This window comes from Thermosynechococcus sp. QS41, from assembly GCF_031583515.1.
GTDB lineage: Bacteria > Cyanobacteriota > Cyanobacteriia > Thermosynechococcales > Thermosynechococcaceae > Thermosynechococcus.
The window spans coordinates 517,914-575,584 of record NZ_CP134181.1; the positions used below are offsets into that span (position 1 = coordinate 517,914).

The 57,671-nt window shown below is 54.6% G+C and carries 48 protein-coding genes (2 of these 48 cut by a window edge); 23 read left to right on the forward strand and 25 right to left on the reverse strand.

Annotation, left to right across the window (positions count from 1 at the left end; all coding sequences use genetic code 11):
• From dnaB to RHJ80_RS02395, 4 genes are all read right to left on the reverse strand, one after another.
• On the reverse strand, positions 1 to 1,349 hold the 5' portion of the coding sequence (gene dnaB / locus RHJ80_RS02380) for a replicative DNA helicase (protein WP_310744039.1). The gene continues 1 nt to the left of window position 1, outside the view; only the first 1,349 of its 1,350 coding nucleotides appear in the window; it begins with the start codon at positions 1,347 to 1,349; the stop codon is cut by the window's left edge — 2 of its three bases fall inside, at positions 1 to 2.
• A 14-nt stretch (positions 1,350 to 1,363) separates the two neighbouring features.
• Positions 1,364 to 1,822, reverse strand: a complete 459-nt coding sequence (gene rplI / locus RHJ80_RS02385; RefSeq protein ID WP_302678747.1) for a 50S ribosomal protein L9 — start codon at positions 1,820 to 1,822, stop codon at positions 1,364 to 1,366.
• A gap of 176 nt (positions 1,823 to 1,998) precedes the next feature.
• Complete coding sequence (gene psaJ / locus RHJ80_RS02390; protein WP_011058244.1) at positions 1,999 to 2,124, reverse strand: photosystem I reaction center subunit IX; 126 nt, start codon at positions 2,122 to 2,124, stop codon at positions 1,999 to 2,001.
• Positions 2,125 to 2,161: 37 nt separating this feature from the next.
• Positions 2,162 to 2,656 (reverse strand): Photosystem I reaction center subunit III, encoded by a 495-nt coding sequence (locus RHJ80_RS02395; protein WP_206200909.1) that lies wholly within the window; start codon positions 2,654 to 2,656, stop codon positions 2,162 to 2,164.
• Between the two features lie 316 nt (positions 2,657 to 2,972).
• On the opposite strand from RHJ80_RS02395, the gene RHJ80_RS02400 reads away from it, so the two are divergent.
• The 6 genes from RHJ80_RS02400 (at position 2,973) to RHJ80_RS02425 (ending at position 8,700) form a co-directional block, all read left to right on the forward strand.
• Positions 2,973 to 4,172: an adenylate/guanylate cyclase domain-containing protein gene (locus tag RHJ80_RS02400; protein ID WP_206200910.1), complete on the forward strand. Its 1,200-nt coding sequence runs from the start codon at positions 2,973 to 2,975 to the stop codon at positions 4,170 to 4,172.
• A gap of 232 nt (positions 4,173 to 4,404) precedes the next feature.
• The gene (gene psbU / locus RHJ80_RS02405) at positions 4,405 to 4,809 is read left to right on the forward strand and encodes a photosystem II complex extrinsic protein PsbU (RefSeq protein ID WP_310801392.1); all 405 of its coding nucleotides are present in this window, start codon (positions 4,405 to 4,407) and stop codon (positions 4,807 to 4,809) included.
• A 31-nt stretch (positions 4,810 to 4,840) separates the two neighbouring features.
• Positions 4,841 to 6,481, forward strand: a complete 1,641-nt coding sequence (nadB, locus tag RHJ80_RS02410; protein WP_310801393.1) for an L-aspartate oxidase — start codon at positions 4,841 to 4,843, stop codon at positions 6,479 to 6,481.
• A 41-nt stretch (positions 6,482 to 6,522) separates the two neighbouring features.
• Positions 6,523 to 7,731, forward strand: a complete 1,209-nt coding sequence (locus tag RHJ80_RS02415) for an MlaD family protein (RefSeq protein WP_310801394.1) — start codon at positions 6,523 to 6,525, stop codon at positions 7,729 to 7,731.
• A gap of 103 nt (positions 7,732 to 7,834) precedes the next feature.
• A complete protein-coding gene (locus RHJ80_RS02420) occupies positions 7,835 to 8,068 on the forward strand; it encodes a hypothetical protein (protein ID WP_310801395.1) in 234 nt (77 codons plus the stop codon).
• A 98-nt stretch (positions 8,069 to 8,166) separates the two neighbouring features.
• On the forward strand, positions 8,167 to 8,700 hold the full coding sequence (locus RHJ80_RS02425) for a tetratricopeptide repeat protein (protein WP_206200915.1): 534 nt from the start codon (positions 8,167 to 8,169) through the stop codon (positions 8,698 to 8,700).
• Between the two features lie 109 nt (positions 8,701 to 8,809).
• Here RHJ80_RS02425 and RHJ80_RS02430 read toward each other — a convergent pair whose 3' ends face one another.
• The 6 genes from RHJ80_RS02430 to pyk all read right to left on the reverse strand — a co-directional run bounded on the left by RHJ80_RS02430 (position 8,810) and on the right by pyk (position 14,435).
• The gene (locus RHJ80_RS02430) at positions 8,810 to 8,926 is read right to left on the reverse strand and encodes a photosystem I reaction center subunit VIII (RefSeq protein ID WP_149820283.1); all 117 of its coding nucleotides are present in this window, start codon (positions 8,924 to 8,926) and stop codon (positions 8,810 to 8,812) included.
• Between the two features lie 50 nt (positions 8,927 to 8,976).
• Positions 8,977 to 9,444: a photosystem I reaction center protein subunit XI gene (locus RHJ80_RS02435; protein WP_206200916.1), complete on the reverse strand. Its 468-nt coding sequence runs from the start codon at positions 9,442 to 9,444 to the stop codon at positions 8,977 to 8,979.
• A gap of 162 nt (positions 9,445 to 9,606) precedes the next feature.
• A complete protein-coding gene (gene moeB, locus RHJ80_RS02440) occupies positions 9,607 to 10,779 on the reverse strand; it encodes a molybdopterin-synthase adenylyltransferase MoeB (protein WP_206200917.1) in 1,173 nt (390 codons plus the stop codon).
• A gap of 70 nt (positions 10,780 to 10,849) precedes the next feature.
• A complete protein-coding gene (locus RHJ80_RS02445; protein WP_310744758.1) occupies positions 10,850 to 12,202 on the reverse strand; it encodes a DUF3370 domain-containing protein in 1,353 nt (450 codons plus the stop codon).
• A 9-nt stretch (positions 12,203 to 12,211) separates the two neighbouring features.
• Positions 12,212 to 12,919, reverse strand: coding sequence for an SIMPL domain-containing protein (locus RHJ80_RS02450; protein ID WP_206200919.1), 708 nt, complete (start codon positions 12,917 to 12,919; stop codon positions 12,212 to 12,214).
• A gap of 82 nt (positions 12,920 to 13,001) precedes the next feature.
• The gene (pyk, locus tag RHJ80_RS02455; RefSeq protein WP_310437966.1) at positions 13,002 to 14,435 is read right to left on the reverse strand and encodes a pyruvate kinase; all 1,434 of its coding nucleotides are present in this window, start codon (positions 14,433 to 14,435) and stop codon (positions 13,002 to 13,004) included.
• A 127-nt stretch (positions 14,436 to 14,562) separates the two neighbouring features.
• Between pyk and RHJ80_RS02460 the strand changes: the two genes are divergently transcribed.
• Genes RHJ80_RS02460 through RHJ80_RS02470 form a run of 3 tightly spaced genes read left to right on the forward strand, consistent with a single transcriptional unit; the run spans position 14,563 to position 18,935 of the window.
• On the forward strand, positions 14,563 to 16,287 hold the full coding sequence (locus RHJ80_RS02460; RefSeq protein ID WP_310801396.1) for an ABC transporter permease subunit: 1,725 nt from the start codon (positions 14,563 to 14,565) through the stop codon (positions 16,285 to 16,287).
• A gap of 9 nt (positions 16,288 to 16,296) precedes the next feature.
• A complete protein-coding gene (locus RHJ80_RS02465) occupies positions 16,297 to 17,433 on the forward strand; it encodes an anhydro-N-acetylmuramic acid kinase (protein WP_206200922.1) in 1,137 nt (378 codons plus the stop codon).
• Positions 17,430 to 18,935: an NAD(P)H-hydrate dehydratase gene (locus RHJ80_RS02470; protein WP_310801397.1), complete on the forward strand. Its 1,506-nt coding sequence runs from the start codon at positions 17,430 to 17,432 to the stop codon at positions 18,933 to 18,935. The genes RHJ80_RS02465 and RHJ80_RS02470 overlap by 4 nt, the downstream gene beginning before the upstream one ends.
• Here RHJ80_RS02470 and gatB read toward each other — a convergent pair.
• Positions 18,918 to 20,420 carry an Asp-tRNA(Asn)/Glu-tRNA(Gln) amidotransferase subunit GatB gene (gene gatB / locus RHJ80_RS02475; RefSeq protein WP_310801687.1) on the reverse strand — a complete coding sequence of 501 codons (1,503 nt, stop codon included), beginning with the start codon at positions 20,418 to 20,420 and terminating at the stop codon, positions 18,918 to 18,920. The genes RHJ80_RS02470 and gatB overlap by 18 nt on opposite strands.
• Before the next feature lie 273 nt (positions 20,421 to 20,693).
• Positions 20,694 to 21,842, reverse strand: a complete 1,149-nt coding sequence (locus RHJ80_RS02480; protein ID WP_310801398.1) for a citrate synthase — start codon at positions 21,840 to 21,842, stop codon at positions 20,694 to 20,696.
• A 198-nt stretch (positions 21,843 to 22,040) separates the two neighbouring features.
• Here RHJ80_RS02480 and bchB point away from each other — a divergent pair, with 198 nt between their 5' ends.
• From bchB to RHJ80_RS02530, 10 genes are all read left to right on the forward strand, one after another.
• Positions 22,041 to 23,567 (forward strand): ferredoxin:protochlorophyllide reductase (ATP-dependent) subunit B, encoded by a 1,527-nt coding sequence (bchB, locus tag RHJ80_RS02485; protein WP_310801688.1) that lies wholly within the window; start codon positions 22,041 to 22,043, stop codon positions 23,565 to 23,567.
• A 72-nt stretch (positions 23,568 to 23,639) separates the two neighbouring features.
• Positions 23,640 to 24,023, forward strand: a complete 384-nt coding sequence (locus RHJ80_RS02490) for a hypothetical protein (RefSeq protein WP_206200925.1) — start codon at positions 23,640 to 23,642, stop codon at positions 24,021 to 24,023.
• A 51-nt stretch (positions 24,024 to 24,074) separates the two neighbouring features.
• On the forward strand, positions 24,075 to 25,364 hold the full coding sequence (gene ahcY / locus RHJ80_RS02495; protein WP_302677248.1) for an adenosylhomocysteinase: 1,290 nt from the start codon (positions 24,075 to 24,077) through the stop codon (positions 25,362 to 25,364).
• A gap of 354 nt (positions 25,365 to 25,718) precedes the next feature.
• Positions 25,719 to 27,281: a ferredoxin--nitrite reductase gene (locus tag RHJ80_RS02500; RefSeq protein WP_310801399.1), complete on the forward strand. Its 1,563-nt coding sequence runs from the start codon at positions 25,719 to 25,721 to the stop codon at positions 27,279 to 27,281.
• 22 nt (positions 27,282 to 27,303) lie between these two features.
• Complete coding sequence (locus RHJ80_RS02505; protein ID WP_302678761.1) at positions 27,304 to 28,623, forward strand: CmpA/NrtA family ABC transporter substrate-binding protein; 1,320 nt, start codon at positions 27,304 to 27,306, stop codon at positions 28,621 to 28,623.
• Between the two features lie 12 nt (positions 28,624 to 28,635).
• Positions 28,636 to 29,481, forward strand: coding sequence for a nitrate ABC transporter permease (gene ntrB, locus RHJ80_RS02510; RefSeq protein WP_310744761.1), 846 nt, complete (start codon positions 28,636 to 28,638; stop codon positions 29,479 to 29,481).
• Between the two features lie 65 nt (positions 29,482 to 29,546).
• Positions 29,547 to 31,541: a nitrate ABC transporter ATP-binding protein gene (locus RHJ80_RS02515; protein ID WP_310801400.1), complete on the forward strand. Its 1,995-nt coding sequence runs from the start codon at positions 29,547 to 29,549 to the stop codon at positions 31,539 to 31,541.
• 19 nt (positions 31,542 to 31,560) lie between these two features.
• A complete protein-coding gene (locus RHJ80_RS02520) occupies positions 31,561 to 32,376 on the forward strand; it encodes a nitrate ABC transporter ATP-binding protein (protein WP_310801401.1) in 816 nt (271 codons plus the stop codon).
• Positions 32,377 to 32,383: 7 nt separating this feature from the next.
• A complete protein-coding gene (locus tag RHJ80_RS02525; RefSeq protein ID WP_310801402.1) occupies positions 32,384 to 34,807 on the forward strand; it encodes a nitrate reductase in 2,424 nt (807 codons plus the stop codon).
• Positions 34,808 to 34,843: 36 nt separating this feature from the next.
• Positions 34,844 to 35,299 carry a nitrate reductase associated protein gene (locus tag RHJ80_RS02530; RefSeq protein WP_206200933.1) on the forward strand — a complete coding sequence of 152 codons (456 nt, stop codon included), beginning with the start codon at positions 34,844 to 34,846 and terminating at the stop codon, positions 35,297 to 35,299.
• A 4-nt stretch (positions 35,300 to 35,303) separates the two neighbouring features.
• On the opposite strand, the gene RHJ80_RS02535 is transcribed toward RHJ80_RS02530, so the two are convergent.
• The 12 genes from RHJ80_RS02535 to RHJ80_RS02590 all read right to left on the reverse strand — a co-directional run bounded on the left by RHJ80_RS02535 (position 35,304) and on the right by RHJ80_RS02590 (position 51,694).
• Positions 35,304 to 36,443, reverse strand: a complete 1,140-nt coding sequence (locus tag RHJ80_RS02535) for a putative sulfate/molybdate transporter (protein ID WP_206200934.1) — start codon at positions 36,441 to 36,443, stop codon at positions 35,304 to 35,306.
• On the reverse strand, positions 36,444 to 37,496 hold the full coding sequence (locus RHJ80_RS02540) for an anthranilate phosphoribosyltransferase family protein (protein ID WP_310744050.1): 1,053 nt from the start codon (positions 37,494 to 37,496) through the stop codon (positions 36,444 to 36,446).
• Positions 37,477 to 38,385, reverse strand: a complete 909-nt coding sequence (locus RHJ80_RS02545; protein WP_310801403.1) for a LysR family transcriptional regulator — start codon at positions 38,383 to 38,385, stop codon at positions 37,477 to 37,479. Before RHJ80_RS02545 ends, RHJ80_RS02540 begins: the two co-directional genes overlap by 20 nt.
• Positions 38,386 to 38,751: 366 nt before the next feature.
• A complete protein-coding gene (locus RHJ80_RS02550; RefSeq protein ID WP_225901625.1) occupies positions 38,752 to 39,255 on the reverse strand; it encodes a molybdenum cofactor biosynthesis protein MoaE in 504 nt (167 codons plus the stop codon).
• Positions 39,256 to 39,262: 7 nt separating this feature from the next.
• On the reverse strand, positions 39,263 to 39,517 hold the full coding sequence (gene moaD, locus RHJ80_RS02555) for a molybdopterin converting factor subunit 1 (RefSeq protein ID WP_206200937.1): 255 nt from the start codon (positions 39,515 to 39,517) through the stop codon (positions 39,263 to 39,265).
• Positions 39,501 to 40,559 (reverse strand): cyclic pyranopterin monophosphate synthase MoaC, encoded by a 1,059-nt coding sequence (gene moaC, locus RHJ80_RS02560; protein WP_206200938.1) that lies wholly within the window; start codon positions 40,557 to 40,559, stop codon positions 39,501 to 39,503. Before moaC ends, moaD begins: the two co-directional genes overlap by 17 nt.
• 4 nt (positions 40,560 to 40,563) lie before the next feature.
• Positions 40,564 to 41,529, reverse strand: coding sequence for a GTP 3',8-cyclase MoaA (moaA, locus tag RHJ80_RS02565; RefSeq protein ID WP_190278050.1), 966 nt, complete (start codon positions 41,527 to 41,529; stop codon positions 40,564 to 40,566).
• A 5-nt stretch (positions 41,530 to 41,534) separates the two neighbouring features.
• Positions 41,535 to 42,710: a molybdopterin molybdotransferase MoeA gene (locus RHJ80_RS02570; protein ID WP_206200940.1), complete on the reverse strand. Its 1,176-nt coding sequence runs from the start codon at positions 42,708 to 42,710 to the stop codon at positions 41,535 to 41,537.
• Between the two features lie 13 nt (positions 42,711 to 42,723).
• Positions 42,724 to 43,401, reverse strand: coding sequence for an urease accessory protein UreF (locus tag RHJ80_RS02575; RefSeq protein ID WP_206200941.1), 678 nt, complete (start codon positions 43,399 to 43,401; stop codon positions 42,724 to 42,726).
• Positions 43,391 to 43,825, reverse strand: a complete 435-nt coding sequence (gene ureE / locus RHJ80_RS02580; RefSeq protein ID WP_310801404.1) for an urease accessory protein UreE — start codon at positions 43,823 to 43,825, stop codon at positions 43,391 to 43,393. Before ureE ends, RHJ80_RS02575 begins: the two co-directional genes overlap by 11 nt.
• Positions 43,825 to 47,007 (reverse strand): ATP-binding protein, encoded by a 3,183-nt coding sequence (locus RHJ80_RS02585; RefSeq protein WP_310801405.1) that lies wholly within the window; start codon positions 47,005 to 47,007, stop codon positions 43,825 to 43,827. The genes ureE and RHJ80_RS02585 overlap by 1 nt, the downstream gene beginning before the upstream one ends.
• Positions 47,008 to 47,068: 61 nt before the next feature.
• Positions 47,069 to 51,694, reverse strand: coding sequence for a glutamate synthase-related protein (locus RHJ80_RS02590; protein WP_310801406.1), 4,626 nt, complete (start codon positions 51,692 to 51,694; stop codon positions 47,069 to 47,071).
• A 380-nt stretch (positions 51,695 to 52,074) separates the two neighbouring features.
• On the opposite strand from RHJ80_RS02590, the gene gyrA reads away from it, so the two are divergent.
• From gyrA to RHJ80_RS02610, 4 genes are all read left to right on the forward strand, one after another.
• The gene (gene gyrA / locus RHJ80_RS02595; protein ID WP_310801407.1) at positions 52,075 to 54,636 is read left to right on the forward strand and encodes a DNA gyrase subunit A; all 2,562 of its coding nucleotides are present in this window, start codon (positions 52,075 to 52,077) and stop codon (positions 54,634 to 54,636) included.
• A complete protein-coding gene (gene hpnA, locus RHJ80_RS02600) occupies positions 54,633 to 55,622 on the forward strand; it encodes a hopanoid-associated sugar epimerase (protein WP_310801408.1) in 990 nt (329 codons plus the stop codon). The genes gyrA and hpnA overlap by 4 nt, the downstream gene beginning before the upstream one ends.
• A gap of 50 nt (positions 55,623 to 55,672) precedes the next feature.
• The gene (locus tag RHJ80_RS02605; protein ID WP_310801409.1) at positions 55,673 to 56,755 is read left to right on the forward strand and encodes a class I SAM-dependent methyltransferase; all 1,083 of its coding nucleotides are present in this window, start codon (positions 55,673 to 55,675) and stop codon (positions 56,753 to 56,755) included.
• Positions 56,756 to 56,875: 120 nt separating this feature from the next.
• Positions 56,876 to 57,325 (forward strand): hemerythrin family protein, encoded by a 450-nt coding sequence (locus tag RHJ80_RS02610; protein ID WP_206200947.1) that lies wholly within the window; start codon positions 56,876 to 56,878, stop codon positions 57,323 to 57,325.
• A gap of 9 nt (positions 57,326 to 57,334) precedes the next feature.
• Here RHJ80_RS02610 and RHJ80_RS02615 read toward each other — a convergent pair whose 3' ends face one another.
• Positions 57,335 to 57,671 carry the 3' portion of a diflavin flavoprotein gene (locus tag RHJ80_RS02615; protein ID WP_310743335.1) on the reverse strand. 1,400 nt of this gene lie beyond the right edge of the window, so 337 of the gene's 1,737 nt are visible here — the last part of the coding sequence; the start codon falls outside the window, past its right edge; the stop codon is at positions 57,335 to 57,337.

Sequence of the window (57,671 nt, forward strand, 5' to 3'; positions counted from 1 at the left end):
TAATCGCGGGCAAGGTTTTCAAAGCGAGTGTATTGGGGGTCAAAGAGGAGCTTGACGGTGCCCACTGGGCCATTGCGGTGCTTGGCAATCAGGAGTTCACAAATGCCGCGATCGGGGGTGTCAGGGTTGTAATATTCATCGCGGTACAGCAGAATCACTAAGTCGGCATCCTGTTCAATAGAGCCGGATTCGCGCAAATCAGACATCAGGGGGCGTTTATTTTGCCGTGATTCAACACTGCGGCTGAGTTGGGAGAGGGCAATGACAGGGACATTGAGTTCCCGCGCCAGTCCCTTGAGGGAGCGGGTAATTTTGGAGAGTTCCTGCACCCGACCTTCGGTAGTTTCTTCGCCACCCATTAGTTGCAGATAGTCAATCAAAATGAGGCCGAGGCCATTGGGATGCTCGGCATGGAGACGACGGGCAGTGGAGCGAATCTCCCCAAGGGTGGGATTGGGAGTGTCGTCAATGTAGATGGGCAGTTGCGAGAGAATACCGATCGCCCGACTTAGGGGTTCCCACTGGTGTTGGCTAATGCGCCCCGCCCGTAAATAGTTGCTGTCAATGCGGGCTTCGCTGGCAAGGAGACGTTGCACCAGTTGCTCCTTGGACATCTCAAGGCTGTAGATCGCCACCCCCAGATTATGAATTTCGGCAATGCGACGGGCAATCTGTAGGGCGATCGCCGTCTTGCCCATTGAAGGACGACCGGCAATGATAATCAAGTCCGATCGCTGGAAGCCTTGGGTCATGTTGTCCAGATCATAGAAATTGCAGGATAGACCCGGCTGAATATGACCGATCGCCCGCTGCTCCAATTCCGTAAACGTGCGGGTAAGAATTTCATCGGTGCGGGTCAATCCCTGCTGAATCCGATCCTGCGTCACACTAAAGATCTGCTGCTCGGCCTGATCCAAGATCACATTCAATGGGAGGCTGCTATCGTAACCCAGCTTCACCACATGGGTACCGGCTTCAATAAGCTTACGGCGCAGGTATTTTTCCTTGACCAAGAGGGCGTAGCGATCAATGTTAATTGCACTAACCGTACGCTCGACCAGTTCTGCCAGTTTGGGGTGCCCGCCAACTTTGTCCAGTAGCCCTTGATCCTGTAGCCAAGCAGTCACACACAGCAGATCTGTGGGACTACCGCGACTGTGGAGCGAAACCGCTGCCCGATAGATCTCGCGGTGGGCACTGAGGTAAAAGGCCTCAACCGGCAAAATATCCACCACCCGGTTGATCGCTTCCGGGTCTAAGAGAATACCCCCCAAGATCCACTCTTCCGCTTCGAGGTTCTGGGGGGGAATCAGTTGGCTATCGGGCTGAAAACTTGGCTCCTGAACCATCAAGGAGGCTAGCCCTAATCGGCAACGACTTGGATATTGAGTTTGACACTCACTTCGGGGTGAAGCTTGATTTCAGACGTGTAGGTGCCCAATTTGCGAATCTCCGGCAGAGTTATTTCGCGACGATCGATGGTTTCACCCGTAATCGCTTGAATCGCATCGGCCACATCTTTGGGTGTAACGCTGCCAAAGAGCATATCTTTTTCGCCCACGGGCATTGAGATGGTAATGGTGGCCAGTTTTTCGAGGGTGGCTTTTTGTTTTTCAGCAACGCCTTTGAGTTCGGCAAGCCGCTGCCGTTCTTTTTCTTGGAGCCGCTCTACGCGCCGCAGGGCACTGGGGGTTGCTGGCTCGGCAATCCCTCTTGGAAATAGGTAATTACGGGCATAGCCGGGGGCGACTTCGACAACTTGACCCATTCGCCCGAGTTTATTGACGGTTTCATTCAAGACAACTTGCACCCGCTTTGCCATGGGGATCCTCTTTCATTGAACTGGATGGGTTAACAGCAAGCGTCAGCGCTGGTGGCTACGGCTGCTATTTTAGGACAAATAACTATTCTATAGCCTCTCGGCAGCAATTGCGACAAAAAAAGGGCAGAACGCTGTTCCACCCTTGTACCGAGTTTGTTCCAAAGTTAAGGGTTCACTTAGAGGGGATGGAAGAGCAAGTCGGGATAGAAACGATTAAACTCAATCAAAATCCCAGCGGTAATCGTCATCCAAATGGCGGCCAGCACGGGCGCGGTGGAAAGATAGGTCAAAAAGTGTTTCATGGTACGTCGTCCTTATGACAGTCAACAAACAGTGAAGCTAGCGAGGGGAAACGGTGATTTCGTTGTCTTTGGCGGTGAGTTCACCCGATGCCAGCTCCTTGAGGGCAGCCAATGGCCAAGCAAACCCCGTGAGCATGCATTTGATGGCAAGGGGCACATCAATAATGATTTCTTTTTCATTGGCCTCACCGCTGTTGCGCACAGCAATCAAGTAGGCGCGACCCACCCAGCCAATCCAGCCGGCAATGTACAGGAAGAGCACACTGGGAATGAGAAAATCACCGGCACGGCTGAGGCGACCATCCACAACGAGGTGGGGCAAACCATCTTGGCCGCATAGGGCTTGACTATAGCGCTCAAACCGTTTTTGACCGGAGGCGGGATCAGCGGTGGTATTCACAGCAGCGGCAGCACGTTTTTGAAAGGCAGGAGAATCTTTGCAGGGGACGAGTCCTGCCACATCAGCGGCGGCTAGAGGGGTAAAACCTAGCCACAGGGTCAAGACAAGGAGTAGGGCTAACAATCGACGCATGGAGTGTTGTCCTCAAATGCAGACAGGTCAAAGTGCATTCACGGAGAGAGCAATCCCTCCCAAAGCTGCCATCATTTTAGCGGATGGGCTTCAACCCAACCCTAGGGGAAAGGTTAATAATTTTTACGAGGGCAAATGCTGACTAATGCTTCCTCTGGCGATCGTTCTATGGTTGATTGGTGCTACCGCACAAACTGCATCTATTGAGCCAGACAAAGCTCCTTTGCTAGACTGGATCTATTGCTGGATTTGACTTTGAAACATCTACACATCGGTGGCGCTGGGGGGAGAGCTGACCCACGGTGATTTCGCAACCATGAAAAGTGTTTCTCCTATTTTACCCCCCATGGATGCTGACCTGACCTTTAACTTGCCCGACCAAAAGATCCTCGAGACCTTACCTGCCCAACAGTTAGTGGCGATTATTTTGCGTCAGCAGCAAATTATTAATCAACTCCGCCATACCCTCTCGCAGATTCCCGGCGCCCCTGAGGTCGTTCACCTTGAGACCCCACCCCCCTCAGAACCCCATCTGGCACTGGTGAGTGAGGACACGGTTTGTTATTTTCCCTTGACAGGGGGGAACTGCTGGACCATTGGCCGCAGTGAAGACAATTCCATTGTGCTCAGCGATCGCTGGATGTCACGGAACCATGCCATGATTCAGCGCATGGGACAGGGGGAGTTTTATCTCATTGATCTCGGCAGTCGCAATGGCACGTTCGTCAATGGTCGCCGCGTCAGTATTCCCGTGGCCCTGCACAATGGCGATCGCATTACCTTTGGCCAAACGGAACTGGACTTTTTTAACGAACCCTTTGCCTCCCTATTTGCCGAAAATGCCACTCTGTCTTTGCCTCAATCCGAAGGCTCCTCCACAGCACTGCTCCATGTCCGCCGCCTGTTGACGGTTCTGGTGGTGGATATTCGTGACTTTACCAAGCTAACGCGGCAACTCGAAGAGGAGCTACTGTCGGAGCTAATTGGCACGTGGTTTCATCGGGCGGGCGAGATTATTCGTCAGTACGGCAGTTGGGTTGATAAGTACATTGGCGATGCGGTCATGGCGGTTTGGATCCACGAAAGCGAGGAGATTGGCTATCAAGAAATTTGCCACACCCTCTCTGCCTTAGAGGATTTACGGCTGATGACGGGAGAACTGCACCAGCACTATCCCTTGCCGTGGCCACTGCGCATTGGTTCTGGTTTGAATACGGGCTATGCCATGGTGGGTAATACGGGGAGTGGCGATCGCCCCGACTATACTGCTCTGGGAGATACCGTTAACGCTGCCTTTCGCCTTGAGAGTGCCACCAAAACCATTGCCGCTGATCTGGCTATGGGGGCAACCACCTACCACTACCTTGTGCAGTCTTGTCCAACCGTTGTCCCCTTTCGACCCCAAGTGCTGAACCTCAAGGGCTATGATGCTCCTGTACCCGCCTACGTGGGCAGCTTTGATGACCTCCATCGGTTCCTTGCCCAAGCCATCAAAGGGAGGGACACCCTGCACTAAACACCTGAAAAAAGGGATTAAGGGACGGCCTCCCTCTGATATTATTGAATCACCTGTAGGGGGCAGTCTAGACATCAGTCTATTGTGGGCGTGATGCCTCAGTTTCCTCTGTCACCCTACTTCGGCTACCGCCGCCTGCGCTTGCTGTGCGATGTGGTCAGTTCTTTGCTTTGACTCTTAATGAACCGCTGTTTTTTGTAATGACCTGTGAGATTTGGGAGGTAAAGGAATTATGCAACGTTTGGGCCGCTGGCTAGCACTGGCTTACTTCGTGGGCGTTAGCCTGTTGGGCTGGATCAACTGGAGTGCCCCAACCTTGGCGGCAACTGCATCCACCGAGGAAGAACTGGTCAATGTGGTAGATGAGAAACTTGGCACTGCCTATGGCCAAAAAATTGACCTTAACAATACCAACATTGCCGCCTTTATTCAATACCGGGGGTTATACCCAACCCTAGCGAAGTTAATCGTTAAAAATGCCCCCTACCAATCCGTTGAAGATGTCCTGAATATTCCCGGCTTGACGGAGCGGCAAAAGGAAATTCTGCGGGAAAACTTGGATCACTTTACGGTGACCGAGGTGGAAACGGCTCTCGTTGAGGGTGGCGATCGCTATAATAATGGGCTATACAAATAACTACCCTCATTAGATCAATTTTGGGTTAGCGTTGACTCCCGCAACTTCTGGATTTGATGTCTTAATCATTGGCAGTGGTGCTGCGGGTCTCAGTGCTGCCCTTGCCCTTCCCCCTAGCTATCGCATTGGCCTGATTACCAAAACTGACCTTCGCCAATCTGCCAGTGGCTGGGCACAAGGTGGTATGGCTGCGGCCATTGACCCGGCGGATTCTCCCCTACTCCATGCCCAAGATACCCTTGCTGCGGGGGCTGGCCTCTGTGATCCAGTGAGTGTCCAGTTTTTGGTTGAGCAGGCACCGGCACAGGTGGAGCGGCTCTTGGCGATGGGGGTAGCTTTTGATCGCGTGGGCGATCGCCCGGCTCTGACCCTCGAAGCGGCTCATTCTCGTCCTCGGGTACTTCATGCCGCTGACACCACAGGTCAAGCCCTGATTACAACACTGCTCGAACAGGTCACTGCTGCACCCCATATCACGCTTCTGCCCAATAGCTTTGTCTTTGATCTGTGGCTAGAGTCGGGGCGATGCTGTGGGGTGTGTCTGTTGCGTCAGGGACAACTTCAGTGGCTGCGCTCGGGGGCAGTTGTTCTCGCCACGGGGGGCGGCGGTCAAGTTTTTGCCCAAACCACGAATCCCCCCTTAAGCACTGGCGATGGTGTGGCAATGGCATGGCGGGCAGGAGCACATATTCGGGATGTCGAGTTTTTCCAATTTCATCCCACCGCTCTTGCCGTTGAGGGAGCACCGCGATTTCTGATCAGTGAAGCAGTGCGCGGTGAAGGGGCACATCTCATAGACCACACAGGGCATCGCTTTGTGGCGGACTACCATCCTGCTGGCGAGCTGGCACCACGGGATATTGTCAGTCGCGCCATTTACCGTCACCTTCAGCAGAGCCATGCCCCCCATGTCTGGCTGGACTTACGACCGATTTCTCGCGATCGCCTGCACTACCGTTTTCCGAAAATCATTGCTGTCTGTCGGCAGTGGGGCATTGATGTTGAACAGCAACCCATTCCCGTGTCTCCAGCAGCCCATTACTGGATGGGAGGAGTCGTCACCGATTTACAGGCCAAGACCAGCCTTGCCGGCCTCTATGCCGTTGGTGAAGTTGCCAGTACTGGTGTCCACGGTGCCAATCGCCTTGCGAGTAACTCCCTTTTGGAATGCTTTGTCTTTTCAGCTCAACTGGCACATCTGCACCCTCAGCCCCTTCCCTTGGCGGTGTCCCCTGTTAGCCAGCAAGCCCTTGAAATTGAGCCAGTGAGTTTTCGGCAGTGGCGCCAAGATCTGCGGGAACTCCTGTGGCAAAGTGCTGGCATTTGTCGCGATGCTCCCACACTGATGGCCGCTCTTTCCCAAGTGAAAGAATGGCGCCAAGAATTGCTGGCTCATCCGATTGCGATCGCCCTTCGTGAACTCAACCCCAATCACTGCTATACCCTCAGCAATACAGCCGCCCAGACAACTCTTTGGGAATGGGGCGAGCTACGCAATCTCTTGGACATTGCCTACTTAATTCTCAAAAGTGCCCTCTTTCGGGAGGAAAGCCGCGGAGGCCACTACCGTCAAGACTACCCCCAACCCGATCCCAATTGGCAAATGCACACCCTAATTTGGGGAGAGCACTGGCAAAAAGCGGCAATTCAAGGCGTCCAGAGTAAACTATAGTTGCTATAGATTCCAAAAATTTTTTGCGGTGATCTATCCCTATGATGCAGTCACGGCGTGTGCAGGAAAGTTTGGTGGGTCTGGTGATCCTTGCGGGCTTAGCCACATTAGGGGTCGGCCTACTCTGGTTGCGGGGCAACCTTGCCGGTACCAATAGCTACACCCTTGAGGTGGAATTGGATACAGCACCCGGCTTAGCGGTGGGGACACAGGTGCGCTATCGCGGTGTCCAAGTGGGTCGCGTCACGGCCATTGGGTTTGACGCCAATGGTGTCCAAGTGAGTGTGCGCGTCAATAATGTGTTGATTCCCCGTAGTGCTGTACCGGAGATTCGCCAGTCGGGCTTTATTGGTCAGGCCTTCTTGGACTTTACCCCCAAGGAGCGGGTACCAGAGATTCCCGAGGGCGTCACTGCCTTTGCCCCCAAGTGCCAACCAGACTTGATTTACTGCAATGGCGATCGCGTGACGGGCGTCCGAACAGCCAGCCTCGAAGACCTGATACGGGCAGCTACCCGCTTTACCCTAGCGCTGGAAGAATCAGGGATTATCAATAACGCCAATACCCTCATTCTGGGCGCAACCCGCACCGTCAATCGTGCCGATCAATCCCTGACGAAGGTGACCACTGCCCTCGATAGTTTCAACGCCCTCAGTAATGAAGCCCGTGCTGAACTACGGAATTTTGGCACGGCCTCGCAAGCGGTGACCCGTGCGGCCAATCAAATTAGTGAAATCGTTGAGGTCAACCGCAACACGATTAACTCCGCCTTGCGCAACATTGATGGCGCGGCTCGAGAGCTGAGAACCACGCTTCATGCCCTTCGTCCCCTGACCAAGCAGCTGGAGCAGGGGGAATTATTGGCCAATTTGGATGCCCTCATTAAAAATGGTGCTGAAGCAGCGGCTAATCTGAATAAAGTTTCCGGAGCCCTGAGCAGTCCTATCATTATGCTGTCGATCGCCCAAACCCTAGATGCAGCACGGGCAACATTTATCAATGCCCAAAAACTCACGAATGACTTGCTCAAACTCACGGGCGATGAATCCTTCCAGTCTGATTTGCGACGCCTCATTAAAATCCTTAGCCGCCTCCTGGCTTCGAGTGAGGAGCTTGAGCAGCAATTCTTGGCACTCCATGCCACTTCCCTAGGAGAAACTCAGCCACCCCCCCCCAACCCTGCCCCGAGTCCAAGTGTGGCTGCGACGCCCCCCAAAGAGGAAGAAGCTGCCGTGACCAGTGATCCTTAGGTTGGCAATTGGTTGAGCGGGCGGTTTCTGTGCTACCCATACAGGTAAAGCGCACTTCGATACGACGACGGGAAACATCTGGATTGCGGTTTGCTGGTGCGAGTTGACCATTGAGCCAGTAGAGCTGCCCCGCAGAGTAGGCGCGAAATTTCAGGCCAGCCAGTTTGGGTTGTTTTGCTTGCACTTTGCGCAGTTCGTTGGCGATCGCCAGCACCACATCCCGACCGCCCCAACGCCCAACCCACGCCAACCCGTCCTTTTGCTGGGGGGTGAGGGGACGATTGCCGGGAACCACAGGTGGATTCATGGTCAGTGGATGAAATTGCGAGATTTCTAGGGTTAAAGGGGTCGCCTCTGTTTATCATAGACCTAAGGAATAAATGCGTAGAGCCTCAATTTTAGAATGATCGGTTGTTACTGGGGATACGACTTACCATGGAGAATGCCTTACCTGCGGTTTATTTAAGTGTGTTGATTATTCTACTCGGCGTCTCAGCTTGGTTTGTGGTCAAACAAATCCTCAAAACCCGCCGCATTGAATCTACTTTGGCACGCCTGCAACGAAAACTCAAGCAGGAACCAGGGACCACTCAAGAATACTTTGAACTCGGCAGCATCTACCTGACAAAGAAACTGGCCAGTCAAGCGATTCCCCTGTTTCAAAAAGCCCTGAAGGCGGCTGAAAGTGAAGGTGAAACCTATGTGGCTCCCATCTACAATGCCCTTGGCTATGCCTATTTCATGCAGGAGCAGTATGATCTCGCAATTCGCCAGTACAAGGAGGCTCTGAAAAATCAGCCTGAGTACATCACGGCTGCCAACAACCTAGGCCATGCCTATGAGAAAAAGAATCTAGCCCAGCCAGCCCTTGAGGCCTATCAGCACACCCTGAAATACGACCCCAACAATGCGATCGCCCAACGGCGGGTGAATTCCCTGAAAAAACGGCTGAGTGGCGCGGCGGCTTGAGGATCCCTCGTCAAGCAAAAACTGGTTAACAATAAAAAACTGGCTAGGACATTCCCCAACCAGTTCGCAATTCACTCTGTGTATTTAGCTGGATAAGCTACCCCTCGGTTTAGGCGTCTCCTTCGATGTAGAGGAACAGCAACCCCATCACTACCGTGGGCATCAGCCAGCACACCACGGGAATAAAAATCCAAGGCAAAAAGGATGCAGCGTAAGATCCCATCATAATCAGCGGTTCTCCTTCTGGGTGATCAAAAGTAAAGTGTGACCAAGACCCTAGTTAAAGAGGCCGGTCATGATGCCATCCACAACAGCAAAGTTTTCGAGGAGGAAGAAGGCAACAAAGGCACCACCCATAGCCCCCACAAAGAAGCCAGCCGTAAACTGACTCCAACCCTCACCGGTTTTCAGGGGATCGCTGCTGCTGCCACCCTTTTGAAAACTCACAAGGCCATAGGCAGCTAGGCAAGCTGTGGCAATCAAAATCAGGGCGATACCAGAAATTAAACCGCCCAAGTTGGCCACATCGGAATCCCGCAAGGGACCGAGCTTGACCCAAGGACCAATGAGAAAGTAACCATGGGCCATCCCTACTTCTAGCCCCCGCAGAATGGGCGAGAGGCCTTGACGATAGGCGGGGAGATTGCCAATAAAGGTCTTGACTAGGCCAGAGTCAGAAATGGGTGTAGATAGGTGACCGATAAAGGGATCACCATTGTATGGCTTAACCAGTTCTTCTGCCATGATTTTTATTTCCCTAGCATTCCGTCATGTCCGCGCACAGGCACGAACCTAAGTGGTTATTCTAGGCAAGGGCGGGCGATCGCGCGAGAGAGAGCGTTCATCTCTTTAAGAAAGTTCATGTATCGCAACATCCCCTTACGCAGCCCCGCCCTCAAGTTGGGGTTAGTAGGTGGGTACGCTGGGATCGACTTCCTGACTCCAAGCGTTGATGCCCCCTTTGATATTGATCCCCTCAATGCCAGCCTGTTTCAGTATGCCCAAGGCTTTGGCAGAGCGACCCCCCATCTTGCAGTGCACCAAGAGGCGATGGCCATTCACCAGATTGCGGATTTTCTCCACACCGGGGCCATTTTCAATCTCCGAGAGGGGAACGAGTACAGCGCCGGGAATCCGAGCAATTTCGTACTCGTTGGGGTTGCGCACATCCACAAGAACGTAATCTTGGGCACCGCTGTCCATGAGGGCTTTGAGTTCCTGGACGGTCATTTCGGGAATTTCTGCCATTTGGGCGGCCTCCTGTGCTTTGGCTTGGCGAATACCACAAAATTCTTCGTAGTCAATGAGCTTGTCAATGACTGGCCGTTCGGGGTTTGGGCGCAGCTTGAGTTCACGGAATTTCATCTCTAGGGCGTTGAAGAGCAAGAGGCGACCACTGAGGGTTGTGCCTTTGCCAAGAATAATTTTAATCGTCTCCGTGGCTTGGATGACGCCAATAATACCCGGCAGAATCCCAAGAACGCCCCCTTCCGCACAGGAGGGCACTAGGCCCGGTGGCGGCGGTTCCGGATAGAGATCACGATAGTTGGGGCCGCCTTCATAGTTAAAGACCGTGGCTTGGCCCTCAAAGCGAAAGATGGAGCCATAGACATTGGGCTTATTCAGGAGCACACAAGCATCGTTCACCAAGTAGCGGGTGGGGAAGTTATCGGTGCCATCCACCACAATGTCGTAGTCCGCCATAATCTCAAGGGCATTGGCGGCGCTCAAGCGAGTTTCGTAGAGATCCACTTGGCAGTAGGGATTGATCTCAAGGATGCGGTGCTTCGCCGATTGAATTTTCGGCTTGCCCACCCAAGAGGTGCCGTGGATCACCTGCCGTTGCAAATTGGAGCTATCCACCACATCAAAATCTACAATGCCAAGGCGGCCAATACCGGCAGCGGCGAGATAGAGCAGCAAAGGCGATCCCAATCCACCCGTGCCAATGCAAAGCACGCTGGCAGCTTTGAGGCGTTTTTGACCCTCAACACCCACCTCTGGCAAAATCAGATGGCGGGAATAGCGTTCATAGTCGTCTTTCGTGAGTTCAATCGTAGAAAGGTCTGGATTTAGCATGGTAGCCCTTCATAAAAAATGCGGCTGATCTAACCCGATCAGCAAGGGTGAGGGGATTTTCTTATTTTACTTAGGGGCGCGACAGAGGATCTGCCAAGGTTTCAATTGTCAACACTTGCGGGGGGGTGGCATCCGGCGGATAGAGCAGGGTGAACTGTACCCAGCGGATTTCTTGGGGTTGTAGCGTGAGCCGCACCAGATCGTCCCCCTGCTGGCCTTGGCGTTGGACAAGGTGAATGATCCGACTTTGGGGGGTGCCTTGATCATCGCGGAAGCGCAATCGGACACTGCCTCGGAAAAAGATGCGGTTGGGTGGTTCAGCAAAGAACCGTAAGCCCCTGGCGGGGGCGTCGAATTTGATGGGGGTTTGGAGGGCAAGGCGCAGGGTCTGGGGGCGATCGCTGGTGTTTTGTAGCGGTAGCACCAGATCATATTCAATGCCATAGTTGCCATGGGCAGCATAGGCCGTATCGGGATAGCGCACCACGAGGGGAGCCGTTTGCACTTGTCCTGTGCCCAAGCGCCCTGCCACTAACGAACTAATGGGATAGGAGAAGGCGGTCCCCGCGGCGGGAATCGGAATTGGTTGTTGTTGGGGATTGTGCCAGCGGGAGCCAAGGGCGACACCCGCCACTCGGCCATAGATAATGCTGCCCCCTTGATCGGGGGGGGTGGGGGCGCGATCGCGGGGGGTGACCAATTCCCCTGCCGTCAGTGTCTGCTGCCATTGCTCTAGGGTCGGCGGTTCATTGCCAAAGCGGGCTAAACTGGCGAGGTAGAGGTTGCCACTACTGCGGGCACGAATCAGCAGCGAACGGCCATTGAGGGGGGGGTCGAGTCCCTTGACCGGAATCGGTAAATTGGCGATCAGGGCATAACTGCGCGGGGGAATCATGATTTGTGCGGGCCATCCCGATTGCCGCTGTTGTCGCAAAATATCCAGCATGACGCGATCGCCCGGACCAGCAAAAACTTGGCCGAGATCATTGGCCTGCTGATTGGGCAGAGGACGAAAGGGCGCATCCGGCTGACTCAAGTAACTGGCGGCATGGATCAAATTCACCGTTACCGGTTCAGAACTGGGGTTGTAGGCGAGAATCCCTAGGTAGAGGGTCGTGAGATCCTGTGGGTCGAGGGGCTTCGCAATATGGTGGGCAAAAATATCAAAGCGATCGCGAAAAGCAAAGTTCAAGTGGGCACTAGGAGTTGCTTTGCCCTCTGGCGGAAATGTGGACAGGAGAATCCCTGATCGCTGCACCACCTCTGGGCTATTGCTATTCAACACAGGCACCCGATCAAGGGCACCCGGCAAAGGGAGCACTTTTTGCGGTTTTTCAATTGTTGCCGGCGCCTGAGCTAGCACTGGGGAAATGACAACCAAGGCCGCACCGCTCGCCAACCACCAACGGAAATCAACAGACATTACCGAGACCTAGTAGCTCATTTGCAGCGTTACACTCGCCTCTACCTGTAATTCCCCGGACACCACAGGGGTGCTATCGGCCATGTTTGCTGCGCGAACGGCAAGGGGTCTTGGCGGGGGTGCCGCCTGATTAATTTGAATGCTCACCACTTGGCGCGGTTGGAGATTGAGGGCACTGAGTACCGCTTGGGCTTGACTTTGGGCATCTTGGGTCGCTCGCTGCAGGGCAGTGCGTTGGGCAGCGGCAATCGTCGCCTCTGGTGCGGTGAAGCTAATATTGTCAATCGTGGTTGCGCCAGCTTGGACAGCGGCATCAAGAAGGGACCCCACGCGATCGCTAGCAACGCGAAAACTCACCGTATTGCGCCCGATATAGCCCACCAGTATCCGCTGATTGTTGGTGTACTGATAATTGGGACTGAGGCTCAGCCCCGTGGTTTGCAGTTGACTGACTTCCCGTGCCCGCAGAACCGCCAAAACGGCATTGGCTCGCCGCGCCACCTCTTGCTGTACCTCTTGAGCCGTGCGACCTTGCACCTCGACCCCTAGGCTGACTTGGGCAAGAGTTGCTGAAATGGCTTCTGTCCCTCGACCTGTAACCGTCAGGGTACGTTGGGCTTCTTGGCTCACGGCGGGTCGCTCAGCAACCACCACAGATCCCCCAACAAGAAGCGCGGCAAGACTGAGGGTATAAAAAGGCGTTAACGGATGTTTCACAGCGGTATTCACCACAGCTCAGCAAAAAACTCATGAACCTTGTTTCTCTCCAGACCGCCTCCCACTCGGATTCTGTTCCCCTTTAGGCGCTAATGGTATGAATTTTAATAAAATTCGTTCCTTGGGGAGTTTGGGCAGGAATGCCGCCCAGAATCAAAATTTTATCGCCCTCAGTGACCATCTGGCGCTCCTTGAGTTGGTTTTCAGCCACGGCAATCATCCCTTCAAACGTCATAGGCAGCGTTTCCAAAAGAATCGGCTTCACACCCCAGAGCAAATTCATCCAGTGATAAACGCGGGGGCGATCGGTAAAGGCGACAATCATGGGTTTCACCCGTTCCCCAGAGGCAATGGTTGCGGTATAGCCCGTTTCCGTAAAGCAGGCGATCGCCCGCAGATCGAGGATTTGAGTAATGGTGGTTAAGGCTTCACCTAGGGCATGGGTCTCATCATTGCGGTAGGCGGGCATATTGTCAAACTCAAGATGCGGCTCCACATCCGCTGCAATCCGCGCCAACATCTTCACCGCCTGCCCAGGAAAAGCCCCCACAGCAGATTCGCCCGACAACATCACCGCATCTGTACCATCAAGAATGGCGTTGGCGACATCACTGGCCTCTGCCCGCGTCGGACGGGGATTGTGAATCATGCTCTCTAGCATTTGGGTTGCCGTAATCACAGGAATACTGCGGTAGTTGCACTCGCGAATAATTTGCTTTTGCAGCAGCGGCACCTTCTCTACCCGCATCTCCACACCGAGATCGCCCCGCGCAACCATGATTGCATCGGCCACCCCCAAAATCGCTGAGAGATTTTCCACTGCTTGGGGTTTCTCAATTTTTGCCAGCACGGGCATATCACTGGCACCGTGGGCCGCCAAGTACTCCCGCAACTCCCAGAGATCCTCAGCTCGGCGCACAAAACTCAGGGAGATAATATCAACCCCCTGCTCAAGGCCAAATTGAATATCCTGCTTGTCTTTGTCTGTGAGGGAAGGCAGCCGCAGATTGAGATCCGGCAAGTTTACCCCCTTACGACTTTTGAGCGTGCCCCCCTGCACCACCCGGCAGGTGACCCGATCTCCCGCAATGGCCTCGACCACCAATTCCAAGAGGCCATCATCCAAGAGCACCTGCATCCCCGGCTGCGCCTCTTCGGCAAGATAGGGATAATCAATGCCAATGCCTTGTGTCTCTTCCTCAGTGAGCGGCACGAGGTGGACTTGCTCCCCTTCCACTAATTCGATGCTCCCTTCAGGAAGCTGGCCAACGCGAATCTTCGGCCCTTGCAAGTCTTGCAGCAGGGTTAAGGGGGTTGCTGCTTCATTGGCCACTTGTCGTAGCAGAGTAATGGTTTCGGCATGATCTTTATAGTCACCATGGGAGAAATTTAACCGTGCCACATTCATGCCGGCGGTTAGCATCTGCTGAATCACTTCCCGCGATCGACTGGCAGGGCCAATGGTGGCCACAATTTTGGTGCGACGAAACAGCATAGGAGAGGGGGATAACTTCATGCTCTCCTAAATCTTAGGCATAGGTCAGGGAATCCGGTGGTGTTCTGGCTTGCATTGGACATTAACTTTTGTGGCTACAGGGATGTGGCTATAATTTGCCTCGTGGAGACTACCGCTGGAGGCCGCGATGGCACGCCCCCTTACCCCCGATAATCAAACGCTGAATCGTGCTTGGACTTGGCAAGATGGCCTGATTATTTTGGCCTTGATTGCCCTGATCTTTTGGATTGTCAACACGGCGGCGCAGTTTACAGGACAGTATGACCCCACGATCACCATTGAGCTGAGTCCAGCGGTCTTGCCCAGTTACACCGCTCAAACGCTGCTGCGGATGCTGATTGCCTACGTCATCTCCTTGGTGTTTAGCATCCTCTATTCCTATATTGCCTACTACAATCGCACTGCTGAAAAAATCCTGCTGCCGCTGCTGGATATTCTGCAATCGATTCCCGTGCTGTCGTTTTTGCCGGGGGTGGTGCTGGCACTGATTGCCCTCTTTCCGGGGAGCCGTATTGGCGTGGAATTGGCGGCCATTATCCTCATCTACACGGGAATGGCTTGGAATATGACGTTTAGCTTTTATCAGTCTTTGATTAGCGTGCCTCGAGAGCTGCGGGAGGTGGCAAAAATTTATCGGCTGGGGTGGTGGCAGCAGGTGTGGACGCTGGATTTGCCGGCGGGTGCCATTGGCCTGATCTGGAATAGTGTGATGTCAGTGGCGGGGGGCTGGTTTTTCCTGATGGCGATCGAGTCCTTTACCATTGGCGAGAAAACCTTTACGTTGCCGGGGTTAGGTTCCTATCTGGCGGAAGCAGCCAACCAACAGGACTATGCAGCATTGGCCTACGGTCTGGCGGTATTAATTGGCATCATTATTGTAATTGATATTCTGGTGTGGCGCCCTCTCATTGCTTGGGGCGAAAAATTCAAGATGGAAATGGTCGAGGCGGAGAATGTGCCTAAATCCTTCGTTCTTGATTTCCTGCGGCGATCGCCCACGTTGCGAGCCTTCCACCAAAATATCTTTGCCCCCGCCTGGGAACGACTGGATGAGCAGTTGCGCCCCAAACACCCACGTCAATCTGTTGCCCCCCAGAATGACCAAGGCAACTGGCCGATAACCCCCATCATTTTGCTGATTTTTGCCGCCTTCGTAGGTTGGGGAGCGATCGCCTTTTTGCGGCAAATGTTTGGTGTCAGTTGGCAAGATTGGCAGCAAATTGGTCTAGGGGCGGTTCTGACCACGGTGCGGGTAGCGGTGGCACTGGTTCTCTCCCTACTGTGGACAGTTCCAGTGGGGGTGGCGATCGGTCGCAATCCCCGTGCTGCTCAAGTGTTGCAACCCATTGTCCAAATTGCGGCATCGGTACCGGCTACGGCGCTGTTTCCAGTGCTGCTGTTGGCGCTGGCCAATGTGGGTGGGGGTTTGGAGATTGGCTCTGTGGCGCTGATGATGCTGGGCACGATGTGGTACATCCTCTTTAATGTCATTGCCGGTGCCCAAGCGATTCCCACGGAATTATTTGAAGCAGCGGTGATCTATCAACTCTCTTGGTGGCAGCGGTGGCGCACCCTGATCCTGCCCGGCATTTTTCCCTATTTGATTACGGGCATCATTACGGCGGTGGGCGGCGCTTGGAACTCCAGCATCGTCAGTGAATATGTGGAATTTCAGAATCAAACGGAGCAAACCCTTGGCTTGGGGGCCACGATTTCTGAGGCTAGCGTTCGGGGGGATTTTCCCCTACTGATGGCCGCCACGGCAGTCATGTCACTATTGGTGGTTTTGACCAACCGCTTGGTTTGGCGCCCCCTCTACCGCTTGGCGGAAACCAAGTATCAACTGCTGTAGGCGGTGAAGATGCGCGTTATTGGCCTCATGAGCGGTACCTCGGTGGATGGCATTGATGCGGTCTTAGTGGAGCTACAGGGGGGCGATCGCGACCTTGAGGTACAGGTGCTGAATTTTTGTACGGTGCCCTATCCCACAGCCCTACGGCAGCAGATTCTCGACATTTGTGGCGCAAAACCCTTGACCCTTGCAGCGTTGGCGGAGTTGGATGAGGCGATCGCCGAGGCCTTTGCTTTGGCAGCACAAACGGTTCAACAGGGATATCCCCGCGCAGATCTCATTGGCTCCCATGGCCAAACGGTCTTTCATCGCCCCCCCACGGGCGATCGCCTCGGCTACAGCCTACAACTGGGACGGGGAGATTGGATTGCTTGGCGCACGGGGATTACCACCATTGCTAACTTTCGTGCTCAAGATATTGCCCTAGGCGGCCAAGGAGCGCCCCTTGTGCCTCGGATCGATTGGTGTCTTCTCAGTCATCCCACGGAAGTCCGCTGTGTGCAAAACATCGGTGGCATCGGCAATGTTACCTACTTGCCGCCTCAACGAGAGGATCCTGAGGGCAAAGGGGTCATGGGTTGGGATACAGGTCCCGGCAATGTGCTGCTTGATCTGGCCGTAACGGAGTTATCGGGGGGTGAATTCACCTACGATGCCGATGGGGCATGGGCGCGGCAGGGCAAAATTATCGATCCCCTAGTAGAGCACTGGCTGCAAGACCCCTTCTTTCAGCAGCTGCCGCCAAAGTCCACAGGGCGAGAATACTTTGGTCTGCCCTTTTGGCAGCGATGCCGCACTGAGGCTGCTGGTCTGGCGCCTGCGGATCTGCTGGCCACACTGACGGAATTTACGGCTCGCAGTATGGTTGAGAGCTATCGCCAATTTTTGCCCCAAAAACCGCAGCGGCTCTTCCTCTGTGGCGGCGGTGCCCACAATCGTTTTCTCAGGGAGCGCCTTCAGGTGCATTTAGGAGACATTCCCGTGGAAACCACTGCGACGGCGGGCGTACCGGTGGATGCCAAAGAGGCGATCGCCTTCGCTATTCTCGCCTACTGGCATGAGTTGGGCTTGCCGGGGAATTTGCCCCAAGTCACAGGTGCGCGCCAAGCGGTTCCCTTGGGTCAGTGTTGGGTGGGACAGTCATGAAAACAACCTTTCCAGCCATTGTCACCACGGCTGAAATGCAGGCAATCGAAGGGGCGATGTTCAATGCCGGCTTTCCAGTGCCTGCCCTGATGGAAAAGGTGGGACAACGCCTCAGCGACTTTCTCCAGCGTCAGTTTCCACCGTATTCCCGTGTTGGGGTTTTGGCCGGTCCGGGGCACAATGGCGGCGATGCTCTGGTGGTGGCGCGGGAACTATGGCACCGCGGCTATGGGGTGAAGGTCTGGCAGCCCTTTGAACGTTTGAAACCCCTGACGGCGGATCATGCCCGCTATGCCCGCTTTCTCGGTCTGCCCTTTGTCGAGACAGTGGACAGCTTGCAAGAGGTTGACCTGATCGTGGATGGTCTTTTTGGCTTTGGCCTAGAGCGGGAACTGACGGGTGAACTTGCCGCTGCCATTGACCAAATCAACACGTGGCGGCAACCACGGGTGAGTATTGATGTGCCTTCAGGACTCCACAGTGATACCGGGGCAGTTTTGGGTACGGCAATTCAGGCCGATCGCACCCTCTGTTTAGGACTCTGGAAGCGGGGGCTACTGGTAGAGGAAGCACAGCCTTGGGTGGGGCAGGGGGTGTTAATTCCCTTTGATATTCCCTCAACGCTGATTGAAGCGGTGTTGGCGACTGCGCCTCGGCGATATTGCTTAGATGCTTCCTGTTGGCAAGAATTGCCCCTGTCGCGATCGCCCATTACCCACAAGTATCAGCAGGGACAACTGTTACTCATTGGCGGCTCTGCCCAGTTTGGCGGCAGTATTCTCCTCAGTGCCCTTGCTGCACGCTGTACGGGTGTGGGAATGTTAGTGGTGGCGGTGCCCCAGTCCCTGAAGTCCCTTGTGCTCTCACGAGTCCCCGATGCCATTGTTGTTGGCTGTCCAGAAACAGCGAGGGGGGCGATCGCTGGCTTGCCGGAACCACTAGACTTGAGCAAGTTCTCAGCCATTGCCTGTGGGCCGGGGCTGACCCCTGAGGCGGTGCCCGTTGTGGAAACCGTTCTCGGTGCCGGGCAACCCCTTGTCTTGGATGCCGATGCCCTGAATATCCTAGCGACGCTCTCGCCATGGCCGCTGCCAAGTCCGACCATTTTGACCCCCCACTATGGCGAATTTCGGCGGCTCTTTCCAGACCTTGTCACCGGCGATCGCCTTGATCAAGTGACCGCCGCCGCGAGCCGCAGTAATGCCATTGTTCTTCTCAAGGGCGCACGCACAGCCATTGCCTCTCCGAAGGGTGAGCTTTGGATCAACCCCCACAGTACCCCTGCCCTTGCCCGAGGTGGTAGTGGCGATGTTCTCACTGGCCTCATTGGTGGCCTTTTGGCACAGCAGGAAGCCCTCAGCGCCACCTATGGTGGGGTTTGGTGGCACGCCCAAGCCGGCCTTCAGGCAGAACGAGAGGCCACTGCCCTAGGGGTCTATCCTGAACAACTGATTGCCCACCTGTTACCGACGCTGCACGCTGCTCTAACTGCTGGCGTTTAGCTTTTTGGCCAAGAGTTGATTGGTCAGCTTGGGATCAGCGCGCCCTGCTGTTTTCTTCATGATTTGGCCAACAAAGAAACCCTGAAGTTTCGTTTTGCCCGCGCGGTATTGTTCCAGTTCATTGGGGTGCGCTGCTAGCACTTCATCAATCATTGCCTCTAGGGTAGCCACATCAGAAATTTGACTGAGGCCTTTTTTCTCGACCAGGGCTTTCGGGGAGCCACCTTGAGCCAGTAATTCCGGCAGCAGATCCTTGGCCATTTTGCTACTGATAGTGCCCGCCTCAATGAGTTGGATCAACTCCGCCAATTCAGCAGGTTTCAGAGGTAGTGCCTCGATCGCCAGTTTTTGTTCCTTGAGATAGGCAGTAATATCCCCCATGATCCAGTTGGTCGCTAATTTCGGGGGTGCCTCGGCGGCAACAGTGGCTTCAAAGTATTCGGCAACGGCTCGCTCATCGGTAAGGACACGGGCATCTTGGGGGGGCAGGCCCCACTCGGTCTCGTAGCGGTGCCGCTTTTGCGCTGGCAGCTCAGGCAGATCCGCACGCCAAGTGGCCAGTTGCTCCGCACTGACTTCAATGGGGCCGAGATCGGGTTCAGGAAAGTAGCGGTAGTCACTGGAGCCTTCCTTGACCCGCATGGTGCGTGTTTGCTGCGTGGCCTCATCCCAGAGGCGGGTTTCTTGAACGATGGCTTCGCCGGCTTTCACAGCAGCGACTTGCCGCTCAATTTCATAGTCAATGGCGCGTTGGATGGCACTAAAGGAGTTCATGTTCTTAATCTCGACCTTGGTGCCAAAGGTGTTGCTGCCCACGGGGCGCACGGAGATATTCACGTCGCAGCGCAGCGACCCCTCCTGCATATTGCCATCGCAAACCCCCAAGTAACGGAGAATACGCCGCAGTTCTTGGGCATACTCGGCAGCTTCTTGACCCGTGCGCAGATCTGGCTCAGAGACAATTTCCACAAGGGGCACCCCTGCCCGATTCAAGTCCACTAGGGAGTAGGTGGAGCCAGACAGGCGATCGCTCCCCGCGTGAACCAGTTTGCCGGCATCTTCCTCCATGTGCAGGCGAGTAATGCCAATTTTTTTACGGTGGGCGGTGCCGTTGTCATCCACCAGTTCAATCTCAAGGTAGCCATGCTGGGCAATGGGCAGGTCGTACTGCGAGATTTGATAGTTTTTCGGCAAGTCGGGATAAAAATACTGCTTGCGATCAAATTTGCTGTAGGGGGCAATCTGACAATTGAGGGCTAAGCCCGCCTTCACGGCATACTCGAGCACCTTTTCATTCAAGACGGGGAGTGTCCCCGGCAAACCCAAACACACTGGGTCAATGTTGGTATTCGGGGGTGCCCCAAACTGGGTCGAGCTAGACGAGAAAATTTTGGTTTGTGTACTCAGTTGGCAGTGAATCTCTAGGCCAATCACCGCCTCGTAGGTGAGACTGGCGGGATCCACAGGGGTGGGTTCAGGCGCAATGGTTGCTGCCTGCTGCGTCGAGGTTGGTGGGGTGGATTTCGCCGTTTTTGATGTTTTTGAGGTTTTCGATGCTTGCCGTTTGCTTGATTTTGCCTTTGCCATCAGAAACTCCACAAGGGTACCGCCACTATAAAGCAGCTTACAGCCCTTTTCCCAAGGATGGAACACGCTCAAGGCTGTGAAAGCAAGTACAGGAGAGTATTTGATTGCCCTAGATCTATATGCATTTTCAGAAAAGGACTGTCTTCAGGGGGGGGAATTGAGGATCAAGAGCTAGGGGCGATGATTGCGCTCCTCCATGGGCACATAGGGCTGATTGTGGGCACCCGTATAGACTTGGGTGGGGCGATAGATGCGATTGGCCTCCAGTTGTTCTTTCCAGTGGGCTAGCCAACCGGCCACGCGGGCGATCGCAAACACCGGCGTAAACAGATCACTGGGAATGCCCAACCGCCGATAGACAAGCCCCGAGTAAAAGTCCACATTGGGATAAATCCCCTTGTAACTGAGGTATTCACCCACCACTTCTTCCAGTTTCAGGGCAATGTCGTAGTAGCGATCGCCGCCAAATTTATCAAACAACTGCTCTGCCAGCTTCTGCAAAATCGTGGCACGGGGATCCTTGACCTTATACACGCGGTGGCCAAAGCCGGCAATTTTGATCTTATTCTGAACGCACTTTTCCACATAGGGACGCACATTCTCGACACTGCCGATTTCCTCGAGCATATTGATCACCTCTTCATTGGCGCCCCCGTGGAGCGGCCCTGCCAGTGTACCCACCGCTGAAGCAACCACGGCGTAAGGATCTGTCAATGTCGAGGCCGTCACCCGCGCCGAGAAGGTAGAGGCATTCATCGTGTGCTCGGCATGGAGAATCAAGCAAATATCAAATACCCGTGCCGCAAAGGGATCGGGACGCCGCTCATTGAGCATGTAGAGAAAGTTGGCCGCATAGTCCAGCTCATCACAGGGCATGACCGGATCATTCCCCTTGCGAATCAGTTGAAACGCCGCCACCATTGTTGGAATTTTGGCCAAGAGGCGGATGACTGCTGCCCGAATGTACTCCGGATCGTCGAGGGCCCGCCGCGAATAGAACAATCCCAAGGCTCCCGCCGAGGCCTGTAGGGCATCCATGGGGTGGCCACTTTCTGGGAAACATTTCATCATGTCGCGAATGCGATATTTCACACGGCGATGGTAGGTAATATCGTGCTCAAAGGCCGCCAACTCCTCCTTGCTCGGCCAGTAACCCCAAATCAACAAAAAGGCGGTTTCCAAAAATGTGCTTTTTTCCGCCAGTTCCTGAATTGGGACACCGCGATACTCCAGAATACCGGCTTGGCCATCCACATAGCTAATGGCCGACTGGGCAATGGGAATCCCTTCAAGACCAGGGCTAAATTCGCAAGCAACCATGCGTGGGTGTCCTTAAAAGGGGCAAACTGAATCGCAATTGCAACATCTATCAATTTTAGGGGAGAGGGGAAAGATGTTGAGATGTTAAGCTGCATTCCCGCTTCCTTGAAGTTTTCCAACGTTTTGTCGGGCAACAAAAGGAACCTCGCTACGATCGCGATCGGACATCAAAATGCCTTTGCCCAAGGAGTTGACGCGATGAAACTTGCCTACTGGATGTATGCAGGGCCGGCCCACATTGGTACTCTGCGCATTGCCAGTTCCTTCAAAAATGTTCATGGCATTATGCACGCGCCCCTTGGAGATGACTACTTCAACGTCATGCGATCGATGCTCGAGCGAGAGCGCGACTTTACGCCTGTCACCGCCAGTATTGTCGATCGCCATGTCTTGGCACGCGGCTCCCAAGAAAAAGTGGTGGACAATATCACCCGCAAAGACACTGAAGAGCACCCTGATTTAATTGTGCTCACCCCCACCTGCACCTCTAGCATTCTTCAGGAAGACTTACAAAACTTTGTCCAACGCGCCAGCCTCAGCACCACTGCCGATGTCCTCTTGGCGGATGTCAATCACTATCGCGTCAATGAATTGCAAGCCGCCGATCGCACCCTTGAGCAAATCGTGCAGTTTTATATTGACAAAGCCCGCCGCCAAGGCACCTTAGTGACCAACAAAACCCCCACCCCTAGCGTCAACATTATTGGCATCACCACCCTCGGCTTCCACAATCAGCATGACTGCCGCGAGCTGAAACAACTCATGGCCAACCTTGGGATTGAGGTGAATCTGGTGATTCCTGCGGCGGCCAGCGTCCACGACCTTGCCCGACTGCCCCAAGCATGGTTTAACCTTGTCCCCTATCGGGAAATTGGCGGCCTCACCGCCCAGTACCTAGAAACGGAATTTGGCCAGCCAAGCGTGAGGATGACGCCGATGGGTGTGGTGGAAACCGCCCGCTGTATCCGTGCCATTCAAGCGGTGCTCAATGCTCAAGGTGCCCCCGTGGACTATGAGGCCTTTATTGAGCACCAAACTCGCGAAGTGTCCCAAGCTGCTTGGTTTTCTCGCTCCATTGACTGCCAAAACCTGACCGGCAAAAAAGCAGTGGTCTTTGGGGACAATACCCATGCAGCAGCGATGACCAAAATTCTCAGTCGGGAAATGGGCATCCACGTTGTTTGGGCGGGGACGTACTGCAAATACGATGCCGATTGGTTCCGCGCAGAGGTGGCGGGCTTTTGTGACGAAGTACTCATTACCGATGACCACACGGTGGTGGGGGACGCGATCGCCCGCGTTGAACCCGCGGCCATCTTTGGCACCCAAATGGAACGCCATGTGGGCAAACGCCTCAACATTCCCTGTGGCGTCATTGCCGCTCCCATCCACATCCAAGACTTTCCCGTCGGCTATCGCCCCTTCTTGGGCTATGAGGGCACGAATCAACTGGTGGATTTAATCTACAACTCCTTTACCTTGGGCATGGAAGACCACCTGCTAGAGATTTTTGGTGGCCATGACACCAAGGAAGTGATTCACAAGGGGCTTTCCGCCGACTTGGATTTGACATGGACCGCGGATGGGCTAGCGGAATTAAACAAGATTCCCGGCTTTGTGCGCGGCAAGGTGAAGCGCAACACCGAAAAATTTGCCCGTGAACAGGGCATTACCGAGATCACGGTGGAAGTGCTCTACGCTGCCAAAGAAGCTGTGGGGGCTTAAGTTTCACCTCTGGAACCTGCATGAACCTGACCCTTGCAGCGTATAGCGATTGGCATTTAACAAGCAATTGCTATGGTATTGCTGAAACGTTTCATTGCCCTTGGTTTACTGGCAGCAGGGGTTGGCTTTGCGCCGAGTGCCCTTGCGCAGCGGATGCCGCGTTTACGCCAAGGGATGAGCTATACCGATGCCCGCCAACGCCTCCTTGATCGGGGTTGGCAACCCGTGGTTAATCCGGCAATGGTGAATCCGACAACAACGACCCCGATTGTGGCCTATCTCCTCAGTCAAGGCTATAGCGAACTGATGGGTTGTCAACTAATGGTGGGGGTGGATATCTGCACCTTTCAGTTTCGCAATCGCAAGGGGCATCTTTTGGAAATTGGCACCGTGAATTTGCTCATTTTCCCCGGCGGCACGGTGACCAGTTGGGTATTGCGGAAGAATTCCCCCTAGGCGATTCTTGCGTATAATGGGGAGCCGTAACCTTTTTTAAGGAACCGCAGTATGGTGTCTTCTCCGATTAAATCTGAAGCCCCTGTTCGTCACGATGTCAAAGACTTGAGCCTTGCACCCTTAGGGCAGCAGCGCATTGAGTGGGCCAGTCGGGAGATGCCGGTACTGCGGCAGATTCGCGATCGCTTTGAGAAAGAAAAGCCCCTTGCCGGTATTCGCTTGGCCGCCTGTTGCCATGTGACCACAGAAACCGCCAATCTAGCGATCGCCCTCAAAGCCGGCGGTGCTGACGCGGTTCTTATTGCCAGTAATCCCCTCTCCACCCAAGACGATGTCGCCGCTAGCCTAGTGGTGAACTACGGCATCCCGGTCTTTGCCCAAAAAGGGGAAGACACCGCCACCTATATGCGCCACGTCAATATTGCCCTTGATCACCGTCCCAACATCATCATTGATGACGGCTGTGATGTGGTTGCCACCCTCGTCAAAGAGCGCCAGCACCAACTCAGTGACATTATTGGCACCACCGAAGAAACCACCACTGGCATTGTCCGCCTCAAGGCCATGTTCCGCGATGGCGTCCTCACCTTCCCCGCCATTAATGTCAACGATGCCGACACCAAACACTTCTTTGACAACCGCTACGGTACCGGTCAATCCACCCTTGATGGCATCATTCGGGCAACGAACATTCTGCTTGCCGGTAAAACCGTTGTCGTGGCTGGCTATGGCTGGTGCGGTAAAGGGACAGCGCTGCGGGCACGGGGCATGGGTGCCAATGTGATTGTGACGGAAATTGATCCCGTGCGTGCCATTGAAGCAGTCATGGATGGCTTCCGGGTCATGCCCATGCTTGAGGCGGCGCCCCTTGGGGATATTTTCATTACCGTGACGGGGAATAAGCATGTGATTCGCGCCGAGCACTTTGCCGTCATGAAAGATGGGGCAATGGTAGCCAACTCCGGTCACTTTGACATTGAAATTGACCTTGCCACCCTAAAAACCCTTGCCAAGGAAGTCCGGGTTGTGCGCAACTTCACCGAAGAATACATTCTCCCCAGCGGTAAATCCATCATTGTTTTGGGTGAAGGCCGCCTGATTAACCTTGCGGCTGCCGAAGGCCACCCGGCGAGCGTTATGGATATGAGCTTTGCCAACCAAGCCCTTGGCTGTGAATATCTCGTCAAAAATAAAGGTCAGTTGGCAGCCGGCATTCACCCCATTCCCACCGCCGTGGATCAAGAAATTGCCCGTTTGAAACTCCAAGCCATGGGCATTGCCATTGACACCCTCACTCCCGAACAGGTGGAGTACATGAACTCTTGGACCTCTGGCACTTAGACCCCCCATCCACCTGCAAAATCATTAGAACGTTGCGTGCTGCATCCTAGCTAGGGCTAATCTCAGGGTGCAGCTTTTTATTTATCGCTTAATTTATTGTCATCAACAGCCTTTTTCTAAAATAGTGGCTACCGCTACCGGCTGTCATCTTGTTATAGAGCAATTTGGGCTGTTTTAGTTGTTTGGGCAGATTTAATCTCCCGCCCTGAAGTTAAGGTTAGATACAGTTTTGGCATATTTTTAATACGGAAACTGTATAGCGACAAAGAAAATGTAGCAAAATTTACAAATGTTCATGATTGACCTGCCTAAATTGGGTGTTCAAGTAACCCGTTGAAACCAAGGGCAACAACCGTGAGCAACAAAATTGAAGCCATTAAAAAAGAGAAAGATGTCTTAGCGGTTAAACAAGAGCTAGAGAAATTCGCAGCCATGGGCTGGGAAAACATTCCTGAAGCTGACCGCGATGTTCGCCTCAAGTGGCTTGGGATTTTCTTTCGCCCCGTTACCCCTGGCAGGTTCATGATGCGGCTGCGGGTACCCAATGGGATTCTCACCAGTCAACAACTGCGAACCCTTGGCGAAATTGTGGATCGCTATGGTGAGAACGGCAATGGTGACATCACCACCCGTCAAAACATTCAGATTCGGGGTCTGCCCATTGAGGATATTCCTGAAATCATAGAGCGGCTGCAAGCCTGTGGCCTGACCTCTGTGCAATCCGGCATGGACAATGTGCGCAACCTCACTGGATCGCCAGTGGCGGGCATTGATGCGGCCGAACTCATTGATACTCGCCCCTTGATTATGAAATTGCAGGCCATGATTACCAACAATGGTCAGGGGAATTTGGAATTTAGCAATCTACCCCGCAAATTCAACATTGCGATCGAGGGGGGGCGGGATAACTCTGTCCATGCGGAAATTAACGATGTTGCCTTTGTGCCTGCCTATCGGCAAGGGCGTTTGGGCTTCAATGTTTTAGTCGGTGGTTTCTTCTCTGCTCGGCGTTGCGCTGCCGCTATCCCCCTCAATGCTTGGGTGCCTCCCGATGATGCTGTGGTGGACCTCTCACGTGCCATCCTTGAAATTTTCCGTGACCATGGCCTACGGGGCAATCGCCAAAAAGCGCGGCTCATGTGGCTGATTGATGAATGGGGTATCGAGAAATTCCGGGCAGCAGTGGCCGCTAAACTCCCCTTTGAACTCCTCAGTGCCGCTCCCAAGGATGAAATTGACTGGGACAAGCGAGATCATCTGGGGGTGCATTGCCAAAAACAGCGGGAGTTGAACTATGTGGGACTGCATGTGCCCGTAGGGCGCCTCTATGCCACTGATTTTTACGAGTTGGCACGGCTAGCTCAAGTCTATGGCCAATCGGAAGTGCGGCTGACAGTGGAGCAAAATCTGATCATTCCCCATGTACCTAGCGCTGTTTTACCAAGCCTGCTGCGCGAACCCCTCCTCACTAAGTTTCGGCCGGAACCACCGCCTTTAGAACGTGCCCTCGTTTCCTGTACGGGTGCTCAGTTTTGCAACTTTGCCCTCATTGAAACCAAAAATCGTGCCCTTGCCCTCGTCCGCTGGCTGAATCAACAACTGGTGCTCTCTCAACCGGTGCGCATTCACTGGACCGGGTGTCCCAACTCCTGTGGTCAACCCCAAGTAGCCGATATTGGCCTAATGGGTACAAAAGCCCGTCGTAACGGCGAAACCGTGGATGCCGTGGATTTGTACATGGGTGGCAAGGTCGGTAAGGATGCCAAGCTGGGCACCTGTGTGAAAAAAGCGATTCCCTGTGATGAACTGCCGGAGGTACTGCGCCAACTGTTGATTGATCACTTTGGTGCTCAGCCCATCAGTTCACATACGCTGCAGGTTCCGATACACGCTGAATTAGCCTTGTCGATTGTTTAGGAATTAAAGGATTTGTAAACCAATGGTGACTTTCTCCCGGCGTCACTTTCTCGTGACCGCTGCGGCTACAACGGCCGTGACATTGATCTCCCACGGTTGTGGTAATAGCCAGCAAACTAGTGATGTTGCCCAACCCACCACCCTAGCGGAAACTCCAGAAGTGATGGGAGCGAAACTGGGCTTTATTGCTCTGACGGACGCGGCTCCCCTGATTATTGCCAAGGAAAAGGGCTTGTTTGCCAAGTATGGGATGCCCGATGTGGAGGTGATTAAGCAGGCTTCTTGGGGCGTGACCCGCGACAACTTGGTCTTGGGTTCTGCCGGGGGTGGCATTGATGGTGCCCACATTCTCACACCGATGCCCTACCTGATGACCGTGGGAACCATTACCGGTGGCAAACCTGTACCCATGTATATCTTGGCGCGGTTAAACACAAATGGTCAGGGAATTGTCTTGGCCAATGCTTACAAGGATCTCAATATCAGGACTGACAGTAGCCCCCTGAAGGAGGCCTTTGCTAAAACCCGTGCTGAACGGCGTGCCCAGAATCAGCAAGAGCAGATCAAAGTGGCAGTGACATTTCCAGGGGGCACCCATGATCTGTGGATGCGCTACTGGCTGGCTGCCGGCGGCATTGATCCTGAGAAGGACGTTTCTGTGATCGTTGTGCCTCCTCCGCAAATGGTGGCCAATGTGAAAACTGGAACCATGGAAGCTTTCTGTGTGGCTGAGCCATGGCCACAACAAGCGGTGAATCAAAAGGTGGGGGTTGATGCTATTACCACGGGTGAATTTTGGCAGGATCATCCTGAGAAATCGCTGACTTTGCGGGCGGATTGGGTTGATCAGCATCCGAAGGCCACTAAAGCTCTATTGATGGCTGTGATGGAAGCACAACAGTGGTGTGACCAACCTGAAAATAAACCAGAAATGGTCAAGATAATTGCCCAGCGGCAATGGTTGAAGGTACCCGAGAAGAATATTTTGGATCGCTCCCTCGGTAAGTTTGACTTTGGCAATGGCCGTACCTTTGACAACCCCGATCTAGCGATGAAGTTCTGGCGAGACAATGCCTCTTATCCCTACCAAAGTCATGATCTGTGGTTCCTGACGGAGGACATTCGCTGGGGGTATTTGCCGCCGAATATGGACACTAAAGCTCTCATCCAAAAAGTGAACCGTGAGGATCTGTGGCGCGAAGCCGCTCAAGCGATGGGGGTGCCGGCAGCGGAAATTCCCACCACCACCTCTCGGGGCGTGGAGACCTTTTTTGATGGTGTGGCCTTTGATCCCCAAAATCCTCAGGCCTACTTGAGTGGTTTGGATTTGAAAAAAGTTTAGAGGTAAAGAGCAATGGCAAGTTCTTCTATGGGTTTCACTCAATCTCGACGGCGGCGCTGGTTAAAGCATCTCAAGAAGTCAGCGATGTTCCGCAAAGTGGTACTGGGTAGTTTGGGGGCGCTGTGTTTCTTGGTCATTTGGCAGTTTGTCTGCATGGCGGGGCTACTTCGCCTGCCAACGCCCCTCACTGTTATTACTGAAACTTGGGGGTTGATAGTTGATCCCTTTTATCAAGGGAGTGGCACGGATGTGGGGTTGGGGTGGCAAATTCTCTCCAGTCTGCGGCGGGTGGCCGTTGGCTTTTCCTTGGCAGCAGTCATTGGGGTGGGGCTGGGGATGCTGATTGGCTCTAGTCGAGTGCTCTACGATGCAGTGGATCCCATTTTGCAGGTGTTGCGTCCGGTGCCCCCCCTTGCGTGGTTGCCCATTTCCTTGGCGGCTCTGCGGGACAATGAACCGGCAGCGATTTTTGTGATCTTCATTACCGCAATTTGGCCGATTATCATCAACACAATTGTTGGTGTGCAGCAAATTCCCAAGGACTACAAGAATGTGGCACGGGTGTTGCAGCTTTCCCGCAAGGATTATTTCCTGAATATTCTCGTACCAGCAACGGTGCCCTATGTGTTTACGGGGCTGCGCATTGGCATTGGGCTGTCTTGGTTGGCGATTGTGGCAGCGGAGATGCTCATTGGCGGTGTCGGCATTGGCTTCTTTATTTGGGATGCCTGGAACAGTTCTCTGATTAGTGAAATTATTGTTGCCGTGATCTATGTCGGCATTGTCGGCCTGGTTCTGGATCGCTCGGTAGCCTTTGTGGGTTGCCTGCTCAGCCACGGTGAAGAGGCGCATTCCTAGCTCCCTCACGTAACCCATCCTTCCCTCTTTTCCCCTTACTGTCGAACATTAGGTTGTTTAACCCTATGGCCAAGTCTTTACCGTTTATTGAAATTGACCATGTGGATCAGGTTTTTGATCTGCCCGGGGGCGATCGCTACATTGCTCTCAAGAATATCCACCTCGAAATCCAAAAAGGGGAGTTTATTTCCCTTGTCGGTCACTCTGGCTGCGGCAAGTCCACGCTCTTGAATATCATTGCTGGCTTTCAGCGGCCTAGCAGTGGTGGCGTGGTGATGGCTGGGCGGCAGGTGACGGAACCGGGTCCCGATCGCATGGTGGTGTTCCAAAACTATTCGCTGTTGCCTTGGAAAACGGTGTACCAGAATGTGGCCTTGGCGGTGGCAGCGGTGCTGGGGCATTTGAGCAAGGCAGAGCAACGACAGCGGGTAGAGGCGGCGCTGGAACAGGTGCACCTCAGTAAAGCCCGCGAGAAGTTCCCTGCCCAACTGTCGGGGGGGATGAAGCAACGGGTGGCAATCGCCCGTGCCTTGGCGATTCAACCGGAGGTGCTCCTGCTGGATGAACCCTTTGGTGCCCTTGATGCTTTGACGCGAGGCTCTTTGCAGGATGAGTTGATGCAAGTGTGTCAAGGCAGTCAAACCACCTGCATTATGGTCACCCATGATGTGGATGAGGCACTACTGCTCTCTGATCGCGTGGTGCTGCTCACCAATGGCCCTGAAGCCCACATTGGCCAAATTCTCAAAATTCCCTTTGCCCGTCCCCGCAATCGCCATGACGTGCTCAACCATCCCAGCTACTATGGCCTGCGCAATGAGATGATTGCCTTTCTCAATCAGCAGAAACGCCGCCGCCCGCCTTTGGAGGTGCCCATGGTTGCACCAACAGTGCCGGCAGGTCTGACCCTTGGCTTTATGCCCCTGATAGACAGTGCGCCTCTCATTGCTGCCAAGGAAATGGGCTTCTTTGCTAAGTATGGTTTGGAGCCAGTCACGCTGCATCGCGAAGAAAGCTGGCAGGACTTGGTGATGGGGGTGATCGCGGGTCGCTTGACGGGCGCTCAACTGTTGGCGGCCATGCCCTTAGCCATGACCTTGGGGTTAAACGGTCAGCCTTCACAACCGCTGATGACCTCGTTGGTACTGAGTCGCAATGGCAATGCCATCACCTTTAGTCGCCAGTTGTGGCAGCAGGGGGTGAAGACTGCTGAAGATCTGCGCGCCTATATTCAGCGCACGGGCGATCGCCCCCGGCTGGGAGTGGTTCATGCCGCATCAATGCACAACCTCCTGTTGCGGTACTGGCTGGCCGCCGCTGGCATTGACCCCGATTACGATGTCGAGTTGTTGGTGATTCCCCCCTCCCAAATGATCTATCACCTCAAGGCCGGCCATATCAGTGGCTTTTGTGTCGGTCAACCGTGGAACTCCCATGCAGTGCGCGAGGGTATTGGGGTGATTGTCGCTACGGATTTGGATATTTGGTCGGGGCACCCGGAAAAAGTTGTGGGTATGCGTTCCGATTGGGTGCAGGCCAACCCGCAGCTACACCAAGCGTTGGTCAAGGCATTGATCGAAGCCTGTGAGTACTGCGATACGATCAAACATCGCCCCGAAATTGCCCAACTGCTTTGTCGGCCAGAGTATGTGGGGTGTACTCCTGAGGATGCCTATGCCGGCTTTGTGGATCCCCTTGATTGGGGGGATGGCATTGTTGCTGCTTTTCAACCCCGGTTTCACCAGTTCTATGTGGATCGCTCTCCCTGTCCTGGGCGGTTGGAAGGGCTGTGGATCATGACCCAATTGGCTCGCTGGCAACTTACGCCCTTCCCAAAAAACTGGCTAGAAATTGTTGAGCAGGTGCGGCGGGTAGATCTCTTTGGGGCGGCAGCGCGGGAACTGAAGGTTGTAGATAATGAGCCAGATCGTTCTGCCTTTGCTCTTTTCGATGGACTGCCCTTTGACCCCGATAATCCCCTTGGCTACATTGAGGCGGCTGCGATTCGCCGTGGCCTTGATATTCGCACTGTTGATCCCCAAGAGGTTGTTGCTGTCTAGGTATTTTTGAGAGAAGTCTATGGAAACCCTCTATCGTCTTGACCCCCATTTAACGGCCACCCAGCATCTACGCATTGATGGGGTGAGCAAAGCCTACCCTACGGCTAATGGCGACCATGTGGTACTTGAGGATATTCACCTTGAGGTGAGCAGCGGCGAATTTGTCTGTTTCATTGGCCATTCCGGCTGCGGCAAAACCACACTCTTGAATATGGTTGCGGGTTTTACAGCGCCAACACGAGGGGAAATTACTCTCAATGGCGTGCCCGTGCGCCGTCCGGGGCCGGATCGCATGATGGTGTTTCAAAACTACGCGCTGCTGCCTTGGTTGACGGCCTATCAAAATATTGAGCTAGCAGTGAAGTCTGTCTATCCCCAGAAAACTCGCCAACGCCGGCGCCAAATTGTCGAGGAGCACTTGGAACGAGTGGGGCTAACAACGGCTGCCCACAAACGCCCTGCTCAACTGTCGGGGGGCATGAAACAACGGGTGGCGATCGCCCGCGCCCTCGCCATTCGCCCTGAAGTGTTGATTTTAGATGAACCCTTTGGTGCCCTCGATGCCATCACGAAGGAGGAGTTACAGGATGAACTCTTAAAGATTTGGCGCAGCCACCGACTGACGGTACTGATGATTACCCACGACATTGATGAGGCGCTGTACCTCGCGGATCGGGTGGTGATGATGACCAATGGCCCTGCCGCCGGCATTGGCGATATTGTGAAGATTCCTTTTCCGCGGCCACGGCGGCGATCGCAACTCCTTGAGGATCCGCAGTACTACGATCTCCGCAACCAAGTGGTTGACTTTCTGTACACGCGGTTTGGGCACTAAGTAGCGTATGAGTACCCCACGGGTTGGCTCGTTAGCCGTTCAGTCCAGTCGTTACCTCTGCTACTACCGCAATACCAGCGAGAGCGTTCAGCAGATTTATTTGTCAAATCAGCCCACTTGGCAACGGGTAGTGTTTCCGAGGCAAGAGCTTTTTTTCCATGGCGATGCTACAGCGGATCTGATCATTTGCTCAGAGCAAGGGGTCAGGTGCTGTTCCTGTGAATTCCTGCGGTTTGAGGAAAAAGGGCGTGCTGTGCCTGAACCAAGTGAGCCAGTGTCCTCGCTGTGTCCCTACTGTGGGGTGGGCTGTGGCTTAGAAGCAGTCCCTCAAGGCAAGGGAGCCTATAAAATTCGGGGCGATCGCCAGCATCCCTCCTCCCAAGGAATGGTCTGTGTCAAGGGGGCAACTATTCTAGAAGCCCTTGATCGCGATCGCTTGGTTTACCCCCTGTGGCGGGAGCGTTTGGATCAGCCCTTTACGGTCATTTCGTGGGACGAGGCCATGACCCGCCTTGTGGAACGCATCCAATGGGTACGCCGTGAGCGGGGCGCCGATGCCATTTGTATGTACGGTTCCGGCCAATTTCAAACCGAAGACTACTATGTGGCGCAAAAGCTAATCAAGGGCTGTTTGGGTACGAACAACTTTGATGCCAACTCGCGGCTATGTATGTCCTCGGCAGTGTCGGCCTACATGGCTAGCTTCGGCGCTGATGGCCCCCCCTGCTGCTACGACGATTTGGAGGCTACCGATTGTGCGTTCCTTATGGGTACTAATACTGCCGAATGCCATCCCATTGTCTTTAATCGTCTGCGCAACCACCACAAGCGCGATCGCCGCGTCAAGTTGATTGTTGTGGATCCGCGGCGCACCCCGACAGCGGAAGTGGCGGATCTGCACCTTGCCATCCGACCCGGCACGGATATTGATCTGCTCCACGGCATTGGCCATTTGCTACTGCAATGGGGACAGATCGATGCTGAGTTTATAGAGGAGTGTACCCAAGGCTTTGCCCAGTATGTAAAGCTGCTGGCGGCCTACACCCCAGACTGGGTAGCGGAACGCTGTGGCATTGCTCAAAGTGATCTAGAACAGGCGGCTCGCTATTGGGGGCATGCCCAAGCGGTACTCTCCCTTTGGTCAATGGGCATTAACCAGTCTGCTGAAGGGACGGCCAAAGCTCGTTGTCTCATCAATCTCCACCTGTTGACGGGGCAAATTGGCCGCCCAGGGAGTGGTCCTTTTTCGCTGACGGGGCAACCCAACGCCATGGGGGGGCGCGAAGCCGGCGGCTTGAGCCATCTGTTGCCCGGCTATCGCCAAGTGACCAATCCACAGCATCGCCAAGAGGTAGAGGACTTTTGGGGACTGCCGCGAGGGCAAATAAGCGATCGCCCCGGTCGCACGGCATGGCAAATTGTCGAAGGTCTAGAACAGGGAGAAGTGGGTCTGCTGTGGATTGCGGCCACCAATCCTGCGGTTAGTTTTCCCCATTTAGAGCGTGCCAAGGCGGCCTTTCTCAAATCTCCTTTTACCGTCTATCAGGATGCCTACTTTCCCACTGAAACAGCAGCCTATGCCCATCTGATTTTGCCGGCGGCGCAATGGAGTGAGAAAACAGGTGTGATGACTAACTCTGAACGCCGCGTCACCCTTGCCCCCGCCTTTCGATCGCCCCCCGGTCTGGCTCGCCCTGATTGGGAAATTTTTGCTGAGGTGGGGCGCCGCTTGGGATATGGGCATCTCTTCCCATTTGCCGATGCCGCTGCCGTCTATGCCGAATTTGTCCAACTCACTGCCGGTCGCCCCTGCGATCAATCGGGTCTGAGCCACGAACGCCTTGCCCGTTTAGGCGCCTTGCAGTGGCCCTGTCCTGCCGGTATGGATGATGAAGAAGCCCGCAAACCCAAACGCCTCTATACTGACTGGCGATTTCACACACCCAATCAACGGGCATATTTTTGCCTTGCCCACAGTCAGGGCGTGGCGGAACCCACCGATCACATCTATAGCTTTACCCTGACAACGGGTCGTCTCTACGGCCACTGGCACACTCAAACCCGTACCGGTCGCATTGCCAAAATTCAAAAAATGCACCCCGATCCCTTTGTGGAAATGCACCCCGACGATGCCGCAAACTTACATCTCAAAGACGGGGATTGGGTAGAGGTGCGATCGCGTCGCGGTCAAGTGTGCCTGCCGGTCATCCTCACCAAGGCCATTCGTCCGGGCACTCTCTTTGTACCCATGCACTGGGGCTTTCTCTTTGCTGATAGCGGTGAGGCAAACCAACTGACCCATCCCATTGCCTGTCCGGTCTCAAAGCAGCCAGAACTCAAAGCCTGTGCGGTGCAGGTGCTGCCCCTGAAGTTGCGGCAGACGCCCCATACCCCCACCATGCAGGAAAGCGGCACTGCCCTCAAGCAATAATAGAATCTAATTCCCTGTGGAGGGTTATGGCTATTGATGTCCCACTTCTTTGCGTTTGAGGCCGAATTCACGGCTTCGTTACGCTGTATTCCAATGATTGTTCGCTATAAACTAGATTTATGTGGGGTCAAGCTGAAGCTGCTCCACTGGCATCAACTTTCCCAAGAACAGCGACAATGGCTTGTGGTGACTCCCTGCGACACCCCCGAAGCTCAGGCAGACTATCGTCAGCAACTGCGGGATTGGGTGACCCACACCCATGGAACCCCACCGAGTGATATAGAGATTCGCCAACCCTACCCTTGGGACATCACCACTGAACTGCCAGAGACAGTGCAGCAACAACTGACCAAGGTACCTCACCACAGCCTGACGGTGGAAAAATGGTCAGCCCTGACCCCCCTCCAACGCTTTGCCCTTGTGAAGCTCAGCCAGCCCGGCCACGAGAATCGCAATTTTTGGCCAGCATTGCAGGAATTTGGTCTGGCCTAGAGGGCTAGGAGAGTTGTAGTGGCATTTTTCTGCTGAGGTAGTACAGAGTTGTACCAACAAGGGTGCCCACTAAGAAGCCTTGGGGCACACTGAGGGCGATCGCCCCTACTAAGAGGGTAATCATCCAATTTGCGGGCATGGCGGCTTGATCTTTAATAAAGCCCATGAGTACCCACGCTTCAAACAAAAGAATGACCCCCAAAATCGAGAGGGGAAAAATTTCCAGCAGCTTATCCACACTGGAACCAAAAAAGAGACCCAAGAGAAGGTAGAGACTGCCATAGATCACCACCGCCCCACCTGTGCGGGCACCAAGGGCATAGTGTCCTGCCAAACCGCTACAGCCATGGCAGAGGGGGACACCACCAAAGAAGGGCAGGATCAAGTTGGTGAGGCTATACGTGAGGCCAATTTGGCGAATCGAGAGGGGGCGATCGGGAAAGAGATCGTGGGCAGTTTGCTGGGTTGCAATCACTGCATTGGCGATCGATAGGGGTAACTGCGGCAGTGCCAATAGCACGAGTCCGGGAATCAAGGCCTGAGGATCTAAAGGCTGCAGGTAGGGAAGCTGCCAAGCAATGGTTAACTGCAATTCTGTCTCAGCCAGAACACGGCTAATCGCTACACCCACCCCCAGCAACACCACCAGTAACCCTGCGGGAACTCCCCGTTCCTTGGGTAAAAGGAGCAAGATCAAAAAGCCCATGGCACCCAACAGATAACCAAAGAGGTCACCCGCGGGCAAGTAGGTCTTGAGGGCAACGGCGGCTAGAGACAGTCCCAGTCCCAATTGACAGCCCCGCACCACGGGTTGGGGAATCCAGCGAGCCAGTCGGGTCAGGATTCCGGTGGACGTTAACACCAACATCATCGCTCCTACCATCAGTCCCCCTGCCCAAAGGATAGATCCAGTGAGTTTTTCCGTCATCACAATTACAGCCATTGCCTTTAGGGGTTGCATCGGCATGGGAAGGCCATAGAATACCCCCGTGAGAATTTGTGCCACGCCAAACAAAGTGAAGACGTTAGCACTATCCAACTGGGCAGCCATGATCATCCCCACCAGTAGGGGCAAATCCGTACCCAAATCACCAAAACTGCCACTGAGTTCTTGCCAATTAAAGCGCAGTCGCTCCCGCAACATCTATATCTTCTCCAACATGGTTTGCAATTTCTGTAGGTGTTGAGCCACCCGACCACTACGGAGGAGTTCGCTGCTGAGTGCGAGTCCGGAATTGAGACTATCGGCTTTGCCCCCCTGCCACAAGTAAAACCCACTGTTCCAGATAACGGAGGTGGTGAGGGGCTGCTCCTCGGCAGCTAAGACGGCAGCCATCATTTTTGCAGCAGTTGTTGTGTCCGCTGGCCAAGGCACATTACTGCTGGCCATACCATACTCTTGGGGATGGAGACGCAGGCGTTGCCAAGGAGGGTCTTGATCACGGGCAAGGCCGATAATGGCGGTGCGTTCGCGGGGCAAATCACAACTGCCTTCAAGACCTTTGACGGTAGTAAATTCATGAACACCGTGGAGATAGAGGGCATCGCGCATGATCCCTTCCGTCGGCGGATGAACAAACCCTGCTACGAGGTGACTGCGCCCTTGGTAAGGATTCCAGATTAATTCCAATGTGGCAATGGGGGGACGTTTACCAATTTGCTCCCGGTAGGGGACTAGCCCTTGGGCTGCTGGAAAATGACGCGGGAGATAGACAAAACCTAAACCTGTTTGCTCTAGGCAGTGGGTGATTTGTTCTAGGGTTAGGGTTGACCAGTCCACCCCTAAACATCGCCATAGCTCAATGAGGGGAATGCCTTCTTTGGTGGGTATGCGATCGCCCCCGTGTTGAAGTACTGGAATCCCAGCAGCCGCCAAAACCAATGCTGTTAAAGGACTCAGGGGAAACGTGCGATCGCGACCATCATAGGGCTGACTGAGGATCATCACGGGGCAACTGGTCTCAACCGCTGGAATCTTTGGCCCTAGCTCGTTGTAGGCATCGAGCATACCCGCCATCTCTTCCGAGGTGGGTCGCTTAATCCGATGAGCAATCAAAAACGCCCCAATTTGGGCAGGGGTTGCCACCTGCTCCAGCATGAGTTGCAACGCCAAGGCTGCCTCGGCGCGGCTCAGGTCTTTGTGGGTGTGGGCACCACTGCCGACTTTTTTAAGGAGATCACGAAAAAGAGGACTCATGGGCAGCCTGCTGGCGGATCAACGTAAGCAACTGGGCAACGGGCGGTAAGGTCAGGCGATCGCGGGTGGTAATGGCCAACACCTGACGCAGGGGCAGTGGCGTGGATAAATCACGAATCCCTAGGGCAGGATCGCGGAGCGCTTCCTTGAGGGCAGAGCGCGGCAGCAAGGCAACCATCTCACTTTCGCGGATCACAGCAATAAACGCATCAGGCGTGTTGAGTTCAAGAGCGGGTTGCCAAGGTAAACCCCGACGGCTAAATTCTTCAGCCACCAAGCGGCGCATGCCATAGCCATCCTTAAATACCACATGGGGAAAGCGAGCTAGTTCTTGCCATGTCAAGGTCTCATTAACAGCGAGGGGATGTTCAGCCGCCATTAGCACTTGCACAGGCTCACTGTACAGCGGTTCAATCACCCATTCCGCCTGTTTTAAGAGGTGGCGATCGCCCATGACAATTGCTAGATCTACTAGGCTATCCTGCAAGACTTTGAGGGCGCGATCGCTCCCTAGGGCAGTCACCCGCAACTGCATTTGGGGAAATGCTTGGCAAAACGTCGGTAACAGCGTGGGCAAAAAGTAGCGGCAAATGGAGTGAATAGCGGCAATGCAGAGTTCCTGCTGCTGGCCATTTTGCATGGCTTTGAGTTCAGCATTGGCGGCCTGCCACTCTTGCCAGATGCGATGGGCACGGCGCAAAAACAAGTCCCCCGCCACAGTTAACTTGGCGCGATTCGAGCGGTGAACAAGTTGCATCCCCAAACTTTCTTCTAGAGCTTGAATTTGCCGACTAATTGTGGGTTGCGTCACCCCACACCGCCGCGCTGCCGCTTGAAAACTCCCCGTTTCAGCAACAGCTAAAAAAGATTGAAACTGATCAAGTCGCATAATACTTGCTGTGTTCTCCCTCTGCGTCTATGTCTATTGATGCAATTGTGGCTCTTGTGGCTCTTCATCTTATGCAACTTTCGGATAGTAAAGGGTGTTAATTGATACAGTTTCTTGAGAATGTCCTACAGCATACCCTCTTGGTTCCAGCGCTGAATGAGGTAAACTGATTGGTCATACTTGCCCTCCCATGCCAGTTCTGTTTCTTCTGTGCGCATTTGAGAGGTTAGGCTATACTCAAAGCGTCATGAATGTTACTCAAGAATATGAGCTATAGCTTGGACTGACGAGAGCGGGTTGTCTCCTACATCCAGCAAGGTGGCAAAATTAGTGAAGCAACTCAAATCTTCTAGGTCAGTTGCGCCACTATCCATCGCTGGCTGAAGCGAGACGACTTAGCCCCCACGGTTGTCCCCCGTCGTCATCAAACAGACCGTAATGGTGATGCTCACGGCAATACACCCAAGTAGCTGGCTCATTTAGATAGTATTCCTTTTTCCAAATGGGTAGGCGGTGTTTAATTTCATCAATGATGTAGGCCGCACCAGCAAAGGCTTGTTGGCGATGAGGCGCCGTCACCCCTACCCACACAGCAATCTCGCCAAGAGTTAGCGTTCCATAGCGATGGCTGGCGATCGCCCCCAGCAAGTCAAATTTCCCAATGGCTTCTGCTAGGATCTGTTCTCCTTCTTTAAGAGCCAAGGCAGGATAGACCTCGTATTCTAGGGCAGTGACGATCTTGCCGTGGTTGTGATTGCGCACCCAACCCTCAAAGCTAACAAAGGCACCGGCTCGCAAGTTGGCCAAGGGCTGCCACAACTGAGCTGGCTCTAGGGGAGTATTGGTTAGGGAAAATTGCTTGATCACCATCGCTTAGTTAACCCCCGGCAACAGGGGGAATAAAGACGACCTTATCTCCAGCTCGTAGGGGTTGATCCAGTGTCACAAACGTATCATTAGCCGCAACCTTAACATGGGTCAGATCAAGGGTAAACCCGTACTGGGTCTTTAGTTCTTGGTATAGCTCGCCATAGGTTTGGGCGGTGGTCACTCGCTCCTCCTGTTCCCGTTGGCTTTGCTCGCGTAACTGGGCAAAGTAGCGTAGATGAATAGTTTTAGGGCCGTCGGACATGGTGTAGGGCTTCCAGATAATCTTCAGGGGTGTTGATGTTGGCAGTAATGGTCGGCTGGGGTGGGGCAATCCGCTGGCAGGGCGATCGCTGGAGAATTTTCACAGGGCAGTAGATCCCTTCTGCATAGGCGGCCTCAAATACCGGCAGAGCTTGGGGGGTATAAATGGCACACAATGGCTCTGGGAAACCCTCTTGGGGATGGTGATAGCAGGTGGCCACCACATCTTCGCGGTAATGGTGCAACAGGGGCGCAAGGGTTTCTGTGGTCAAATAGGGCAAGTCACAGGCCACCACTAACCAGTTCACGTGGGGATAGGCACGTAAAGCTGTTAGGATGCCGGCAATGGGGCCAATCTGAGGCAGGGTATCGGGGAGGGTTGGCAAATCGGCAAGGGGAGTCCCCTGCCATTGATTGGGTTGCGCTGAGAGAAAGACTTGTTCGCAGGATTGAGCCAACAAATTGTAGAGGTACTGGGCATGGGGTTCGCCGTAGTAGTCTAGCAGGGCTTTGGCCTGACCCATGCGCTGACTCTGGCCGCCAGTGAGCACAAGGCCGTAGAGGGGATATTGGCCGAGGGTTTTCTTGCCACCACTTTTCGCCAGCAGGCGCACCTCGCGAATCACAATATGGGGGCTGAGGGCTTTGGCCATGTCGTAGATTGTGAGGGCTGCGATCGCCACCCCATGCAGGCTTTCCATTTCCACCCCGGTGCGATCGCGGGTTTTGACCTCACAGCGCAGGCGAATTCTAAGGCCACTCTCAAGTGACTCGATATCCGTCTCAAAGCGACAACTAGTAATCGGCAGCGAATGGCAAAAGGGAATGACTTCAGCGGTGCGTTTTACCGCCATTGTGCCAGCAATAATCGCCGTTTGCACCACAGGCCCTTTCGTGAGAAAGAGATCTCCCCCTTGCACATAGGCCTGAAAGACTGGTGGCAATTCAATCAGGGCTTCTGCCACCGCTCGGCGATCGCTCACGGCCTTCTCGCTAATATCCACCATCTGGGGTTGTTGGTTCTCATTGATGTGGGAGAGCATCCTCCTAGCCTCCAATCTGGTGCATCGCATGGTGAACTTCTGCTCCGCGCAAGCTGGGTTTCATGCCCAACACTTGCTCATAGGCGGCATACCGTTCCCTTTGACTTAAGCCCCGTAGGGACACCCCCGCCTCCTTAAACAGGCACGCTCGCAGGACACCATCCGCAGACAAGCGCCAACGGGAGCAGTGGCCACAAAAGGGTTGGGATTCTGAAGCGATAAAACCAATCTGCCCGCCACAGGCCGTCTCAAAGTTAAACGAAGTGGAATCCAAAGGACGTGGCACAGGTCGCAGATCATAATGCTGACGCAAGCGCTCAATCATCGTGGCAGCACTAACAAAGCGATCGCCCCCCAAGTGGCAAGCATAGCCAATGCGCATCAGCTCCAAAAAGCGCACCTCAATCCCCAACCCCTTGGCGTACTCCACCATCGGCACCAGTTCGTGATCATTGACACCCGCCATAACCACCATGTTCAGCTTCACCTGAAACCCTTGGTGAACCGCAGTGGCCACCGCCGCCTTCACCGTTTCCAAGTGGTGGCCATGACTAATGGCGGCAAAGGTTTCGGGGTCTAGGCTATCCAGACTGATATTCAAACGCCGTACCCCATATTGTTCCAAGAGGGGCAAAAAGGGCACCAAGCGAATCCCATTCGTGGTTAAGCTTAGCTCTGGCACCCCCACTGCCACCAAGGCTGCGACAATCTCAGCAAACTCGGCTCGCAGGAGCGGTTCACCCCCCGTTAGGCGCACCGACTCAATCCCCAGTGCCACCAGTTCAGCCACAATCGTGGCATACTCTGTGGGGCTTAAATAGGTCTGGGGGGGCATAAAGGCGGCATCCACGGGCATACAGTAAGTACAGCGCAAATTACAGCGATCGGTAACCGACAGGCGCAACTTGCGAATGTGTCGCCCTTGGTTATCCAGCAAACGTTGGCTAGGGATAGCTGTGGTGACAACCATCCGCCCTAACTCCACGGAAAATAGCGATAGCACTCCCCAGCGGCAAATATCCCTTGCGAGGCAGGTAGTTCCAAGAAGCCATCACTGTCAGCCAAGGCCAAAAAATCACCAGAGTTTTGCATCGGACGGGGGTGGGCAATCAGTTCAGCAGTTTTCGTGGTTTCTAGTTTAACGGGTAAAAAGTAGGTTAAGGGCTTCTCAAAAGAGAAGGGAGTGGCCAAGCGGGCATAGAGGCGTGGCATGTCCAAAATATAGCGGTGTAAACACACCAAACTGGAGACGGGGTTCCCCGGCAAGCCAAAGACTGCCGTTTGCTGCGTGTGATCCACCCCAAACCAGAGGGGTTTTCCGGGGCGCTGAGCGACACCGTGGATATATTGCTGCACGCCATGATCGCGCCACAGTTGCGGTAAATAGTCAAACTTGCCCTTGGAAACGCCGCCGCAATAAATCAGGAGATCGTACGCTTGGCTCGCTTGGCAGTAGTGGGTTGCCAGTTGCAGCGGATCATCGGGTAAATGGGTGATGCTGACGTGGCTGTACCCTTGGCGCTTGAGGGCAGCCATTAGGGCGTAGGCATTGGAGAGGCGCAGTTGATGGGGTTGAGGTACGTGGTCTGGCGGAATCAGTTCATTGCCGGTGGCAACAATTTGAGTGCGGGGGGTGCGCTGGACACAAACTTCGCTCTGCCCCACAGAGGCAAGAATGCCCCAAGCCGGACTGTGTAGAGGGGTACCTGCCGCCAGCACCTGTTGACCCGCCGGCGCATCACTGCCACAGCGGTGAACAAATTGATAGGGCGACCACAGTTCGGCGTGGCGGATATGGGCAATGCCGTCACGAATTTCCAGAGCCTCGTAGGGAATGACCAGATCGCAGTTCTGGGGCAACGCGGCACCAGTCATCACTTCCAAGCAGGCCTGTGGATCCGTCAACGTGGGGGGTACCTCACCAGCAGGGACAACCCCCAGAATCGGGAAGGCACGCTGACCAGATTCATAGGCGGCCCACCGCAGGGCAATACCATCCATCATGATGCGGTCAATGGGTGGGTAGGGGCGATCGCTGGTAATGGCTCCTGCTAGTCGGCTGTACTGAGGCTCAGTCAAAGAGATGGTCTCTGTGCCCCAATCGGGCAAATGCTGCTGAATCAGGTCAACGGCTGTTTCGACGGAAATCATTTTCTAGACAGGATTAACTGCGAAATAGGCGGCAGTAGAGCGTTTCGTGCTGCATACTGGCGAGGGCTAAGCCCAAGGTACAGCTTTCTAAATCATTGTCAGTCACATTTAAGCTCTGCTGCACGGTTTGCTGAATCTGGGGCTGAAGTTGGCGCAGAAGCACTTGACCCGCCGTCTGACCAAGGGGAATCAGTTTCACCGCTGCATTGATCAGAGTAGTGACCCAACTATGGAGATAGCCTAGAAGTGCGGTTTCTAGGGGAATGTCGGCAAGGGCAGCGGCAATGCAAAAGGCAACACTGACATTCCAAGGGTAGGGCTGACCAGTCTGAAGTTCTGGCGGTAGGCGATCGAGGGCAGCGACGAGGTTGATCAATGCTGTTCCCATTTGCCAATTTTGGGCACGCAGTTCGGCGCTTTCGCGGGCAGCCGAGAGCCACGCATTCCACTGGTGAACGGCGTCAAAATCGCCCTTGGCGATCGCCCCATAGACCCGCCCCATCACTGCTGTTTCCAAGTGAGCACTGCCAAAAGCCAGTTCAAAGGTGAGCCAATCCTGTACGGCGGCTGCTGAGGTGATCTTGCCTTGGGCAATCAGGGTCTCCAAGCCCTCGGAGTAGTTAAAGCCGCCAATGGGCAAAGCGGGACTCACCCACTGCAACAAGGTTAACAGCGCTGACTCAGTGAACATGGTAGGCACCGCGCTCGGGACAAAAGGGCGCGACTTCAAACGTTACTATTAAGCCCCGCTGTTCCAGCATGGTTTGCAACACGGAATCTGCCCCCAAGCGAAGATAATCGGTGTGAATTTCCAAGGGGAGGTGGCGATTCCCAAGGTGGTAGGCGGCCTGTAGAAGGTCAAGGGGAGTGGTAGCCATCACCTTTAGCGTGGGTTCGGGTTTGGCGTGAACCGTGACGACTACTGTGCCGTCCTCGTCCTGAAGGCGATCGCCCGGCTGTAACGTCATCCCGCGCGGCAACTTCAGATAGAGAGATTCCCCCTCATCACTGTGGCAATGGAGACGACTGCGACAGCGTTCCTCTGCGGTCAATGAGAGGTGCAACTGACGGGCATTTTCCAATGTTGTAGGGCAAAGTTGCGTCAGCGTGAACATCAAACCAGCGTCAACTCGACAATTTTATCAAAGCGGAAGGTTTTCACTAGTTGTTGAAGGCCTGCAATCAAGGCGGCTTCTTCGGATGGGATTTCAGCAATCAGTTCGCGAATGCGCTTGGCATTGAGCTTTTTGGCCGCTTCTTGGAGTTCAGCAATCCAAGGGCGGGGCATCACCATTAGGGCGGCTGGATCCAGCACCTGAGGACGGGGAGCACTTGCGGGGGGCAGAGCATCCTCGTAGGCATACTCTAGATTTAACTGGGCGGCGAGTCGTTCAAAAATCGTTTGCGGACGGAAGGGCTTGGCAATGTAGTCATCACAACCGAGATTCAGCAGTTCCTGTTTGTCCTGCTCAAAGCCACTGGCGGTCACCGCAAGAATTTTCGGGACGCAGACGGCTTCGCCGCGTCGGAGGCGATCGCCCACTTCTTTCTTGATCTGTCGCGTTGCCGTTTTACCATCCATCACGGGCATGCGAATATCCATGAGAATGGCATGGGGCTGCCACGTCCGCCAAATTTCAACCGCTTCTTGACCGTTGCAGGCTTCTTGACAACGAAAGCCTACGGGTTCTAGGAGCTGGGTTAATAATTGACGATTTTCGGGAATATCATCCACCACCAGAATGCGGACTTCTGAGGTGGGCGATCGCAGGCCAACAACGGTTTGTGCCCTTTCCTCCTCGAGTTCTTGGGGATCGCCAAGGCCAATGTTGATCTCAAAGTAAAAGTGACTTCCCTGCCCTTTCGTGCTACGGACTTGAATATCACCCCCCATCAATTGCACAAACTGGCGACTAATGGCCAACCCCAGCCCAGTGCCTTCACTCACTTTTTTACTGCTATCGGTTTGGACAAAGGGCTGGAAGAGCATTTTCAACTCTGCCGGGGTCATGCCAATACCCGTATCACTGACTTCAAAGGCGAGTCGCGGGGGTTCTTGGGCTTTATAGCTGACCTTGAGGGAGACGCCCCCCTCTTTGGTGAATTTAATGCCATTGCCCAAGAGGTTCACCAATACTTGGCGCAGCTTCATTTCATCAGTGGTTACCGCCACCGGCAGATTGGCGGGCAAATCAAAGACCAGACGCAACCCTTTAGCTTCAGCTCGCACCTTGAGCATTTCTTCGAGGGTTTGCAGCATCCGCCGCAGATCAAAGGTGGTTTCCTGAAGCGTGATACGCCCAGCTTCAATTTTGGCCATGTCAAGGACATCGTTAATCAAACCCAAAAGGTGTTCACCGCTGCGGTTGATCTTTTCAAGGGTTTGCCGATGCTGCGGTGCAAGGGTGCGATCGCTGAGCAAAATTTGACTAAAGCCGAGAATGGCATTGAGGGGGGTGCGCAGTTCATGGCTCATGTTGGCAAGGAAAATACTTTTGGCTTTGTTGGCTGCCTCTGCTGCCTCTTTGGCCTTGAGTAACTCCCGCTCCGCTTGATGACGTTGATGGGCTGCAAGGGCGATTGTGACAATATCCGCCACATTGGAGACAAAACTGCGTTCCTCCACCAGCCAAACCCGATGCTCGCCAATACTCTCAACACAGATCACTCCCAATAATTGACCATTGAAGATGATCGGCGCATCAATCCGAGAATACACCCGCTGAAGTTTGGCATAGTCCCGCAGTTCGTGGGTGCGCGGATCTGTGAGTAAATCATTGACCACGAGGGGTTCCCCGGTGCGCAGCAGTTTCAAGTACTCTGGATAGGGGGGCTGGGTGAGGTAGGTGGATTGAGTAGGGTTGTTGGCGGCAGGGTCGTACTGGACAACACATTTGAGGCGATCGCCCTGGAGTTCCCATGCCGAAGCCCGCTGGACGCGCAGTGTTGTTGCCGTCACTTGGATAATCTCCTGCAACGCCATACGAAAGTGTCCCTGTTGCACATGGGGAGATTGGCTCAGCTGCACCAAAGCAACATTGTGGTCATGAAGTACCCGTTCTTTTTCGGTCAGTTGTCGATTGGCCGCCTCAAGGGCAGCCGTCCGGTGCGCCACTTCCTCTTCGAGGCGTTGATTAAAGCGGTGGAGTTCACTAAAACTTTCCTGTAATTGCCCTGCCATATCCACAAAGGTGCGACCGAGGTTGCCCAACTCATCCTGAGTTGCGGTGTCCACCTCAGCGGCAATGTCTAGATCACCCACTGCAATTTTGTGGGCTGCAGCATTTAGCCGCTTCAGGGGGCGCACGATGTAGCCTGTCACTCCCCAAGTCAGCAAACTAATCAAGCCAAAGGACATCCCCAAAATCCACAGACCCGCCCACGTTTCTTCATGAATAAAGTCAAGCAGTGTGTCTTCATTGATACGAATGGCCAGACTCCAGCGTGCCTCGGGAATCGGCGCATAAAAGACCCATTGGCGCTCTTGGGAAAGCCAATCAGTGACCCATTGCTGTCCCCTTTGACCCGCCACCATTGCTCTGCCTAGGGCGGCAAGATCGCCGTGGTTGTTTTCCTTGGCAATGTAAAAAATAGATTGACCAATGAACTGGACATCGTTATGAAAGATAATCCGTCCCTTGCGATCCAAGACAAAGAACTGGCCTTCTTGGAGGGCTTGAATGTTCATGGTCTGCTGCAGGCTTTCTAGAGCCACATCCACCGTGGCGACTCCCCGAATTTGACCTTGGCGGCGGAAGGGCACCGAATAGGTTACCATCCAACTATCCCCCGCACCCCGATCAAAATAGGGATCACTCCAGCGGGGCTGACCGCTTTGAATTGGCTCTGTGTACCAGTTCCATTGGGGTTGGGTGTAGTCGTAAATTGTTCCCGTATCCTTTTGCCGCCATGTGCCCCCCTGCCGATAAATATAGGGGCAAAAGAGGCGCTTGCGGGGAGAAAAGCTATAGGGAGTAAAGGCAATCGCCGATCCATAGACCAAGGGATTGACAGTGACATTGCGGCGCAAAAATGCATACAGCTGCTGTTCATCGACCTTGGGGAAGGTTTCTAGGGCATAGGCAGTGGTGGTTGCCAGTTGCGCCACCTGCGCCAGTGAGTCGTTAAATTGATCGGCGTAGAGGGACACCAGCGTTCCCTGCCACTTTTCATAATCGGCAGTACTGCGGCCAATCAGGCGCGCCCGAATGTAGAGGAAAAGGCCGGTGTAGATGACAACAATCGGCAGGAGCGTCCCCAGCAAGAGCTTATGGCGAAAGGATAGCTTGCTGAGCATGGCGGCCTCGACCTCCCTAGGCTTTCCCCTTAATTTTAGGCTGCCTAAAAAGACCAATCCTCTAGGAAAGGGGACTGAGTACTTTGCTGTCGCTGTCAGTGGCCACTTCACCCACCACTTCCGGGGTATTGGCTTCCGAAGGCGGCACCACCTGCCAGAAGAGGGGTAAATAGTGCTCCCACTGCTCCAGAATCATTGCGGCCTTGGCACTCCCCGTGCGCTCGTGGTGGGCAGTAATCAGTTGTTTGAGTTGGGCGGCACCAATGGCAGAGGTGACCCGCTGGAGTTTGACAACTTCGGGGTTGACCTTGGCGGGGAAGTTACCCGCTTCATCCAAGATGTAGGCCAAGCCACCGGTCATACCGGCACCCACATTGCGACCCGTAGTGCCCAAGACCACGACCACCCCACCGGTCATGTATTCGCAGCAGTGATCCCCTGTGCCCTCGACAACGGCAGAGGCTTTGGAGTTGCGGACAGCAAATCGTTCACCGGCGCGGCCATTGGCAAAGAGAAACCCCCCCGTGGCGCCGTAGAGACAGGTGTTGCCAATAATCACATTCTCCGCAGCCGCATAGGGAGCATTGGCCGGCGGCTTGATAATGATTTCACCCCCATGCATCCCTTTGCCGACATAGTCATTGGCTTCGCCGGTGAGGTTGAGGATCATCCCCGGCAGATTGAAGGCGCCAAAGCTCTGGCCAGCGCTGCCTCGGAAGTGGAGGGTAATCTGACCTTCAAAACCCGTGTTGCCATACTTTTTGGCAATGGCACCCGCGATGCGTGCCCCGACAGTGCGATCGGTGTTGACAATGGGCAGCTCTAATTCAACGGTTTGCTGTTTCTCAATGGCGGCTTGCACCTCTGGGCGTGCCAAAATTTCATCATCGAGAACGGCACCGTTACTGTGCACTGTTTCGTGCTGCAACCACTGGCGATCGTGCCGCGTGTCGGGCAGCTTCGTCAAACAGTCTAGATTCAGGGGTGCAGTTTTCGTCAGGGTGACATCTTGACGAGGCACCAGCAGATCAGCGCGACCAATGATCTCATTGAGGGTGCGGTAGCCCAGTTGAGCCAGAATTGAGCGCACCTCTTCGGCAATAAAGAGGAAGAAGTTCACCACATGCTCAGGCATACCGGGGAAGCGCTGGCGCAGTTCTTCTTTTTGGGTGGCCACGCCCACGGGACAGTTATTGGTGTGGCAAATCCGCGCCATGATGCAGCCCTCGGCAATCATTGCCACCGAGCCAAAGCCAAATTCCTCGGCACCCATCAGGGCCCCCATGACCACATCCCAGCCACACTTGAGGCCACCATCCACCCGCAGAATCACGCGATCGCGCAGTTGATTTTCCAAAAGAACGCGGTGCACCTCCGTCAGCCCCAATTCCCACGGACTGCCAGCATGCTTAATCGAACTCAGGGGCGAAGCACCGGTGCCACCATCGTGACCGGAAATTTGAATCACGTCGGCGTTGGCTTTTGCCACCCCAGCAGCAATCGTACCAATACCAATTTCGGCCACTAGTTTCACGGAGACTTGCGCTTGGGGATTGATCTGGTGCAGATCAAAGATCAGTTGCGCCAAATCCTCAATGGAGTAAATGTCATGGTGGGGCGGCGGCGAAATTAAGGACACGCCCGGCTTTGATCGCCGCAGCATAGCAATGTAGGGGCTGACTTTCGTGCCCGGCAGTTGACCGCCTTCCCCCGGTTTCGCGCCCTGGGCAATCTTGATTTCAATTTGCTGGGCATTGATCAGGTACTCCGGAGTAACGCCAAAGCGCCCAGAGGCCACCTGTTTAATGGCGGAACTGGCGGTATCACCGTTGCGCAAGCCCCGCAGATGGGGAAATTGGGGAGAGTGCCCCTCAGCATCCACATCCGTCAGCACTTGGAAGCGAATCGGATCTTCGCCCCCCTCGCCAGAGTTGGATTTACCGCCAAGGCGGTTCATGGCGATCGCCAGCACCTCATGGGCTTCCCGCGAGAGGGCACCCAAGGACATCCCCCCGGTGCAGAAGCGTTTGACAATTTCACTGGCGGGTTCAACCTCTTCGAGGGGAATACTGGGGCGATCGCTCTGGAAGTCCAGCAGATCCCGCAGTGCTGTGGGTACCCGACCGGTGAGTTGACGGCGATAGACCTCGTAATGGTCATAGCTATTGCTGCTCACGGCTTTGTGGAGTGCCTTGGCCATCTCCGGATTATTCATGTGGTACTCGCCACCGGGACGGAATTGGACAAAGCCAAAGTTCTCCAGTTTCTTGGCGGTGAGTTCGGGGAAGGCCTTGTGGTGAAAAGCAATGGTTTCTTGAGCCAAGTCTTGAAGCGTCAGACCCCCCACCCGCGACGTAGTGCCAATGAAGGCCTTGTTGAGCAGGTCATCACCAATACCAATGGCCTCAAAAATTTGGGCACCGCGATAGCTAGCAATCAGAGAAATCCCCATCTTGGAGAGGATTTTTAGGAGTCCCTCCTCCACGGCTTTGCGATAGTTGGCCTGCACCTGTTGCAGTGTCAGTTGCGGCAGTTTGCCCTTGGCCATCAGGTTTTGGGTGCGATCGCTATGCCACCACTGGCGAATCGTTTCCCATGTCAAGTAGGGACACACTGCTCCGGCGCCATAGCCAATCAGGCAGGCAAAGTGATGGGTACTCCAGCATTGGGCTGTTTCCACGACAAGGGAGACGCGACGGCGAATGCCTTGGGTAATCAAATGGTGGTGCACTGCCCCCACCGCCAATAGGGGTGGGATATAGGACGTGTCGGCATCCAAAAGATGGGGTTCGCCAGCAAGGTTGTGGCGATCGCTGAGCACAAGGATTTCGGCGCCTCCTTTGACGGCGGCAGCGGCCTGTTCACAGAGCCGATTCACAGCGGCCTCAAGCCCCGCAGGCCCTTGGGCGATCGCAAACTGTGTCGAGAGCCGAGTGGTACCAAAGGGAGCCTTGAGAATTTCCTCTAGCTCTGCTTCATTAATGAGGGGAGAATTGAGTTGCAGCAGGCGGGCATCTTCTGGGCTTTCAACGAGCAAATTCCCCCGCGCACCAAGGCGAGTCACCAAGGACATCACCAGTTTTTCCCGCAGCGGATCAATGGCCGGATTGGTGACCTGGGCAAAGCGCTGCTTGAAGTAGTCGTAGAGTAGGTGGGGTTGTTGCGACAGCACCGCCAAGGGAATGTCATCCCCCATGCAGAAGGTGGGTTCCTTGCCATCCTTGGCCATGACCTCAATGATCATTTCCACATCTTCGGCGCTGAAGCCAAAGGCCATTTGCTGTTGTAGGCAGGTTTGGCTTTCGAGGGTGGGGGTTTCGCCATAGGGTTGAGGGGCAAGTTCTTGGCGATAGGTTTTCAGCCATTCGCCGTAGGGTTGCTGCTGTGCCACCCGCTGTTTGATTTCCCAGTTGGTGAGCAGCTCTTGGTGTTCTAAGTCAACGGCAATCATCTGCCCAGGGCCAAGGCGGCCTTTTTCAATCACCGTTGCTTCATCAATTTGAATACTGCCCGCTTCGGAAGAGACAATCACCAGATCGTCATTGGTGAGGGTGTAGCGTGCAGGTCGCAGGCCATTGCGATCAAGGGTGGCGCCGACAATTTTGCCATCAGCAAAGGCCACTAGTGCTGGACCATCCCACGCCTCTTGAAGGCCACTGTAGTATTCGTAAAAGTCCACCACCTCGGGGTGATCCGCCAAATCGGGCTGGTTTTGATAGGCCTCGGGAATCAGCATCATCATTGCCTGCAGGGGCTGCCGTCCCGATTGCACCAGCAATTCCAGCACATTGTCGAGGTTGGCGGAGTCGCTATTTTCGGCATTGACAATGGGCATGAGATCCGCAAAGGCTTCGCCCCAATAGGGATGGCTCAGTTGGGCGGCTCGTGCCCGCATCCAGTTGATATTCCCCAAGAGGGTATTGATTTCGCCGTTGTGTCCCAGCATCCGCATCGGTTGCGCCAAGGGCCACTTAGGCATGGTGTTGGTGCTAAAGCGGCGGTGATAAAGGGCAAAGGGGGTGATGTAGTTGGGGTTGCGCAAATCCTCATAAAACTGGGCCAGTACTGCCGAGCGCACCATGCCCTTATAGACAATGGTGCGGGTGGAAAAGGAACAGATATAGAAGTCCTGTCGCCAGTCCGCCTTGATTTGGGCGATCGCCCGCTCAATGCGCTTGCGCGCTAAGTAGAGCTGCCGCTCCAGTTCATCACCACTGGCTTTACTGGAAGCCACAAAGAGCTGTTCAATTTGGGGCTGATTTTGCCTTGCTTGGCGCCCTAAAACACTGGGATTCACGGGCACTGCTCGCCAGCCCAACAGGCGCAGTTCATTTTCACTGAGCACCCGTTCCACAATCCCCTTTGCCGCTGCCGTTGCCGCCCCTTGGGGCAAAAAGATCATCGCCACCCCAATCCGCTGGCGGGGAATGCCAAACTCCGGCAACAACTCCCACGGAATCGCCGTCATGATGCCAGCCCCATCCCCAGAGTCGCGATCGGCACTACAGCCCCCGCGGTGTTCAAGGCAGGTCACTCCCTCTAGGGCTTGGGTCAAGATGCGATGACTAGCTATCCCCTTGCGATGGGCAACAAAACCCACACCACAGGCATCTCGCTCGGCCACAAGCCAAGGCTGTCCATGGTAACCAACTTGATGCACGGGGGAAGAAAAGGCGGATTGTTGCATGGGTCTGAAAGCGTTCAATCGACTGAGGGGTCTAACGTTGTCTTGACAACAGCAACCAGCTCTAGGGACTGAAAAACGCCACGACTCGAAGGGAGGAGCCAAGGCGACAGTATACAGAGATTAGAGAGTGCTGGTGATGGAGCAACGTATAGGGTCTTTCGCTATTATAGGGGCTTCGCTTGGATCCAGAAACGCCAAAGCAAGAGATTGTTAAGGTTTGGCCATAGGAGCCGGCAAACCAGCGATCGCTGAGGCTGACTTGAGGGCTAGAACGCCGCAGCAGAGAGGGGTTAAGGTTGGCGTTCAGGCTGGCGTGATATCATTAAATTTTCCAACTGAACAACAAGGCTTCCCGATTAATTGCTTGGTAAAACACGCCCATGAGCTTTGCTGCTGATTCTTCTCGGATCATTCCCACTGAGTTGCGGGACGAAATTTCGCGCTCATACCTTGAATATGCCATGAGCGTCATTGTTGGGCGTGCCCTTCCCGATGCCCGCGATGGTCTCAAACCCGTACACCGCCGCATCCTTTATGCCATGCATGAGTTGGGGCTGACCAGCGATCGCCCCTTCCGCAAATGTGCCCGTGTGGTGGGGGAAGTGCTAGGGAAATATCACCCCCACGGCGATTCAGCGGTCTATGATGCCCTCGTGCGGATGGCGCAGGACTTTTCTATGCGTCACCCCCTCATTGATGGCCATGGCAACTTTGGCTCGATTGACAATGATCCGCCGGCCGCGATGCGCTACACCGAGTGTCGGCTGCAAGCCCTAGCCACAGAAGCCCTCTTACAGGACATCGAGCAGGAAACCGTTGACTTTGTTGATAACTTTGACGGCTCGCAGCAGGAACCCCTAGTTTTACCGGCGCGGATTCCCCAGTTGCTGCTCAATGGCACCTCTGGCATTGCCGTGGGGATGGCGACGAATATCCCGCCCCATAATTTGGGAGAACTGGTGGATGGGCTGGTGGCTCTTATCCATAACCCCCAGATTAGCGATCGCGAGCTAATGCGCTACATTCCGGGGCCAGATTTTCCCACTGGGGGGCATATCCTTGGCCAAGGGGGCATTGAAGAGGCCTATACCACCGGTCGCGGCTCGATGACGCTGCGGGCAGTGGCCACGATTGAAACCCTTGAAGCACCGGGTCGCCAACCCCGCGAGGCGATTATCGTGACGGAGTTGCCCTACCAAACCAACAAGGCAGCGCTGATGGAAAAAATGGCCGAGTTGGTCAACGAGAAAAAAATTGAGGGCATTGCCGATCTGCGGGATGAAAGCGATCGCGATGGCATTCGGGTGGTAATTGAGCTAAAGCGGGATGCCTACCCACGGGTGGTGCTCAACAATCTCTACAAGCAAACCCCCCTACAGGTGAATTTTGGCGCCAATATGCTGGCGATCGTCAACGGCGAGCCGCAATTGCTGACCCTCAAACGCAGTTTAGAGGTGTTCCTTAGTTTCCGTGAAGCGGCGATCGCCCGCCGTACCCGCTATGCCCTGCGCAAGGCTGAAGAACGGGATCACCTGCTCCAAGGGTTGCTGGTGGCGCTGGCCAATCTCGATGCCGTGATTCAACTCATTCGCAGTGCGAGTGACACGACCCTTGCTCGTCAGCAATTGATGCAAACCTATGCCCTCAGTGAAGCCCAAGCCGATGCCATTTTGCAGATGCAACTGCGACGCCTCACGGCCTTAGAGGCGGAAAAAATTGAGCGGGAGCACGCAGACCTTCAGCGGCAAATAGCCGATTATCGCGATATTTTGGCCAATCGCCAGCGGGTACTGGAGATTATTGAAAAAGAAGTCACCGACCTCAAGGCCAAGTTTGCCACGCCCCGCCGATCGCTGATTGTGCAAGCGGATGGCGAGATTAGCGACACCGATTTAATTGCCAACGATAAATCCGTCATTCTCGTTACCCAGCAGGGCTACATCAAGCGGATGCCCGTGGATACCTTTGAAGCCCAAAGTCGCGATGGGCGGGGACGCAAAGGGGCAGAGATTAAAGAGGATGATGCCGTTGAGCACTTCTTTAGCTGTAATGATCACGATCGCATTCTTTTCTTTAGCGATCGCGGTTTAGTCTATGCCTTGCCCGCCTACCAAATTCCCAGTGGCTCGCGCCAAGCCCGCGGCACCCCCATTGTCCAACTGCTGCCCATTCCCCGCGAGGAAAAAATTACCTCCGTCATTGCCGTCCAAGAGTTTAGGGAAGATGAGTATCTGGTGATGCTCACCCGCAAGGGCTTCATTAAGAAAACGGCGCTAGCGGCCTTTAGCAATATCCGCACCAATGGCCTGATTGCCATTTCCCTTGAGGAGGGGGATCAACTGCGGTGGGTGCGGCGTACCCGCGAAGAGGACACCATTATCATCGGCTCGCGGCAGGGCATGGCGATTCACTTTCGCGCCAGTCACGATCAACTGCGCCCCCTTGGCCGTGCCACGCGGGGGGTCAAATCCATGAGCCTGCGTCCGGGGGATGAACTAGTGGGGATGGATATTCTGCCGGCGGCGATCGCCAACCGTTTTGCTACCCCCCCGGAGGATGACAGTGCCGAGATGGAAGACGCTGAGGAGACGGTGGCTCAAACGGAAGGCCCTTGGGTACTGGTCATCACCACCAATGGCTACGGCAAGCGGGTACCCGTGCAACAGTTTCGGCTGCAAAACCGCGCCGGCATGGGCATTACCGCCACCAAATTCAAAGCCAAAAGTAACGAGGATCAACTGGCGGCTCTGCGGATTGTCAATGCCGAGGATGAATTGATGATTGTCACCAGTCGCGGCATCATTATTCGCCAAAAGGTGATGGATATTTCCTCGCAGTCGCGATCGGCCACGGGCGTCCGTCTGCAACGCCTAGATGAGGATGATGTGATTGTCACGGCAGCCGTCTTGCCCCCCGGTAGCATGGAGGCCGAGGAAGATTGAGCACCACCGCCTTTCTCACGGGTGCCAGTGGCTTTGTCGGTACCCATGTGGCACAAGTCCTTGCCGAGAGGGGGTATCGTGTCCGTGCCCTTGTGCGCCAACCGCAGCAGGCTGCCCATCTCAGGGCGTGGGATGTGGCGTTGGTGCAGGGGGATCTCCGCACCAGTGACTTAGTGCCCTTGATGCAAGGGTGCCAAGTGCTCTTCCATGTTGCCGCCCATTACAGTCTGTGGCGGCGCGATCGCCCCCTCCTCTATGCCGTCAATGTAGAGGGCACCCGTCGCATCTTAGCTGCTGCCCGTGAGGCTGGCATTGAGCGCACCGTTTACACCAGTTCCGTGGCCGCCATTGGTGTGGATCCCAGTGGCCAACCCACCACCGAAGCCTATCAAAGCCCCCCTGAAAAGCTGATTAGCGAGTACAAGCGCTCCAAGTACTGGGCAGAGCAGGTGGCTCACGAGGCGATCCGCCAAGGGCAAGATATTGTCATTGTCAATCCCAGTACCCCCATTGGCCCTTGGGATGCGAAGCCCACCCCCACTGGCGAGATGATCCTGCGTTTTTTGCGGCGACAGATGCCCTTTTATGTCAACACGGGGTTGAACCTGATCCATGTGCGGGATGTGGCGATCGGTCATCTCTTAGCCTTGGAAAAGGGCAAAACCGGTGAACGCTACATCCTTGGCCACCACAACCTCACACTGGCAGAAATTCTAGGACGCCTAGCCACGATGACTGGATTGCCGCGTCCCCTTGGCGAAATTCCTGTGGTGATTCCCCTCGTAGTAGCCTGGTTCGATGAAGTGGTGCTGGGGGCTTTGGGAAAACAACCAACCATCCCCGTTGACGGAGTGCGCATGGCACAGCAAAAAATGTTTTACGATGCCCGCAAAGCCGTGGCCGAATTGGGACTGCCCCAGACGCCGATTGAGGAGGCGCTCCGAGACGCCGTGACTTGGTACCGCGAGCACGGCTACTGCCCCTAGGGTTTGCGATATAGTTGAGGAATGGAAATTATGAAGTTTAGTTAAGAACTATGCTGGTTGCGCCCTTTACCTCGCAGTTGCCGCTTGTGGAAGAGACGCTTCATCGTGCCTACCAAGCCCTGCAATGGGGGAAAAATGTCTTTGCCATTGCCCACAAAACCCTGAGTAGCCGTCTTCTAAATACCGTTTTTCCCACCGAACCGCGGACGCAACCCCTGAGCCCTGAGTTACAAGCTTGGCTAAAAGAACGCTACGACGCCCTACTGGAGCAAGATTGGCAAGACGCTGCCGCGGGCTTCTACCCCCCTACCCTGCTGTTTGATGCGCCTTGGGAAGAATTCTTGCGCTTTTATCCTGTGCTCTGCCTTGACTTACTGCAAATGTGGCAGCGGGCGCGATCGCGCCAATTTCAGGAATTTGCCAAGGACGTGCGCCTTGAGGACTATCCGCAGTATTATCGCCAAAACTTCCACTACCAAACCGATGGCTACCTCAGTGAGACCTCGGCCAACCTCTACGATCTGCAAGTGGAGCTGCTCTTTGGCGGTACGGCAGATGCGATGCGGCGGCGCGTGATTGCTCCCATTGCCCAACATTTTGCCACTCATCCTCCTACGCCACCTGTACGCATTCTCGATGTTGCCTGTGGCACCGGTCGCACCCTAAAACAACTGCGCTATGGCTTCCCCAAAGCAGCCCTCTTTGGCATTGATTTGTCCCCTACCTACTTGCGCAAAGCCAACTCCCTACTGGCCACCCAGACCGGGGATTTGCCACAACTCATTCAAGGGAATGCCGAAAGCTTGCCCTACGTGGACAACTACTTTAGCGCCGTCACCTGTGTCTTTCTCTTCCATGAACTGCCCGCCCCAGTGCGCCAAAACGTGATCAATGAATGTGCCCGCGTTCTCCAGCCGGGGGGTGTCTTTGTCATCTGTGACTCGATTCAAGCCCTGGATTCCCCAGAGCAGCGCCCGATGATGGAAAACTTTGCCAACCTTTTCCACGAGCCCTTTTACCGGAATTACATTGAAGATGATCTCAACATCCGCTTAGAAAAAGCAGGCCTAGTGGTCAAAGAGGTGCAGCACCACTTTATGAGTAAGTATTGGGTGGCCGTTAAGCCTTCTTAGCCCAAAGGTACCAGTCCGCTACACTTTGTAACGGTGCCCACCTCCTGCGATGCGGGGCTGCTAGGCTGAACACAGTATGTCAAAATGTCTTTTCCCTGTGGCAGTCTGGAGGGTTAATTGATGGATGGGCTGGCATGGCAAGCGGAGTTTGTCTCTGGCTTGGCGGAAATCGATCAGGAACATCAGGCACTGCTGGCGATGTTACAGCAGTTACGCTCGGCGATCGCTGAGGGAGCAACCTTTTCGCAAGTGAAGCCGCAATTACTAGAGTGCGCCAGCGAAACAGAACGCCACTTCCAGCACGAAGAAACTCTGATGGCTGCTGCCAACCATCCCCTCTATCTCTCCCACCGTGCGGCTCACCAAAATCTGCTACGGGATTTGAGTGGGGTGCTTGAGCAGGTGCAGGGTCATCCCGAAAAGCTGACACCAGAGACGATTGAGGCGATTGGTGCTCTAGTCGTGCGCCATATTCGCGAAGAAGATCTGCCAATGCTCTACCTGCTCACCCATCCCGAGGAGCTAGCACAGCAACAAGCGGCTGAGTTGACGGCGGAAACTGCCTTTTAGATCTCGGGACTAACCACTGGTTTTGCGATGTTGGATGGCCGTTAAGCCACTGGTTTGCAGCAATTCACCACTCTCGACCACGGCATAGATCAGCGAGTGGTTGCCACAGTTCATGCGGGACTCTACCGTACATTCCAAATAGGCAAGGGCATCGAGCAAAATCGGGGCACCACTCTCAGCGCTTTTGAGGCCAAGGGTGGCTAATTGTTGCTCACCAAGGCGTTGTGCCTGCTGAAATTGGCGAACGAGGGGACTGCCTTCCTTGAGAATATTCAAGACAAAGCGATCGCCCACCAAGCAGAGGCTTTCTGCCCATTCCTGCGGCAAGGACACTGTGATACCGGGG

What these genes read in the sequence shown, in the direction of transcription:
- RHJ80_RS02575 (WP_206200941.1), bottom strand. Translation starts at nt 43,401, where the DNA reads ATGTTCACTGAGTCAGCGCTGTTAACCTTGTTGCAGTGGGTGAGTCCC.
- moaC (WP_206200938.1), bottom strand. Translation starts at nt 40,559, where the DNA reads ATGCTCTCCCACATCAATGAGAACCAACAACCCCAGATGGTGGATATT.
- RHJ80_RS02570 (WP_206200940.1), bottom strand. Translation starts at nt 42,710, where the DNA reads ATGATTTCCGTCGAAACAGCCGTTGACCTGATTCAGCAGCATTTGCCC.
- RHJ80_RS02505 (WP_302678761.1), top strand. Translation starts at nt 27,304, where the DNA reads ATGGTGACTTTCTCCCGGCGTCACTTTCTCGTGACCGCTGCGGCTACA.
- psbU (WP_310801392.1), top strand. Translation starts at nt 4,405, where the DNA reads ATGCAACGTTTGGGCCGCTGGCTAGCACTGGCTTACTTCGTGGGCGTT.
- RHJ80_RS02520 (WP_310801401.1), top strand. Translation starts at nt 31,561, where the DNA reads ATGGAAACCCTCTATCGTCTTGACCCCCATTTAACGGCCACCCAGCAT.
- RHJ80_RS02490 (WP_206200925.1), top strand. Translation starts at nt 23,640, where the DNA reads ATGGTATTGCTGAAACGTTTCATTGCCCTTGGTTTACTGGCAGCAGGG.
- pyk (WP_310437966.1), bottom strand. Translation starts at nt 14,435, where the DNA reads ATGAAGTTATCCCCCTCTCCTATGCTGTTTCGTCGCACCAAAATTGTG.
- RHJ80_RS02585 (WP_310801405.1), bottom strand. Translation starts at nt 47,007, where the DNA reads ATGCTCAGCAAGCTATCCTTTCGCCATAAGCTCTTGCTGGGGACGCTC.
- ntrB (WP_310744761.1), top strand. Translation starts at nt 28,636, where the DNA reads ATGGCAAGTTCTTCTATGGGTTTCACTCAATCTCGACGGCGGCGCTGG.
- RHJ80_RS02535 (WP_206200934.1), bottom strand. Translation starts at nt 36,443, where the DNA reads ATGTTGCGGGAGCGACTGCGCTTTAATTGGCAAGAACTCAGTGGCAGT.
- RHJ80_RS02545 (WP_310801403.1), bottom strand. Translation starts at nt 38,385, where the DNA reads ATGCGACTTGATCAGTTTCAATCTTTTTTAGCTGTTGCTGAAACGGGG.
- moaD (WP_206200937.1), bottom strand. Translation starts at nt 39,517, where the DNA reads ATGTCCGACGGCCCTAAAACTATTCATCTACGCTACTTTGCCCAGTTA.
- rplI (WP_302678747.1), bottom strand. Translation starts at nt 1,822, where the DNA reads ATGGCAAAGCGGGTGCAAGTTGTCTTGAATGAAACCGTCAATAAACTC.
- RHJ80_RS02480 (WP_310801398.1), bottom strand. Translation starts at nt 21,842, where the DNA reads ATGGTTGCTTGCGAATTTAGCCCTGGTCTTGAAGGGATTCCCATTGCC.
- moeB (WP_206200917.1), bottom strand. Translation starts at nt 10,779, where the DNA reads ATGCTAAATCCAGACCTTTCTACGATTGAACTCACGAAAGACGACTAT.
- RHJ80_RS02415 (WP_310801394.1), top strand. Translation starts at nt 6,523, where the DNA reads ATGATGCAGTCACGGCGTGTGCAGGAAAGTTTGGTGGGTCTGGTGATC.
- psaJ (WP_011058244.1), bottom strand. Translation starts at nt 2,124, where the DNA reads ATGAAACACTTTTTGACCTATCTTTCCACCGCGCCCGTGCTGGCCGCC.
- RHJ80_RS02515 (WP_310801400.1), top strand. Translation starts at nt 29,547, where the DNA reads ATGGCCAAGTCTTTACCGTTTATTGAAATTGACCATGTGGATCAGGTT.
- RHJ80_RS02460 (WP_310801396.1), top strand. Translation starts at nt 14,563, where the DNA reads ATGGCACGCCCCCTTACCCCCGATAATCAAACGCTGAATCGTGCTTGG.
- RHJ80_RS02425 (WP_206200915.1), top strand. Translation starts at nt 8,167, where the DNA reads ATGGAGAATGCCTTACCTGCGGTTTATTTAAGTGTGTTGATTATTCTA.
- RHJ80_RS02465 (WP_206200922.1), top strand. Translation starts at nt 16,297, where the DNA reads ATGCGCGTTATTGGCCTCATGAGCGGTACCTCGGTGGATGGCATTGAT.
- RHJ80_RS02395 (WP_206200909.1), bottom strand. Translation starts at nt 2,656, where the DNA reads ATGCGTCGATTGTTAGCCCTACTCCTTGTCTTGACCCTGTGGCTAGGT.
- RHJ80_RS02445 (WP_310744758.1), bottom strand. Translation starts at nt 12,202, where the DNA reads ATGTCTGTTGATTTCCGTTGGTGGTTGGCGAGCGGTGCGGCCTTGGTT.
- RHJ80_RS02430 (WP_149820283.1), bottom strand. Translation starts at nt 8,926, where the DNA reads ATGATGGGATCTTACGCTGCATCCTTTTTGCCTTGGATTTTTATTCCC.
- RHJ80_RS02435 (WP_206200916.1), bottom strand. Translation starts at nt 9,444, where the DNA reads ATGGCAGAAGAACTGGTTAAGCCATACAATGGTGATCCCTTTATCGGT.
- RHJ80_RS02400 (WP_206200910.1), top strand. Translation starts at nt 2,973, where the DNA reads ATGAAAAGTGTTTCTCCTATTTTACCCCCCATGGATGCTGACCTGACC.
- RHJ80_RS02530 (WP_206200933.1), top strand. Translation starts at nt 34,844, where the DNA reads ATGTCCCACTTCTTTGCGTTTGAGGCCGAATTCACGGCTTCGTTACGC.
- ahcY (WP_302677248.1), top strand. Translation starts at nt 24,075, where the DNA reads ATGGTGTCTTCTCCGATTAAATCTGAAGCCCCTGTTCGTCACGATGTC.
- RHJ80_RS02525 (WP_310801402.1), top strand. Translation starts at nt 32,384, where the DNA reads ATGAGTACCCCACGGGTTGGCTCGTTAGCCGTTCAGTCCAGTCGTTAC.
- RHJ80_RS02470 (WP_310801397.1), top strand. Translation starts at nt 17,430, where the DNA reads ATGAAAACAACCTTTCCAGCCATTGTCACCACGGCTGAAATGCAGGCA.
- RHJ80_RS02590 (WP_310801406.1), bottom strand. Translation starts at nt 51,694, where the DNA reads ATGCAACAATCCGCCTTTTCTTCCCCCGTGCATCAAGTTGGTTACCAT.
- RHJ80_RS02610 (WP_206200947.1), top strand. Translation starts at nt 56,876, where the DNA reads ATGGATGGGCTGGCATGGCAAGCGGAGTTTGTCTCTGGCTTGGCGGAA.
- RHJ80_RS02550 (WP_225901625.1), bottom strand. Translation starts at nt 39,255, where the DNA reads ATGGTGATCAAGCAATTTTCCCTAACCAATACTCCCCTAGAGCCAGCT.
- moaA (WP_190278050.1), bottom strand. Translation starts at nt 41,529, where the DNA reads ATGGTTGTCACCACAGCTATCCCTAGCCAACGTTTGCTGGATAACCAA.
- RHJ80_RS02605 (WP_310801409.1), top strand. Translation starts at nt 55,673, where the DNA reads ATGCTGGTTGCGCCCTTTACCTCGCAGTTGCCGCTTGTGGAAGAGACG.
- RHJ80_RS02540 (WP_310744050.1), bottom strand. Translation starts at nt 37,496, where the DNA reads ATGAGTCCTCTTTTTCGTGATCTCCTTAAAAAAGTCGGCAGTGGTGCC.
- gyrA (WP_310801407.1), top strand. Translation starts at nt 52,075, where the DNA reads ATGAGCTTTGCTGCTGATTCTTCTCGGATCATTCCCACTGAGTTGCGG.
- bchB (WP_310801688.1), top strand. Translation starts at nt 22,041, where the DNA reads ATGAAACTTGCCTACTGGATGTATGCAGGGCCGGCCCACATTGGTACT.
- ureE (WP_310801404.1), bottom strand. Translation starts at nt 43,825, where the DNA reads ATGTTCACGCTGACGCAACTTTGCCCTACAACATTGGAAAATGCCCGT.